Origin of the sequence: Simplicispira lacusdiani (assembly GCF_003604195.1) — a bacterium.
Classification (GTDB): Bacteria; Pseudomonadota; Gammaproteobacteria; order Burkholderiales; family Burkholderiaceae_C; genus Simplicispira; species Simplicispira lacusdiani.
In genome coordinates, this window is sequence record NZ_QXGR01000002.1 from 168,328 (window position 1) to 223,878 (window position 55,551).

Consider the following 55,551-nt stretch of genomic DNA (forward strand, 5'->3'; position numbering starts at 1 on the left):
CATTGCCCGACGGCAAGGAGCTGGTGCTCAAGGTCATTCCCATGCCGGCGGACACCAATGGCAACGGCGACATCTTCGGCGGCTGGGTCATGGCCCAGGTCGACCTGGCCGGTTCGGTGCTGCCCGCGCGCTATGTGCAGGGCCGCATGGCCACGGTGGCGGTGAACGAGTTCGTGTTCAAGCAGCCCGTGCGCGTGGGCGACATCCTGTCGTTCTACTCCAGCGTGACGCGCGTCGGCCGCACCTCCATCACGGTGGACGTGGAGGTGTTCGCCGAACGCTTCACCGACCAGGGTCGCTACGTGAAGGTGACCGAGGCGCTGCTGACCTACGTGGCCATCGATGCCGAGGGGCGGCCGCGCCCACTGCCGGTGAAGGAGGGGACACCCCCCTGAGTGGCTGCGCCACTTCCGCGCGTGCTGCGTCAGAACCGCGAAAAGTCCGGCGCGCGCTTTTCGATGAACGCGGTCACCGCCTCGGCCAGTTCCGGCGATTGCAGGCTCTCCTGCAGCGCCTGGCCCTCGGCGGCCAGCGCGGCCGCCAGCGCGGCCTGGTGGCCCTGGCGCAGCAGCAGCTTGGCGCGGCGCAGGGGGCCGGGCGCCGTCTGTGCCAGGACATCGGCGGTCCGCCGTGCGCGCGCCAGCAGCTCGGCCCCGGGCACCACGGCATTGACCAGGCCCGCGCGCAGCGCGGTTTCGGGATCGAAGGGCTCGCCCAGCAGCACCAGCTCGCTGGCCAGGCGCATGCCCGCATTCAGGGGCAGCAGATAGCTGGAACCGAACTCGGGCACCAGGCCCAGCTTGGCGAACGGCATCTGGAAGCGCGTGCCCTCGGCCGCGTAGACGAAGTCGCAGTGCAGCAGCAGCGTGGTGCCGCCGCCGATGGCCAGGCCGTGCACCGCCGCCACGAGCGGCTTGTCGAACGTGGTCAGGCGCCGCAGCAGGCGCGCCAGCGCCGATTGCTCGTAGCCCTGGGACAGCAGGCCGTGCTGCACCCCCTTGAGGTTGGCGCCCGAGCAGAAGGCATCCCCCTCGGCGCTGAGCAGCACCACGCGCACGCCGGGGTCGCGGCCGGCCTCGGCCAGATGCGCCTCCAGGGCGTCGAACCAGGCGTCATCCATGAGGTTGCGCACGCCGGGCTGGCCGAAGCGCAGGTGCAGCACTTTCTGTTCGGTGGTGGCGGTGAAATGGGGCTCCATGGTGTCTCCAGTCGATGTCGGAAGGGTCAGTCGCCGCCGATGAACAGGCCCAGCGCCTGTTCGGCCAAGGCATCGAGCGACAGACGCCCGCCGGGCTGGTACCACTGCACCGCCCAGTTGAGCGCCCCGAGGATGAGCAGGCGCGCCACGGCGGGCTCGGCGCGCAGCCGGCCGGCCGCGTGCAGCGCCTCCAGCACAGGCATCCATTGCGCCTCGTAGACGGCCTTGGTGCGCGCGATGGAAGCGCGCTGCGGCGGTGTGAGCGAGCGCCACTCGTACAACATCACGGGGATGAAGTCGCCCTCGGGCCCGAACAGGATCTCGAAGTGGTGGCGCACCAGCGCCGCCAGGCGCGCGCGCGGCGGCGCGTCCGGGGGCAGGCGCGCCAGGGCCTGCTGCTGGCTTTGCACGGCGCGCTCCAGGCCCTCCTGCATGACGGCGTGCAGGAGCGCGTTCTTGCTCTCGAAATGGTAGAACGGCGAGCCGCTGCGCATGCCGGCGGCGGCCGCGATGTCGCGCGTGCTGGCCCCCTCGAAGCCCTTGGCGCGGAACAGCCGCGCCGCGCCGTCGATGATGAGGCGGCGCCGGTTGCCTTCGTCGCGCTCGTCCTGCGTCTTGGGCGGCCGGCCCCGGGGCCGGGCCGGGCCGCCGGTGCCGGACGGTGGAGGGGCGGTAGGGGATGCGGGCATGCCCGGGACGATAGCCCGGATCGATTATTGAAGCAATCGTTTGCTTGGGTGAATTCCTCCGGGAAAGCCCCGAGCCGCCCCGATCAAGCCGCCTGCGCCGCCGCGACCGCCGGGCGCGCGGCCGGCGGCTGCGGCGCCATGCCCACGCCGATCTCTCCCGAAAGCTGGCCGCCCTCCTCGATCACCAGCTTGCCATAGCGGATCTTGCCGCTGACCTTGCCGGTGTTGAAGATCACGAGCTTCTGGCGCACGGTCAACGTGCCGTCGAACGCGCCCCGGATCTCGGCGATGTCGATCTCGGCCGAGCCCCGGAAGGCGCCCTGCTCGGCGATCTGGATCACGCGCGAATCCATGGTGGCCTCCACCGTGCCCTCGACCACGAGGGTGTCGCAGTCGGTGATCTCCACGCCCTTGAGCTTGATGTTGGGGCCCACGGTGAGCTTGCTGCCGGCGCTCTCCGGCACCGGGGCCTTGGCGGCGCTGGCCACGGCGGCGGCCGGGGCCGCGGGGACGGCAGCGGCCGAAGGGGTGGTCGGCTGGCGCATCGGGAAGGCTTCGGCTTCACGCTTGCCAAAGAACGGGTTTTGCACGGCCATCGGATCTCCTTGAAAAAAAGGCATCGTAGGCAGCGCATGCCGCGCCATCTCCGCACATCGCGCAAGTTCGGTAACGAGGTGGTTCAGTGGTTGCATGCGCTTGCACCACTTGCAGCGGCACACGGCCGCGCAACATCAGGAAACGATGTAGGCCGCCGCGCCGGCCGACATGAGCTTGCCGTCCGGGCCGAGGAATTCCATGCGCGTGGTGGCCACGCGCGAGCCCAGGCGCAGCACCTCGGCGCGCAGTTCAAAGTGCGTGCCGATGCCGGGGCGCAGGTAGTCGATGCGCAGGTCGATGGTGCCCAGCTTGGCGAAGCGGTGCAGGCGCTGCAGCGGCGCCTCGTCCATGTGGCGCGCGCCGATGGCCGCCATCACGGCCAGGCCGCCCATGGCGTCCAGCCCGGCGCTGATGACGCCGCCGTGGATGCGGTTGTGCGCGAAATGCCCGATCAGCTCGGGCTTCATCTCGATGCGGCCCACCACGCGCTCGGCCTCCATGCTGACGATCTTGAGCCCCAGCACCTGGTTGAACACGATGCGTTCCTCGAAGATCGTCTTGAGCCCGGCGATGAACTCGGGCTCGAAGGGCGGGGTCGGTGCGGCGGCTTTGCTCATGGGCTTCCCTCGGAGCGTGCCTGCCTGCAGGACGCTATTGTTTTCATAGCTACTTGCGCTTTATGGTAAAGCGCTGGGGGCCTATTTTGCTTCAAACTCAGCACTGGCTGAAATCAGGCTTTCTCTTTGAACGAAAGCGGCTGATGCCCGGAAATCCGGGCACCCCCCTGCGTGGGCCTGACTTCAGCAGTTGCTGAAGTCAGGGCGCCGCTTTTGACGAAAGATTAACCCCGCTTCGCAGGGATTCCTCCTTCGGAGGAGCCTGATTTCAGCACTGGCTGAAATCAGGCTTTCTCTTTTCCATGAACGCCGTGAAGGCTTCGCGGGCGGCGGGTTCGCGCAGCATGCGGCCGAAGCTCTCGCCCTCCTCGGCCATGCGTTCGAGCACGGTGGCGGTCTGGCCCTTCTTCAAGAGGCGCTTGGTCTCGACCAGCGCCGACAGCGGCTTGGCTGCGAGCTTCTTCGCCTGGGCCTGCGCCACGGCGTTGCACTCGGTCGGGGGCACCACGCGGTTGACCAGGCCCACCTCCAGCGCGGCCTCGGCCAGGAAGGGCTCGCCCAGCAGCAGGGCCTCGGCGGCGCGGTGGTAGCCCAGCATCTGCGGCACCAGCAGGCTGGACGCGGCCTCGGGGCACAGGCCCAGGTTCACGAAGGGCATGGAGAACGCGGCGTTGTCACCGGCGTAGACCAGGTCGCAGTGCAGCAGCATGGTGGTGCCGATGCCCACCGCCGGGCCGCACACGGCCGCCACCACGGGCTTGGGGAAGGTGGCGATGGCGCGCAGGAAGCGGAACACCGGCGAATCCTGCGAGGCCGGGGGCTGCTGCAGGAAATCGCCGATGTCGTTGCCGGCGCTGAAGATGGCCAGGTCGCCCTGCAGCACCACCACGCGCACATCGGTGCCCTGGGCGGCGGCCTCGAAGGCGTCGGCCAGGGCCGAGTACATGGCGCGGGTCAGGGAGTTCTTCTTGTCCACCCGGTTGAAGGTGATGGTGGTGACACCGGCTTCGGTGTGCACCAGGATGTCGTTCGCGTTGTCGCTCATGGCAGGCTTTCTGGAAATGGGGGGTGACGCGTGTGCTTCACTCTTTGTAATAAACGATCTGGTGGCTGGTGGCGAGCATGGTGCCTGCCTCGTTCCAGAGCTGCACGGTCTGGTCGAAGAAGCCGTTGCGGAACTCCTGGCCCCGCGCCTGGCCGAGCAGGAAGCCGGTGCCGGTCTCCTGCAGCTGCGCCATGCCGGCATGGAAATACACGGTGATCGACACCGTGCCTGCGGGCACGGGCAGCGCGCGGCGCAGCCAGACGCGCGGGAAGAACACGTCCGCCAGCGCGGCCAGCGAACAGAAGTCGAGCGGCCGCTCGGGATCGTCACGCATCCACAGCTGCGTCAGGCTGCTGTCGCCCTGGCCGTTCCACTGCCGGGGCATGGCGCCGGTGACGGGGCGGATGTCGTAGCGGCTGAACCACTCGACACCGCTGACCGAGCCAATGCGTTCGAGCGTGCCAGGGCGCGGCACCTCGGGCATGGGCGTGTCGGCCATGCTCCAGGTCTCGCGCCGCGCCGCCGTCACGGCCGTGGCCGTGGTGGTGACCACCTGCGCGCCCTCGGCGTCGGTCTGCAGGATGGTGACGCTCCAGTGCTGCGTGGAGCGGTTGGTGCGCACCGGCGTGGCCTGGACCGTGAACGGGCCGGTGGACAGCGCCCCGGCGTAGTTGACGGTGAGCGACAGCGGTTCGCCCAGCCGGTCGGGGTGCAGCAGGATGGCGCGCAGCACCGTGGCGGCGGTGATGCCGCCGAAGGGCCCGACCATGTTCCAGAACGCTGGACTGGTGTGCCCGCGGTAGTGGCCCGGTGCCGAGCCTTCCAGCACGAGGGCTTGATCGAAGGGGTGGTGTGTCGTCATGGGGTGGACTGGCTCACGCTCCGTGTGCCAGTGTGCAAATAGCGGGAACAGCCCCTAGTGTGCCGCGAAACCAGCCCTCAGGCCGTCGTGCCCGCGACTGGCCTTTCGACCTCGGCCAGCCCCAGCAGTTGCGCCACGGCGCGCGGCCACAGGCTTTGGCGGAATTGCTCGCGGAAGAAGCCGAAATGCCCGATGCGCAGCGCCTTCACGTCCTGCGGCGCGATGCGCTCGACACGCGTGGGCGCGTTGGCGTAGAGGTTGACGAGGTTGTGCGTGCCGCGCAGCGTCATGAGTTCGTCGTCGCTCATCGACAGCGCCAGCACCGGAAAGCGCACCGCCGCGTAGCTCTGCGCCACGGCCGGCCCCTCGGCGCCCACGCTGTAGGTGGGGCTGAGACACCAGCGGCGCCACTGCAGGATCACCCCCGCCGGGAGGTCGCCCACCTTCTTGAGCGTGCGGCCCGGGAAGTAGCCCCACAGGCGCGTGGCCAGCGGCACCAGCACCCACCAGAAGTAGGGCACCATGCGCTTGAGGCGCGGCGCGTTGTCGCGCCAGTAGCCGCTGCCGGCCGCCACGCTGAGCAGGCCATCGACCTGGCCGGGGTCGCGCAGCAGGCCGGGCAGCTGCGCGCCCAGGCTGTGGCCCAGCAGGTACAGCGGCCGCCCGGGCAGCGCCGCGCGCGCGGCCGCGATCACGGCCTCGTAGTCGCGCGCCCAGTCGAACAGGTTGGCGCGCACCTCGCGCATCGGGCCCACGAGCGAATCGCCATGGCCCCGGTAATCGAACGTGGTGACGCGAAAGCCCTGCCCCGCGAGCCACTGGGCGAACGAGGCGTAGTAGTCCTGCCGCACCCCCATGGCCCCGCCGATGACCACGCTGGCGCGCGCCGCGCCCTCGGGCTCGAAGGTGCACAGCGCCACGCTGGCGCCTTCATCGACCCGCAAGGTCTGCTTGTTCATGCTTGTCTCCTGTCCATCATGCCGATCTGCGTCGACTTGAGTTTCAGAACACTCCGCCCTCAAGAAAGGGCGTACACCCTGCCCTCAAGGGCGTAGCGAGCGGGTGTCAGGCTAGGCAGACGGAGCGCAGCAACCGGAACGTACTTGCCTAGTACGTGAGGATTGCGAGCCCCGCCCAACGACGCATGACGCCCGCGCAGTAGCCAGTTACAGCGCTTCAAAGATGCCTGCTGCGCCTTGGCCCGTGCCCACGCACATCGTCACCATGCCGTACTTCAGCTTGTGGCGGCGCAGCGCGTGCACCACCGTGGCGGCGCGGATGGCGCCGGTGGCGCCCAGCGGGTGGCCCAGGGCGATGGCGCCGCCCATGGGGTTGACCTTGGCCGGGTCCAGGCCCAGGGTGTTGACCACGGCGAGCGACTGGGCGGCGAAGGCCTCGTTCAGCTCGAACCAGCCGATGTCCTCGTGCTTGAGGCCGGCGTAGCGCAGCGCGGCGGGAATGGCCTCGATGGGGCCGATGCCCATGATTTCGGGCGGGACGCCGCGCGCGGCGTAGCTCACGAAGCGCGCCAGCGGCGTCAGGCCGAACTGCTTGACGGCCTTCTCGCTGGCCAGGATCAGCGCGCCCGCGCCGTCGCTGGTCTGCGAGCTGTTGCCGGCCGTCACGCTGCCGCGCGCGGCGAACACGGGCTTGAGCTTGGCCAGGCCTTCGAGCGAGGTGTCGGGACGCGGGCCCTCGTCCAGGCTCACGGTGCGGGTCTTGACGGTGACCTCGCCGGTCGCCAGGTTGGGCGTGCGCTCGACCACTTCGATCGGGGTGATTTCGTCGGTGAATTCGCCCGCCTGCTGTGCCTTGAGGGCGCGCAGGTGCGATTCCAGCGCGAAGGCGTCCTGCATTTCGCGGGTCACCTTCCACTGCTGGGCCACCTTCTCGGCCGTCAGGCCCATGCCGTAGGCGATGCCCACGTTCTCGTCCTTGGCAAACACCTCGGGGTTGAACGAGGGCTTGCCGCCGCCCATGGGCACCATGCTCATGGATTCGGCGCCACCGGCGATCATCACGTCGGCCTCGCCCACGCGGATGCGGTCGGCGGCCATCTGGATGGCCGTGACGCCCGAGGCGCAGAAGCGGTTGACGGTGACGCCGCCCACCGGGTGGCTGAACGCCAGGCCGGTGGCGATACGGGCCATGTTCATGCCCTGCTCGCCTTCGGGGAAGGAGCAGCCGATGATGGCGTCTTCAATCGCCTTGGGGTCCAGCGTGGGCACCTGCAGCATGGCGCTCTTGATGGCGGCCACCAGCAGCTCGTCGGGGCGGGTGTTGCGGAAATAGCCGCGGCCCGAGCGCCCGATGGGCGTGCGCGTGGCGGCAACGATGTAGGCGTCTTGGACTTGTTTCATGATGGGATCCTTACCTTGAGGGGTTGGGGCCTAGGCCCGCTGCTTGGTTGCGGCGTTTGGTCCCGCATCGGCACTGGGGGTTTTCTTGGCCGAGGGCACCCAAGCCCAGATGAATTCACACTCGACCGGCTGCGCGCCGGATTCGTCGCTCACCTGCACGGCCACGGTGACTTCGCCCTTGTCGCTTTGCTGCATCAGCGCGCGCTGCTCGTCGGTCAGGGTGGCCACGGCGCGCAGGGCGCCCTGGGCGCGCCGCTTGAAAGCGACACGCAGTTCCTTGGCCAGCGGCAGGCAGTCGTCGCGCACGTTCATGCCCACCACCATGCCGGTGGCCGTCTCGGCCAGCAGCGTCATGGCGGCGGCGTGGACGCCGTGGATATGGTTCTGCACGCGGCGCTGGTTGGCCACGGCGATCTCCACGCGCTGCGGCGTCAGCGCCACGTACTGCAACCCGGCCGTGCCGGTGAACGGCACGGCACGGCGCAGCACCAGGTTGCGCGCCCAAGGGCGGGCGAACGCGGGCACCCGGTCGAGCTGGCCCAGGGTGCGGGCCAGCCGGTTGGGGCGCGCGGACGCGCTGGCGACGGCGTGGGCCATGTCAGTTGCGGACCGGCTTGCCGGTGCTGAGCATGCCCATGATGCGTTCCTGCGTCTTGGGATGGGTGATGAGGCTGCAGAAGGCCTTGCGCTCCAGGGTCATGAGGTATTCCTCGCTCACCAGGGAGCCGGCCTCCACGTCGCCGCCACAGACCACGCCGGCGATCAGGCTGGCGATGTGGAAGTCGTGCGCGCTGATGAAGCCGCCGTCGCGCATGTTGACCAGCTGCGCCTTGATGGTGGCGACGCCGCTGCGGCCCGCCACGGGGAACAGGCGCTTGTGCGGCGCGCGCCAGCCGCCGTTGGCCAGGGCCTTGGCTTCGTTGAGCGCGACGAACAGCAGCTCGTCCTTGTGCGGCACGATGACATCGCTGTCGAGCAGGTAGCCCAGCTTGCGCGATTCCAGCGCGCTGGTGCCCACCTTGGCCATGGCGGCGGCGGTGAAGCCTTCGGTCAGGAAGGGCAGCACGTCCTTGGAGGTGGACATGGCCATGTTCTCGGCGGCACGGCGCGCGATGTAAGTCAGGCCGCCGGCGCCGGGCACCAGGCCCACGCCCACTTCGACCAGGCCGATGTAGCTTTCCATGTGCACCACGCGGCGGGCCGAGTGCACGGCGAGTTCGCAGCCGCCGCCCAGCGCCAGGCCCCGGATGGCCGAGACCACGGGCACGTTGGCGTAGCGCAGGCGCAGCATGGTGTCCTGCAGTTCCTTCTCGGCGCCCTCGATGGCGCTCGCGCCGGCGATCATGAAGGCCGGCAGCATGGCCTGCAGGTCGGCACCGGCGCTGAAGGGCTCGTCGCCCGACCACACCACCACGGCCTTGTAGTCCTTCTCGGCGATGTCCACCGCCATCGCCAGGCCTTCGGCCACATCGGGGCTGATGGCGTGCATCTTGGTCTTGATGCTGGCGATGACGACCTCGTCGTCCAGCGTCCAGAGGCGGATGGCGTCGTTCTCGTGCAGCGTCTTGCCGGCGGTGCGGAAGTCGGGCAGCGTCTCGCCCAGCAGGGCCTCGGGGAAATGCTGGCGCTGGTACACGGGCAGGTCGCGGCGCGGCACGAACTTGCCTTGCGAGGCGCTCCACGAGCCCTGGGCGGTATGCACGCCGCCGGCCTCGGCCACGGGGCCCTTGAACACCCACTCGGGCAGCGGCGCCTTGCACAGCGTCTTGCCGGCGTCGATGTCTTCCTGGACCATCTTGGCGACTTCGAGCCAGCCGGCCTCTTGCCACAGCTCGAACGGGCCCTGCTTCATGCCGAAGCCCCAGCGCATGGCCTGGTCCACGTCGCGCGCGTTGTCGGCGATGGTGGCCAGGTGCACGGCGGCGTAGTGGAAGCTGTTGCGCAGAATGGCCCACAGGAACTGGCCCTGCGCGCCCTCGGCATTGCGCAGGAGCTTGAGGCGCTCGGCGGCGGGCTTCTTGAGCATGCGGCCGTACACCTCGTCGGCCTTCTGGCCGCCGGGCACGTAGTCACCGCTGGCCAGGTCGAAACGCAGCACGTCGCGGCCGACCTTCTTGTAGAAACCGGCCTTGGCCTTCTGGCCCAGGTTGCCCATCTCGATGAGTTTCTTGAGCACCTCGGGCGTGCCGAAGCTGCCGTAGAACGGGTCGGTGGCTTCGCTCAGGTTGTCCTGCAGCGTCTTGACGACATGGGCCATGGTGTCCAGGCCCACCACATCGGCGGTGCGGAAGGTGCCGCTGCTGGCGCGGCCGAGCTTCTTGCCCGTGAGGTCGTCCACCACGTCGAAGCTCAGGCCGAAGTTCTCGACCTCCTTCATCGTGGACAGCATGCCGGCGATGCCGACGCGGTTGGCCACGAAGTTGGGCGTGTCGTGCGCGCGCACCACGCCCTTGCCCAGGCCGCTGGTGACGAAGGCTTCGAGCTGGTCGAGCACCTCGGGGGCGGTGGTGGGCGTGTTGATCAGTTCCACCAGCGTCATGTAGCGCGGCGGGTTGAAGAAGTGGATGCCGCAGAAGCGCGGCTTGATGCTCTCGGGCAGTGCCTCGGAGAGCTTGGTGATCGACAGGCCCGAGGTGTTGGACGCCACGATGGCGTGCGGTGCCACGAACGGGGCGATCTTGGTGTACAGGTCCAGCTTCCAGTCCATGCGCTCGGCGATGGCCTCGATGATGAGGTCGCAGCCGCGCAGCTGTTCCAGATGCTCTTCGTAGTTGGCCTGGCCGATCAGCGCGGCGTCGTCGGCCACGCCCAGCGGCGAGGGCTTGAGCTTCTTGAGGTTGTCGATGGCACGGGTCACGATGCCGTTCTTGGCGCCTTCCTTGGCGGGCAGGTCGAACAGCACCACGGGCACCTTGACGTTGACCAGGTGCGCGGCGATCTGCGCGCCCATCACGCCAGCGCCGAGGACGGCGACTTTCTTCACTTGAAATCGGGACATGTCTTTTGTTCCTTGTTGGTGGCCTTGCCGCGCCCTGCACGGGCAAGGCCGTGGCCGTTACTGGACCCGGACCCAGGTCTGCGTGCGGCCGAAGGGGCCGATGGAGCCGCGCACTTCGAGCTTCTTGCCGCCCTCGACGGGCGTCATGCGCAGCGTGTAGTTGCGGCCGTTCTCGGGATCGAGGATCTTGCCGCCCTCCCACACGTCCTTGCCCTCGGCCTTCTTGGCGTTGCGGATGATCTCCAGGCCCAGCAGCGGCTTGTCCTTGCGGTCGTCGCTGCATTCCTTGCAGACGTCCTCGGGCTTGGCATCCTTGGCCAGGCGCTTTTCCAGCACACCGGTCAGCACGCCCGCGCCGTTGGCCTGGATACGGATCTCGGCCTTGGCCTCGCCGGTCTTGTCGTCGATGTTGCGCCACAGGCCCTCGGGCGTCATCTGGGCCCACGAAGGGGCTGCAATCACTGCAAAAACAATAGCTGCCAGCGCTTTATTCATGGGCTCTCCAGTGCCAAAAGGCTTTAAATCCGCTGCGAAAGGGACTCAGGCCAGGGCCAGGTCGGTGTCCATGAGCACCTTGGAGCCGGTGCGGGCGGTGCGCATCAGCGTCGCCGTCTCGGGGAAGAGCTTGGCGAAGTAGAAGCGCGCGGTCTGCAGCTTGGCGGGGTAGAACGGGTCGGTGTTGCCGGCGGCGATCTCGCGCAGGGCCACCTGGGCCATGCGGGCGAAGAAGTAGCCGAACACCAGGTGGCCGGCGACGCGCAGGTAGTCCACGGCGGCGGCGCCCACTTCGTCGGGGTTCTGGAAGCCCTTGAAGCCGATCTCGGTGGTGAACTTGGTCATCTGGTCGCCCAGGTAGGCCACGGGGTTGATGAACTCGGCCATCTTCTCGTTCACGCCTTCCTCGGCCACGAGCTGGCCCACGAGCTTGCCGAACTTCTTCAGCGTGGCGCCGTTGTTCGACAGCACCTTGCGGCCCAGCAGGTCGAGCGACTGGATGGTGTTCGTGCCTTCATAGATCATGTTGATGCGGTTGTCGCGCACGAACTGCTCCATGCCCCATTCCTTGATGAAGCCGTGGCCGCCGAAGACCTGCATGCAGGCGTTGGTGGCGATGTGGCCGTTGTCGGTCAGGAAGGCCTTGGCGATGGGCGTGAGCAGGGCGAGCATCTCGCCGCTGTCCTTGCGCACCTTCTCGTCGGGGTGGTTGTGCTCTTTTTCGAGCAGCATGGCGCAGTAAGCTTCCAGGGCGCGGCCGCCCTCGGCGTAGGCCTTGGCGGTCATCAGCATCTTGCGCACGTCGGGGTGCACGATGATGGGGTCGGCGGGCTGGTCCTTGGCCTTGGGGCCGGTCAGCGAGCGCATCTGGATGCGGTCCTTGGCGTAGGCCAGGGCGTTCTGGAAGGCCACTTCGGTCAGGCCCAGGGACTGGTTGCCCACGCCCAGGCGCGCGGCGTTCATCATCACGAACATGCCCTGCATGCCCTTGTTGGGCTGGCCGACCATGGTGCCCACGGCGCCTTCGAGCGTCATCTGGCAGGTGGCGCTGGCCTTGATGCCCATCTTGTGCTCCAGGCCGGAACAGAAGATGCCGTTGCGCTCGCCCAGGGAGCCGTCCTTGTTCACATGGAACTTGGGCACGATGAACAGGCTGATGCCCTTGATGCCGGGGGGCGCGTCGGGCAGGCGGGCCAGCACCAGGTGGATGATGTTGCCGGCCATGTCGTGTTCACCGGCGCTGATGAAGATCTTGTTGCCGGTGATCTTGTAGGTGCCGTCGGCCTGGGGCTCGGCCTTGGTGCGCATCAGGCCCAGGTCGGTGCCGCAGTGGGGTTCGGTCAGGCACATGGTGCCGGTCCATTCGCCGCTGGTCATCTTGGGCAGGTAGGTGGCCTTCTGCTCGGGCGTGCCGTGGGTTTCCAGGGCGGCGTAGGCGCCATGGGTCAGGCCGGGGTACATGGTCCAGGCCTGGTTGGCGCTGTTGAGCATCTCGTAGAACAGGGTGTTGACCACGTAGGGCAGGCCCTGGCCGCCGTATTCGGGGTCGCAGCCCAGCGCCGCCCAGCCGCCCTCGATGTACTGGGCATAGGCTTCCTTGAAGCCCTTGGGCGTGGTCACCTCGTGGGTGGCCTGGTTGATCGTGCAACCCTCGGCGTCGCCGCTGATGTTCAGCGGGAACGCCACCTCGGCCGCGAACTTGCCGCCTTCTTCGAGCACGGCGTTGATGGTGTCGGCGTCGATGTCGGCATGCTTGGGGATCTGCTGGAGATCCGCCGTGACGTTGAACACTTCGTGCATCACGAACTGCATGTCGCGCAGGGGCGGCGTGTAAGTAGGCATGGATGTCTCCTTGGAAAGAAAGTGGAGTTGGGACAGAGAATTAGCCAGCGGCCGGCGGTTGCGCGGCGAAGCGGGCGAGGATGTTGTCGAAACCGGTGAGCGCGCGCTCGATGGAGCCGGGGTTCTTCAGGAAACGCGCTTCGTAGTGCAGCGCGAGGATGAGGCCGTGGACCTCGAACAGCATCTGGTCCTCGACCACGTCGGAACGCAGCTGCCCCAGTTCCTTGGCCTGCTTGATGGCGCGCTTCATGGCGGCGTGCCAGGTCAGGACGGAATGGGCCAGCGCATCGCGCACCGGGCCGGTGCGGTCGTCGAACTCGATGGCGCCGCTGATGTAGATGCAGCCCGAATCGATCTCGATCGAGGTGCGCTTCATCCAGTTGTCGAACAGCGCGCGCAGGCGCTGCACGCCGCGCGGCGCCGACATGGCGGGGTAGAACACCTCCTGCTCGAAGCAGTGGTGGTATTCGCGGATGACCGAGACCTGCAGCTCTTCGCGCGAACCGAAATGCGCGAAGACGCCGGACTTGCTCATGCCCATCACGTCGGCGAGCGCGCCGATCGACAGGCCCTCCAGGCCGATGTGCGTGGCCAGGCCGAGCGCGGCCTCGATGATGGCCTGCTTGGTCTGCTGCCCTTTTTGCAGCGCCCGGGCGCTGCCGGCACGGCCGCGGCTGGCGCGGGGCGTCGGGCTGGAAGAAGTGGTTGCGGGCATGGGCGAATAAAAACGAACGATCGTTCTATTCTGCAGCAAATTCCTTCCAGCGCCAGCCATGCCCCCAAAAATAGAGAGCCGTCTCCAACCCTGCGTTGCACGCATGCCACCGGCCGGCCATGCCCGCCGTACCGGAAGAGATGACGCATTTCCCGCGCGCGTCACCCTGGTGCCGCGCACCCCGGGAAGGTCATGGAGAAAAGCGCGGCGCGCACGCCGCGAAGGGTCAGAGCATCAGCGCCAGGCTGGCTTCGAGCTGTTCCGTGGGCAGGCGCCGGAAGCCCGAGCGCGCGAAGCGCTGCAGCCGCCCCTGGGCGAAGGCCGTGAGCACACCGGCGGCCACCTGGGCATCGACCGTGGGCGCGGCCGAACCGGCAGCACCCGCCGCCGGGCGCAGGCACTGGCGCAGGGTGGACTCGATGCGGTCGAAGAACTGGTTCATGCGCTGCTGCAGGCGCTCGTGCTCCAGCACCAGGGCATCGCCGACCATCACGCGCACCATGCCGGGGTTGCGCTCGCCGAACTGCAGCAGCAGGGCCACCACGCGCAGCGCCTGGCGCGCGCCATCGTCGCTGGCTTCGGGCAGACCTTGCCCGGTGATCTGCGCCACGCGCGTGAACACGGCCTGCTCGATGAAGTCGATCAGCGCCTCGAACATCTGGGCCTTGCTGGCGAAATGACGGTACAGCGCGGCCTCGCTCACGCCCAGGCGCGCGGCCAGCGCGGCCGTGGTGATGCGCTCGGCCCCGGGTTGCTCCAGCATGGCAGCCAGGGCCTGCAGGATCTGCTCGCGCCGCTCGCCAGGGCGCGGCCGCTTGCGCTGCGGGGCGACGGGCTCCGCCCCGGCTTCCAATGCACCGGAGGGGTTGGGGGCGTCAAGAGGTTGCGCGGGCTCTGGCATGGTGTTTCAAATGTGTGCAAACGATTCTCGCACAGCGCAAGTGGCGGGCTTTCAGGCTGGAAACACCAGGGTGACCCGCAGGCCCCGGCCGCTGGCGCCCTGCTCCAGCGTGAGCGTGGCACCATGCGCGCGGGCGATCTCGTCGGCGATTGGCAGACCCAGCCCCGTGCCCTCGCCCTCGGTGCCCGGCACGCGGTAGAAGCGCTGCAGCACGCGCGCGCATTCCTCCGGCGGCACGCCGGGGCCGTCGTCCTCGACCTGCAGGAAGGCGCACTCCGCGCCCCCGGGCCCGGCCTGGGTGCCGCAGCGGATGGTGACGCTGCCGCCCGCCGGGGTGTACTTGATGGCGTTGTCCACCAGGTTCGACAGCAGCTCGCGCAGCAACCAGCCATGGCCCGAGACATGCACGGGCCGGGCATCGAGCCCGAGGTCGATGCCCTTGCCCGTGGCCGCGTCGAGGTACAGCTCCAGCAGGGTTTCGCACAGGTCCTTGATGTCCACGCGCTGCATGGCCTGCGCATCGATGCTGCGCGCGTCGGCCCGCGACAGGGCCAGCAACTGGTGCGCGAGCTGGGAGGTCCGGCGCGTGGCATCGCGCAGCTTCTCGATTTCAACCGCTCCCAAAGTGATAGCTGCCACCGCTTTACCAGATTGCCCTGGAGTGCTTTTTTGCTGTGAAACTGGCGTGCTGCCGGCTGTCTTCACGCCCGAGCGCGCCAGCAAGGCCCAGGCCTCCACCTGGGCCTGCAGGCCCGCCAGCGGCGTGCGCAACTGGTGCGCCGCATCGGCCACGAAGCGGCGCTGGCCCTCGGCCTGCGCGTTGACAAGCACGAACAGCCGGTTCAGCGAATGCACCAGGGGCCGCACCTCGGCGGGCGATGCCGCCTCGTCGATGGGGCTGAGATCGCGGGGTGAACGCCGCTCCACGGCGGCGGCCAGATCGACCAGGGGCTTGAAGGCGCGGCCCACGGCCCAGTGGATGGCCAGCGCGGCGGCCGCCACGAGGATGAGGTTGGGCAGAAGCACGCGCAGCAGCAGGTGCCGGGCCCAGCGCTGGCGCGGGTCCGAGCCATCGGCCAGGGCCACCACCATCTCGCCCGCGCCCGTGCGCCCGCGCTGCACGGCCACGCGGTAGGTGATGCCGCCCTCCTCGACGCTGTGGAATTCGGGCTCATGGGTCGCGGGGATGGCGCCATGCACCCATTCATCCCCCAGCACCAGCCGGCCCGACAGATCCCGCACGCTGAACCCCGTGTAGCCCGGGTTGGAGCGCAGGAAGTCCTCCACGGGCGGCGCCAGCAGCCACACCGGCAGGTCATTCTCGTCCCCTCCCGGCGCCAGCACCGAATCGGCCAGCGCGGGCAGCAGGCGCAGCAGGCGCTGGTCGTGGCGCGTCGCTGCCTCGTCGGCCGAGCGGTAATCCAGCCACACTCCGATCAGCGCCAGCACGCACAGGGGCAACACCAGCAACAACAGCAGGCGGTTGCGCAGATCGGAGGTCATGGCGTGCAGACGGGGGCGCTGCATGGCCGGCGGGGCGTTCAAGCTTGGGGCCTGTTCACACTCTTGTTCCAGTGCGAGCAGACCTTAGTGCAGTTCCAGTCGGTAGCCGAATCCCCGGATGGAGCGCAGCGCCACGCCATGGGGTTCGAGCTTGCCGCGCAGGCGCGAGACATAGACCTCGACCGCGTTGGGCGTGATCTCCTTGTCCCATCCAGTGAGCGCCTGCAGCAGCTTGTCCTTGCTGGCCGGCTTGGGCGCGTGGATCAGCAGGTATTCGAGCACCGTCCACTCGCGCGGCCCCAGCTCGATGGGGAGCAGGGAACCGTCCGCGTCGTGGCGGATGCCGACGCGGCGGTTGGCGGTGTCGAGCTCCAGCGGACCGAAGGTCAGCACCGCCGTGGTGGCGGCCTGCGAGCGCCGCAGCAGTGCCCGCAGGCGCGCCAGCAGCTCGGGCAGCTCGAAGGGCTTGACCATGTAGTCGTCCGCGCCCAGGTCCAGCCCCTGCACCCGGTCATGCAGCGCGTCGCGCGCGGTGAGGATCAGCACCGGCATGTCGTGGCTGGCCATCTCCGGCCGGCGCAGGCGGCGCGTGAGCTCCAGTCCGTCCATGCCGGGCAGGCCGATGTCCACGACGGCGACGTCGAAGGTCTCGCGCTGCAGCACCTCCTCGGCACGCTCGCCACTGCCCACCCAATCCACTGCATAACCCGCTTCGGCCAGACCCAGCTTGATGCCGCTGGCCACCATGATGTCGTCTTCAACCAACAGCAAGCGCATATATCACCCTCGGCGTTCAATCAGGTATCGGCGCATGCCTCGGGCGCGACCCAGGCCAGCGCCCCCGCGCAAGGGCCGCCCCGCCGCGCTGGGGGCGTTCCCCCTCCGCATTGCGCAGCAATGCAAGAGAAGAGGGAAGGCGCGCAGCGACTCAGGGGGGTGTTCATCTCAATGGCTACGGATCATGGTGCCATAGGCCTGCTCGGTCAGGATCTCCAGCAGCATGGCGTGGGGCACGCGCCCGTCGATGATATGCACGGCATTCACGCCGGCCTTGGCGGCATCGAGCGCGCCAGCGATCTTGGGCAGCATGCCGCCCGAGATCGTGCCGTCGGCGAACAACTCGTCGATGCGGCGCGCGGTCAGGTCGGTCAGCAGGTTGCCCGCCTTGTCCAGCACGCCGGGGGTGTTGGTCAGCAGCATGAGTTTCTCGGCCCGCAGCACCTCGGCCAGCTTGCTGGCCACGACATCGGCGTTGATGTTGTAGCTTTCGTTGTTCTCGCCGAAGCCGATGGGGCTGATGACGGGAATGAAGGCGTCGTCCTGCAGCGCCTTGACCACGCTGGGGTCGATGGCGACGATGTCGCCCACCTGGCCCACGTCGTGCTCGACCGAGGGGTCCTTGTTATCGAGCATCTTGAGCTTGCGCGCGCGGATCATGCCGCCGTCGCGCCCCGTCAGGCCCACGGCCTTGCCGCCGGCCTGGTTGATCAGGCCCACGATGTCCTGCTGCACCTCGCCGGCCAGCACCCATTCGACCACCTCCATGGTCTCGGCGTCGGTGACGCGCATGCCCTGGATGAACTCACCCTTCTTGCCCAGCCGGCCCAGCGCCGCCTCGATCTGCGGGCCGCCGCCATGCACCACCACGGGGTTCATGCCCACGAGCTTGAGCAGGACCACGTCCTCGGCGAAATCCTGCTGCAGCGCAGGGTCGGTCATGGCGTTGCCGCCGTATTTGATGACCATGGTCTTGCCATGGAACTTGCGGATGTAGGGCAGCGCCTGGGCCAGGATCTCGGCCTTGTCGCGCGGTGCAATCGAAAGTAGGTGGTCGGTGGTCATGGAAACAGGCACTCGGTCAGGAACGGGAATGCGCAAATTGTGCCGCATTCAGTGGCGCAGCCAGGACGGCACCTTGAAGCGCACGATGGCCATGTAGGCAGCCACGTAGGTCACCATGAACAACACGCAGAAGGCCATCAGAACGGGCGTGTTGTTCCAGAACAGCAAAGCCGGCACCACGGTGAGCAGGGTGAACCCCCACAAATAGGGCGAAGTGCGGTTGTTGCGCATCAGCATGCGGCGCGATTCGTCGTCGTGGAACACACTGCGCACGATACGCCGGTAGATGAGCTGGTGGAAATGCAGTGCATCGGCCACGCCGGGCGAGATACCCCGCGCCAGCTTGCGGTAGATGGAAAACACCGTCTCCCACACCGGGTAAATCAGCAGCAGCAACGGAAACCAGGGCGACACCCCCACATTGCGCTGCACCAGCGACACGCTGGCCAGGGCGATCACCACGCCCCAGATATAGGCACCGCCATCCCCCGCGAACAGCATGCCGCGCGGGTAGTTCCACAACAGGAAGCCCGCGGTGGCCGCCGCCGTGGACACCAGCAGGGCCGCCAGTGCCCGGTCGCCCACCTGCAGCGCCACATGCGCCAGGGCCAGGCACACGATGAGCGCCACCATGCCGGCCAGGCCGTTGTAGCCGTCGATGATATTGAAGGCGTGGGGCAGCCCCGTCACCGCCAGCAGGGCGAGGCCAAACCCCAGCCAGGGTGCTGCAGAGAGAAGCATGTCCAGCCAGGGCAGATCCAAGCGCGGCACCGACAGCCCCAGCAGCAGCACGGCGAGCATGCCTGAAACCGCGGTAAATCCCAGCCGGTAGCGCACCGTCAAGCGCTGGGTCATGTCTTCGGCGATTCCACCCACGGCCGAAGGCAGCAGCACCAATAGCCAGACGATCACCCAGCCCCCAAGGCGCAAGGAAGCCGGGTCCCCGAACCAGGCCAGGACGATCCCCAGGCACCAACTGGCCGCCATCCCCAAGAGTACGGCAGCGCCCCCTAAACGGGGGACATCCCCCAGGTGAAAGCGCTGGGGCATGCCGTTGCCATACACCGCCGCGTGGCTGTGCATCCATCGCACGATGAACCCTGCAGCCAGCGCCGCCACGACAAATGCCACCACAGACAACCAGATCATGTGCCGCCGATGTTACCCGTATAGTGAAAGGCGATACGCCTTCGATGGCAGTTTGCCAGAGGAGTGACGTGCGGGCCGCGCCACGCTGAACCAGGGACTAAACAATAGGCCCGTCAATCCGCATGAGAGGCTGCTGAAATTGCGTCGCATGCACGTGGCTTTGTCGTTTCATATTACCGGATCAATGCACGGTAAAAACCCATGACCCTGGCCACGTATTGCTGCGTCTCAGGATACGGTGGGATGCGTCGTCCATGCTTGATTACCGCGCCCTCGCCAGCGTTGTAGGCGGCCAAGGCCAATTCTTTATCTCCATCAAACATGCGCAGCAAATCTGCCAAATAGCGGCTGCCAATTTGCGCATTCACTTTGGGCTCCATGACAGCCTTGCGCCCTTCGACGGTTGGGTGGGCAGCGACGCCGTAGCGCTCGGCAGTCGCAGGCATGACCTGCATCAACCCCAACGCGCCCTTGCGTGAAATAGCTTCCGCATTGAATGCAGACTCAGCCGCCGCCACTGCGATTACCAGAGCAGGGTCAATCGCTTCTGACCGTGCTGCTGCTTCCAGATGCGGCTTGGCCGCTTCATACCCCGGCGACTTCAGCGGAGCAACTGTGCGTGCCGTACCCCGGCCATCTTTGGCCCACAGTGGTTGGCTCAGCCAAACCAACCCGCGTGAAGAAGGCGGGGCGACATTACCCATATGGACCACCCCATCGCGGTCCACGAACTCCCAAATCTGGTCTGCGAATACAGGTTGCAGCCCCAAAGCCATCAAGGCTCCGAGCATGAGAGCGCGCCAACGCGCAACCCACTGCGGCGCCCCCCATGGACATTGCTTGCGCTCAAGCACTGGTTTCAGCATCTTCGGTTCATGGCTGACGCAGGCTGCGCCATGCCTCCTGGAATCTCACCCGCCAGCTTCTCCGCTGTACCGAGGGCTCCCCATTCTTTTCGCCATAACGTCGCGCGCGGATCAACCGTGCCGGCATGCCGGCGGCCACCATGCCTTCCGGCACATCCTGGCGCACCACCGCACCGGCAGCTACTACCGCACCACGCCCGATACGCACTCCCTCCAGCACGATGGCCCCCGCACCGATCCAGGCGCCATCCTCCACCACGATCCTGGCCCGGGTAATGGCATTGCGGGCGATGACAGGGTCTCCACCATCGATGGCGTGCCCCGCCGACAACAACTTGGCGTGCGCCCCGATCAGCACATCCTCGCCAATACACAGTCCGCCTTCACCCGACAGGTAGGACCCCACATTGATGATGGTGCGAGAACCAATCTGGATGCCGACACACGGATCGGCAACCACGTCGCCCAACACCAAACGTGTGTGCCCATAAATACTGACCTCGTCACCCAGGCACAGAAGTTCGGCCGGTGGACCAAACCGCATCACGGAAACGGTCGGATCTACCCGGCACCGCGCGCCAAGGCGATCAATCCCCTCATGCGAGGGCGTGAAATCGGGAACTCCTAGCAGCATGGGAAGCAACGCGGCTCCAAGCTATCGCAGCCACCGACGCAGCCTGCCCAACCAGGACACCCGAGGTGATGGCTGCTGCGTGACGGGCAGCTGCGCCGACTGCATCTGCTGTATCGGCTGCATGTGCTGCATTTGTTGCAACTGCTGCAACTGCTGCAACTGCTGCAACTGCTGCATTTGTATCTGCTGCTTCTCCAGCCCCGAGCGCAACGTTTCCAACTCTTGCTGCTGCGTAGCGATTATCACTTTGGCTTCCGCGAACGCTTTCTGGTGCTCCAACAACGACGCATGTTCCTGTGCATGCTGCAGCTTCATTGCCAGCATCTCATCGCGCAGCTTTTCGGCTGTGGCGCGCGCCTCCTTGATCACCCACGTGGGCGTATCCACCGACAGGGTCGCCACCACCATCCATTCGTAGACATCAAAATCCGTGCAAGCACTGGCAAGGTTCTGGCGCTGTGCGTCTGGCAAAGCACTCCAGCACCAGGCGAACTCGCTGCGCTCCACGGGCAGCCTGTAGGGTTCCCAGGCACGTGGGGTCCACCCATACTCCAGCAGCGCCTTCTCCATGCTTCGCCGCGTGAAGAAACGGATGTGGGTCTGATCCAGCAAACCCGTCTGGGTGTAATCGAAGGTGCCGTGCATCAGCCCCGCCACGATCCCGGCATAGGAGACGTTCGGGATGGAGATAATCAATTGCCCCATGGGCTGCATGAGGCTGGTCAGCGCCTTCAACACATGGTCTGGCCATCTCAGATGCTCCAGCACATCGCATGCGAGGATGGCGTCGAAGCGCCGGCCTTCGAGTTGCTTGACCCAATCATCCGTCTCCAGATTCCCGGCGATGACCTCCACCCCCATGGCGGTGAGACTCTCCAAGGCGCCCGGGTCATATTCAACCACCGTGACGCTGTAGCCCCGGTCCACCATGACCCGCGTCATGGCACCCGGACCTGGCCCCAATTCCAGCACCGAGCCTTGGGGCGGCAGGCGGCGCAACAGGCGCGCGGCCCATTCGTCACCATCCGGGTCAAATGCGTAGTTGTATCTTTCGATATCGCTCAAGACTGCTCCTCCGTGGTCTGTTGCCACATGTGGTCCCAGACGCCCCACTGCCACCAAGCCCAGGGGCGCTCCCGAACATCGTTCTGCAAGCGCTGAATCACCGCATCTATAGCGCGCTGAGGATCTTCCGGCAGTGGCTCAACGACCACGGAAAGCCGATCCGGCCCCTGCGAATAAGTGATTGCATGCAAGAGCGGAACACCTGCGGATTGGGCCAGACGCTCGATCCCGGTGGGCAGGCTGATTTCCCCACCCAAAAAGGGGTGTTTGCGCAAACGGCTGAATTCCGGACGCCAGACGTCGGCCAGAATGATCCAGACCTGCCCCGCCCGCAAGCTCTCGTGCACCGGGCGAAGGCTGTCACTCGAACTGCGGTACTGGCCGCGAATCACCTCGGTGAAAGTGTCGATCTTGCGGGTCAGGAACTGCCGGTGTGCAGGGCTGAGTTCCGGGTTGTCCAGCACCGGCATTGTCAGTGCATTCATTGCCAGACCCTTGCGCGCCAGCGCGATCGGCCCGGTCAGGAGCCGGTCAAAGTGCGTGAGCACCACTAGAAAGCCTTTACCTCGCTCTGCCAGCGCTTGCGCATGTTCCCAACCGGTAAGCGTGATCGAAGGGCCATTGGTCGATCCCACACGCGGCACGGCTGCGGCATCCATGAGCTCCAAGGCCACCATGTCCATGTGCGCGGTAGCCCATTGGCGCCGCTGGCGCTCATCCGCCTCGGGGAACACCTGACCGAAACGCATGGTCAGAAAATCCTCTGTGGCCACACGCGCGGCCGCAGGGTCCCGGCCCAGGCGGGGAGCCAGCCGCCACGGCAGCGTCCCCGGAAGCCTCGCCAGAGCTGGGTAGCCGTACTGCAAACGCCAGTCGCTGTTCATGTCACTGAGAGCCATTCATGGTTCAAGGCCACCAGGCCGAAGCCCTGCCCCTTGGGATTGAGCACCGTGAACGGCTGGATCAACTCCGCCATGTCGAGCACCTGAATCCCCGAATCGTCCAGGGTATAGACACTCCACAGGTACTCACCCGACAGCAAGGGCAGACGCGGGAACTTCACGCGCAGGCGATGCTGACCCGCACCCGACAGCGGCGGCATTCCGTCCCGCAGCTGGGAGCTTGTGCCAAACACGTTGTCCCTGTCTGGCCGCACGATGAAGAAGCCCACATGGAATTTCGCATCCGTGTAGGCCTCCAGCTCGATCTCGACGGTGAGATCCTGGAACGAATCGACCTGGGCTGGATTGATGCCATCGGCGGTTTCGGTCGTGAGCCGCACGATTTTCACGAGCGGCGTTCCAGCCGAGGCACCGGTATCAGCACCGGCCGACACCGTGGCTTGCGCAGACTGCACCGGGTCAGACCGCAGGTGCGCATAACGGCGGCGCTCATGCGCCTCGTAGGCCGTCACCACATCCTCGGTATTTCCGATGGCCGCAATGCGCCCGCCGTGGATCCAGGCCGCGCGTTGGCACAGACTGCGCACCTGGTAGAGATTGTGTGAACAAAACAGTATCGTGGCGCCACGCTCGCGCAAACCCAGGATGCGGTCCAGGCTCTTTTTCTGGAAATGCAGGTCTCCCACCGACAGCGCCTCATCCACGATCAGCACATCTGGATCGATGGCGGTGGCCGAGGCAAACGCCAGACGCATGAACATGCCGGAAGAATAGGTTTTCACTGGTCGCGCCAGAGTCTCGGAAGACAACTCCGAAAACTCTACTGTTCGGGCGACAAATTCCTCCATCGCATCGCCTTGCACTCCATGCAATGCGGCCATGAAACGGATATTGTCCTGCCCGGATTCCTCTGGGTGAAAGCCTGCGCCCAATTCCAGCAGCGCCGCCACTCGCCCCTGTCGCTGCACCCGGCCCTGGGTTGGCCGGATGGTCCCTGCCGCGATCTTCAGCAGCGTGCTTTTACCCGCACCGTTTTCCCCAATCAGGCCAAAGGTCTCACCCGAGCGGACCTCAAAATCCACGCCGGTCAGCGCAACATGCACGCGATGGCGCTGCCTGCGTGCCAGCCACTCCCACAGCCGATCCTGCGGCCGTGCATACACCATGTAGGTTTTCTCGATGCCTTCAAAATGGATCGTCATGGCCTACAACGCCTCGCCCAAAGCGGACTTCATTGAACGGAAAAACCACCAGCCACCGCCACCCAGCACCACCACCCAGAGCACCAGCGCCGGAACGGCCCCAGTCATCATGGGCATGCCCAATGCACAACCTTGCACCACCATGACAAGACAAGCCACCGGATTCAGCAGATACCAGCCATGGAAACGCTCTGGCACCTGGGATAACGGATACACCACAGGCGTAAGGTAAAACCACAACTGCATGGCAAACGCCACGGCTGAACCTACATCGCGCCACAAAAAATGCGCCATGCTCAAGAAGAGCGCCAAGCCAAGCGTAAGGATCAACTGCGCCAGCACGAGTACAGGGAGCCAAAGCCATGCGGCCATGGGCCCCACGCCTTGCATTACCGACAGAACCAGAAGCAGCGTATATGCAACACCCAGGACTGGCAGGCTCCCTCCGACAGAAATCGCCGGAAGGATTTCAGCCGGCATTGGCTGCTTGCGCAGGAAATCCTCATAGGCCGCCAGACTCCCCACTCCCCGCCCGATCGCATCGGTAAAAGGCAGCCATACCGCCAGTCCCGCCAACAGATGCAACAGATACCCCTGGTCTGTCTCCAGACCAGGCACACGAACCGCCAACAATTTGCCAAACAGCACATAAAAAATGGCGAGGGTCGCCACCGGCTGCACGAATGCCCAGGCCAATCCCAGCACCGATCCTGCATAGCGCGTCTTGAACTCACGCACCATCCAGTAGCGCCACAGCACCAACCATTGGCGAGCCCCTTGACGCGAGGCTATCGATTCTTCTTGGATCATGGAATGCCGCGCAGCCATTCCAGCGCCTTGGCTACGCCCTCCTCGAAAGCCATGGTGGGCTTCCAACGCAGCTCATCCCAAGCGCGCTGGATGTCCAGCACATTGACAGGCGGATCAAAAGGGCGCGCCGGAAATATGCGCCGCTCGATCTCGCGCCCAAGCAGTTGCTCCAACGTGCTGATGATGTGGTTAACGCTGTGCCCTTCGCCACCGCCGACATTGAACACCCGGGCTGAGCCTTCGTACCGCGCAGCCGCGACAAACGCACGCCCCACATCGGCGGCATGGACGAAATCACGCACCACGGTTCCATCGCCCCACACATCCAGCGCATGTCCGTGCAATGCCCTGTATGCAAATACGGCGATCACCCCTTGAATGCCATGCGGCCGCTGCCATTCGCCATAGGGGTTGCTAAGACGCAGCACACGGTACGACTGACCGTGTGTGGCCTCCTCGATACGCAAGTGGTGCTCGATGGCCAGCTTGGTCACCCCATAGGCCCCCATGGGCAGCGTAGGATGGTTTTCGGCCAGCGGTACGGCCTGCGGTCGCCCATAGACGGCGCCGCCCGAAGACGCGAACAGCAGGCGCGTCTTGCCGCCCTTGCCACGCAACGCCTGCAAAAGCCCCAAGGTACCGGCCAGATTTGTCTGCACATCCAGCACAGGGTCCGCGCTCGCCGTGGCGGGCACAGTGGATGACGCTAGATGCACCACCACATCAATACCCCCGCCGCAACGGTCCCACCATGCAGGCAGGTCAAAGCAATTTGCTTGCACCTCCCCCGCGAGCCAAGGCGCACTGCCCGCAGGCTCGATCATCGTCTGATCGATCGACCAGACCTCGTAGCCAGCCGCCGCCATGGCACGTCCCGCATGCCGGCCCAAAAACCCCGCTCCACCCAAAATCACGCAACGCATGAAGTCTCCTCCGCTGCGGCTTGGGTACGCGCCCTCTGCAAGCCTGCCTCAAACGCCTGCGCCACGGCCTCCCACGTCTGCCCTTTTGCATAGGCTTCCGCGCGCGCACTCAAGGCATGGCGGCGCTCGTCATCCTGGAGCAATGCACACACTGCATCCGTCAATGCCTCCGGAGAGGGCGTTGCCAGGCTGGCCACCGTGTCGTCCAGCAGCCATTCCACATTAGCACCACTGTTGGACACCACCGTGCAGCCGCACGCCATCAGCTCCAGCGGAAGCAGCGAGGCATTGGTCAGCGACAGCACCAGGGCGACATCGCATTGGCTGTAGAGATCGGGCAAATCGTCGAGCGCGACAGTGCCACAGGCCAGGTGTGGAAAAGGAATCTGGTAACCCGAAGTGTCCCAGCCCGCCAGCACGAATTGAGTCTCCGGCAAGCGCTCCCACACCGCATTGAGCACCAGCATGCCCAACTCAAATGCGCGCCTCGGCGTGGGCGGCCGCGCATAGAAAAATACCCGTCGCACCTGCGGCTCACGCCTCGGCAGCCTGCGGTAGCGGTCCTGCTCGACACCAAAACCCACCGGATGGGTGGCCATGCCGAATTCCTGCTGCAGCTTCTGCGCCAGCCATTGGCCCGCAGTGATGCCAAAGAAACCGAAACGGTATGTGTTCTCCGCCAGCATCCATTCGGAGCCCAGCGCATAAAAATACGGCTCGTAGTCCTGCACGAAATACAGCTTGTGCCGGGCGCCCTGGAAGGCACGCACTGCATACGCCGTGTCCCAACCCGTGGCCACCGCGAACTCACAGGGCGGCAATGCATCGAGGCCCACCAGCACCTCGGCCTGCAAAGGGAAAAAATGTTTCCGGATGGCATCGCGCGCCACCGTGGCATCGTGATGCAATGAGGGCGAGCCGATCACGATGGTGGAGCGATAACCCTTTTGCTCCAAATGCCAGATCGTGCGGAAAATGTTCAAGTGCCCACCGGAGCCCACATTAAAATCCGGGATAAACCACAGCAGACTGCCAGCCTCTGGCTGTCCAGGCTGGTGCGGCAACCCATAGGGCATGGCAAACGCGTAGTGGCCCAGCACATCGATGCGCTGCCAGCGTGACGGCCCATGGCGCAAACGGCGCAAAACCATGCGTGCCGTCGTTGCCATTCCCTCTTGCCGCAGGAGCGCGCGGACACGGCCCACTTTCTGCCAAAAAGTCAAAGTCATGCTCAATGGGCTCCAGCACGCTGCAAACGCTCGTCGCGCGACACCGAGCGCAGCACAAACCGAGGCAGGCGCTCATGCCACGTTCCTAGGTACTGTCCGATCACCCTGGCATATTCGATCAGGCCCATGGCAAAGGCCTGCCTCAAATAGGCCAGGCCTTTCAGGCCCGGCTGCTCGCGCAGCCAGGCAGCATCGCGACGCGCCAGCAACGCGCCCGAGGCCAGCGCCCGCAACATGCCGGGCTGCACCCGGTAGCCGAAATAGCGCTGAAACGAGCGCGCCTCGTCAAAATTACGCTGCAGTGTTTCCCATACGCCAAAATCGTGCGAATGGAACACGGTGGCCTGTGGCGCGAAGGCCTTGCCGTAGCCCGCCTCGATGATGCGCAAGGCCCAGGTCTGGTCTTCCGCGAAAGCCACCTCGGGCAACGGAATGCGCTCCCACACGCTGCGGCGAATGCAGGCATTGTTGCTGGAAAAGAAATGCAACCACTGGCGGTAGCCAGGATCGCGTGCGAAGCGCTCACGGTCTTCCAGCCGCACCACGGATTGATCGCTGCCAAAACCTGCGAAATGCTGGTCCAGCTCGCGCTGCGTGACCCAGCGCGCCTCGGGGTGTGCACGGTGCGGCCCGAATGCCCCCGCCACGTCGGGCGCGGCATCGCAGGCTTGCACCAGGTGGCGCAGCCAGTCCGGGCTGGCGGGCCGCGCATCCTGCGTGATAAAAACCAGAAACTCCCCACGCGCCATGGAAGCCAGCAGATTGCGCGTGCGGCCATGGCCGAATTCGGCGGGGGTAATAGTCTCGACACGGACGCCACGCTGGCGCGCCAACTCCACGGAGCCATCCGAAGAACCGGAATCCACCACGATGACCTCGAACGCCCAGGGCGCCTGCTGCGCAAGTACCGCATCCAGCACATCGCCCAGCAGGGCGCCGCCGTTTTTCACGGGAATGAGGATGGAGGCACGTAGGGGATTCATCGTCGGGGAGTTGCTGCCCATGCGTTCGCTCGGATCAATGTCACATGCCCGAGCGCCACAGAGCTACTCACGTCGACAGGCTTCAGCGATGCACGTAAACGGGCATTGTAATGCGCGCGCATGCGCAAACAAGGCGCGCCAGGGCGCGCCTGTGTGTCACGGTGTGACTTACTGCTTGACTTTCTTATTCTTGAACAGCTCGCGGATCGCGGGTTGATTGATCACGACGCCATACTTCTTAAACATCTGTTCCTGCAATTGCTTGTTCGACTGCTCGCGGCAGAAGATGACGGCGCGCTTGGAGGCTGACGCCGCCACTTCATCCCATGCAAGAGTCCGACCCTCCCGCTTGGCGGCCAGATAGAAGAGATAGACAAAATCCCCTTCCGGCACGGGCCCCACCAGTTCACCCTGCTGGGCACCCGCCAAGGCACGCAGGATCGGGATTTCTTCGACCATGGTGACCCAACCCAGGTCGCCCTGCGGATCGAGCTTATACACCGCCTCGGCCTGGCGCACCACCTCGTCCAGCTTCTTGGCGCCCGATGCAATGGCTTGCGCCTGCATCAGCAGCCATCCGCCTGCCGGCTCGCCTTCCAGCACCATATCCTTGGGCAGCATGACGCGGCTCAGGCGCGCCATCGGCGGCACCTGGAATGCCTCGGGGTGCTCGTCGTAGTACTTACGGGCCGCCACCACATCGGCGGGAGCCTCGCACGCCGGGCTCATTTTCTTGAGGATGGTGAGTGCATAGGCATCGTCGAACCGCAGGTGCTTCCGGTCTTCCTGGCGGGCCTCGCCCATTTTTTCACCCTCGTGCATCAGCGTGCGCGTCATGGCCATTTCACGCAGCACATTCTCCACACCCCAACTGTTGCGCGCGCTGCCCCGCAGATCCACGCGCCGCGCCAACTGCTCCGACAGATCCTCTTCGGTGATCTTCTCGCCATTGGCCAGAGTGGCCAGAGTGGCCGGGCCCTCCGTAGCAGATGCCATCGAAACGCCAGCGACAAAAGCCAGCCCCGCAAGCGCGGCCCTCAGGTATTGTGTTTGCTTTGCCCAAATCATGTTCATGCTTCTGTGTTGATTGATGCTCACTGCCGCCTCTTCGCCTGCTCCCACAAGGGGCCAAACAGGATGTCCACCGTGTCACCCGACGAGTTGTAGACCACCAGATCACGCTCTCCGTCGGCATCGACGTCGATCCACTGCAACCCTGTTGAATACCCGCTGGTCTGGTGATCCCGGGTTTCCAGCACCTCCCCCTGAGGGCCCAGGCGCTGCAAGTAGAGGTGCTTGTCGTCCGCCCACACCACGAGATCGTCCGACAGTGGCGCCACGGCGACGGCCCCGGTCTGAGGCGCATTGATCCATTGAAGTTCCCCGGTGTCCATGTGGATGCGCGCGTTGCGCCCCCCAGTCTCCAGCGCCACATACAGCCACTGCCCCGACGGCGAGGGCCGGGCTTGCCGTGCCACCACATTAAAGGTAGCCAGCACCTTGGGCACCCCCGTCAGATTCGAGTCCGGGACCGCCACCACGCGGCGGTCGTCCAGGCAGGCCGCGGCATACCCCGGTCCCGCAGATCCCGGCAGACGCGCTACGCGCGCAGGGTGCCATGGTGCTTCGCACCAGTGTGTCTTCACCACCTTCGCCGCCTCGGCATTGTCCTCGCGCCAGTCGACCCAGGCCACCTCCTTGCCACTATAAGGAGTCACCAGCATCCTGTAGCGGCCTTGCATCGCCTCCACCAGCACCACATCGCGCGGCGCGAACCCCACATGGGCCTGGTGCACGCGCACCAGACGCTCGCCCTCGATGCGGAAGATATCAATGCTGGAAGAGGCCTCCACGGCCGCGCCCACCAAGTGGTCCGACAGCCAGACCGCCGAATCCGGGTGGTAGGCCACCGGCTGCTTGTCCAGCCGTCTTGAGGTCCTGCCATTCAACTGGTGCAGAACCACGGCATTGTTTTCATGCTCGACCACCACCATGCGACAGCCCATGCTGACGCACCTGACCTGACCACCCCAGGCCACTGGCGCTTCAATCTGAAGACGTGCAGGAGCTTCAATAGATTGCCCACTTCCACTTCCTCCCGGGAGGCTGGACATGGAACACCCCGAGGCCAGCACGGCAATTACCAAGGAGCACCACCAATAACCCACACCATTCCGCATTGAACAACTCCATTGTCTCTACCAAAAAAAATAGCGCCGTGAGGCGCTATTTTTTACTGCTGATTTAACCGCAGCTAGTTTTTCATAGAAATAGGTGACGCAAGCACCACCTACTTCAAGAAAAATTAACGATGTGCACCCAGCACGGTCTGCACAGCGCCAAAAGCAGGAGCGCTGATCAGGCTGTAGGTGAAGATTGCGCCGCCGAGCGTGAAGAGGCTCTGACCAGCTGCACCGGAGTAGTCAGCGGGGATTTCCAGACCGGGGTTCCACTCGATGAAGCCGTCCTTGTGACCAGCGGGCATACCGGGAATGGTTTCGGGATCGAACCAGTCCAGCTCAGCAAAGCTCAGCTTGAAGTTCACCGACTTGCGGTTCTGTGCGTCGTCATAGGCGTTCACGGTGTGCGTGCCGCGCTGGTCGCCGGTGGACCACACCACGATACGGGTGTCGTTGCCGCTGTTCACGACGCCGTCGATGAAGTAGCGCATGCTGAACACGGGAGTCGCGGTAAGACCAGCAGCCTTGGTGGCAGCACCGGCCACACCGGTCAGGCTGGAGGCGCCCATGGTGGTCAGCTCGGTGGTAGCTGCAGCCAGCGTCAGGTCGCCGTCGATCACGGGCACGAAGGCCACGTCTTGAGCCGTCACGTTCACTTGGAAAGCGTTGGCGGAGAAATCAACCAGCTAACCAGCCACGCCAGAAGGCATCAGCTCAGCAGCGCCAGCGCAAGCCGTTTGGGCCACGACTGGAGGGCCAGCAGGAACGCCACCAGCAGCGAACACCAGGTAGCCGCGCTTGCCTTCCAGGCCAGCACCCGACATAGAGGACCAAACGAAGCCTTGGTAGTCCTTGTCGGTCATCGTGAAGCAGCCGTCGGTGATGTGCTGCGAGTTCTGATCAAAGAACACCCAGTACAGGGCACGGGTGCCACCGCTTTGGTTGATGATACCAACCGCCGTGGTGTCGGTAGCGCCGTTGTGGATCACGTTGGGAACCACGAAACCATTGGTGAACGTACCGACAGTGTAGGCTTGTGCCACGCCTGCGGTCATTGCTGCTGCCGCGACGGCTGCCATTGCAAACTTTTTCATCTTCTCAGTCCTTAAAAATTGAAGGAAGCTTCCCCTTACGGGATATGCAACCCATCCGCCACTTCGTTTGGGTTGCTGCTATCTTAGCTTGAGAGTTTCACGTTTTCAATCAAACACCTCCAGAAAACAACATCCATCACGTTTGTTGCAGACAAACAACGCAAATCACTGCTTGGCTTCGGGAAACATGACACTCCGGCGCAACACATGGTGCCACACCCCGTCGATGCGGCGCCATTGGTCTTGCGACACGGCCTCCTGATCCTTGATGCGCAGCAAGGGCAGGCTATAGCGCATCCACACATCCACCACGGCATCGTCGCCCTCCAGGCTGCGCACGCCCCGCACTTCCACGGCGTCATAAACAATACCGCCCCGCTTGAGGTAAGCCTCCAGCGTCAGGCTCTGGTCCTTGGAGGCGGCTTCGTATTTCCAGGCCTCCAGGCGGTCGTTGGCCTGCACCAGCTTCCAGTAGGCTTGCGCGCGCTGCGCCAGGTCTGCGTTGCCGCCGGCGGACGGAGCGCCCGCTCCCGTGGCGCAACCCGCCAGCACGGCGAGCATGGCAGGCGCCGCCAGGCGAGCCAGCAGTTGGCGGCGCGTCGATTGCATGGTCATGGTTTGTTCTCCTGTCAAAAATCCGGATAGATATATTCTGGGCACACCAAGTTCACCGCTGCTGCGCCGGGGCGTCTTCGCGCAACGGCGGGGGCGATTGCAGCGACATGGCGCGCATGCGCTGGCGCAGTTCGGCGCTGGCGGCGCGCAGCTGGTCGTCGTCCTCTAGTGCGCGCGGCGTCATGAGCACCAGCAGTTCGGTGCGTTCGCGCTTGTTGCTGTTGGTGGAAAACAACGCGCCCAGCACAGGGATGTCGGCCAGCACGGGCACGCCGCTGTTGCCGGTGGTGTCGTTCTCGCGGATCATGCCGCCCAGCACGATGGGCTCGCCGGAGCGGACGGCCACGCGGCTCTGGATCTGCCGGGTGAGGAAGTTGCGCTGCCCGGTGGCTGCGTCGATTTCGCCCACATCCGTGACTTGCTGCACGATATCCATGGTGATGAGCCCGCCCGCGTTGACCGAAGGCGTGACGGAAAGCATCACGCCCGTGTCTTTGTAAGTGATGGACTCGGTCACGATCGTGCCCGTGGACGAGGTGGAGTTCTTGACGGGCTGCTGCTTGCCGATCTGGATGGTGGCATTGTGGTTGTCCAGCACCAGCACCGAGGGGTTGGACAACACGCGCAATTGCGATTTTTCGGCCAGCGCGTTGAGCGTGGCACGGATCACGCCCGCCTTATTGAGTATGGTGTACGAGAACCCAGGCTGTTTGGCGCCAATACCGCCGCTCTCACGCATGTTGAGCAGGGCCTGGCCTTCGCGCCCGCCGCCAATACTGTTCTGCACGAACCACTCCACGCCGTATTCCAGGTTGCCCGTGAGGCTGACCTCGACGATGCTGGCCTCGATCAGCACCTGCATGGGGGCCTTGTCGAGTTCGCGCAATGCCTGTTCGATGCGGCGGTATTCGGTGCGTGGCGCACGGATGAGCAGCGCATTGCGTTTTTCGTCGGCCACCACGCGCACATTGCCGTCGAGCTGATTGACGGACGTCAATGGCGCATTGCTGGCATTGCCCGTGACGGGCGCGGCCATGGGCGCGCCGCTGGCGGTTCCTGTGCCGGTGGTGGTTTTCGCGGCGCTGGTGGTGGCTGCCGTACCGCCCCCCACCGCACCCGCCGCCTGGGCAAATTGCGTGGGCGCCGCGCCGGACGCCACGCCGGCCTTGGCGCGGGAGGTGTCGTTGCCGAACAGTCCATTGAGCATTTCAGCCAGGTGGGTGGCCGAGCCGTTTTGCACGGGATAGACGAAAAGGTTGGCCTCCAGGGCATCCATGGGGCGGTCGAGGCGGCGGATCCAGGTTTCAACCTGCGTCAGAAGCTGGCTGCGTGGCGTGACCACCACCAGGGCGTTGAGCCGCTCGACCGGAAACACACGGATGAGGCCATGCAGCGGGTTGGCCTGCATGGCCTGCGCCGCCGCTCCGGTGGAGCCGCCACCCAGCATGGCGCCCGCAGCACCGGGCATGGCAGCGGCCGCGCCCGGCACGCCGCCTGCCGTAGAGGTGGCGCCGGCGGAGCCGCCATAGGGGTCGGCCGCCCGGTCGGAGCCCAGCATGGCCTGCAGCGCGTCGCGCACGACGTTGACACTGGCGTTCTCCAGCACGAACACGCCCAGCGACATGCCGGAGAGGAAGTCCACGTCGAAGGCCTCGACCATTTCGAGCCAGCCCCCCAGTTGCGCCTTGCTGCCTTGCAGCACCAGCAGGTTGCGCAGGGTGTCCACATAGACAATGGCTTCGCGCGGCGCGATGGGCGCCAGGATCTTGGCCATTTCGCCTGCGGCGATGTAATTGAGCGGCACGATCACGGTGCCCGCGCCAGCCAGGTCCTTGAAGCGCGAGGCGCCCACCACGGGACGCGATCCCACGGTGATGGTGCGCTTGGTCACGTGGTACACGCCCGCGTTGTCACGCACGATGGCCAGGTCGTGCGGCAGAAGCACGGCATCGAGCACATCGAGCACCTGGCCGCGTGGCAGGGGCTGGCGGGTGTGCAGGCTGACGACCACATCGCCCCCCGCGTCGATGGTGTAGTTGAGCTTGAGCAGGTCTCCCAGCAGCGCCGAGGCCAGGCTGCCCACGCTGATGTTCTCGAAATTGAGCGAAACCCTGTCCCCCGAAGCCAGAACGGGGTCGACCTTGGGCGCCACATCGCGCTTGAAGAGCTTGTCGTCACCGGGGAACAGGCGCGTGTTGGTGGACGGGCGCTTGTCCGGCATTTTTTCTTGCGCGGTCGCGGGCGATCGCGGGACGCCAGCCGCTGTCTCGGCGGCCGCCTGCGGCTGGGCCAATGCCACCGATGCCGACTCCTGGGGCGCGGGCGCCACCACGGGGCGCGCCTCATCGGCCACGGCGGACCCGGATGCGGGAGACGCCGCAGGCGCTTGCAGACTGGCACAGCCAGAAGTCAGCAGCGCCAACAGGAGGAGGGAGGGCCGAATATTCATGTCAAGTAGCTCCGGTGTTTGCTGTGTGTCGCCAGGCAGGTGGCGTCAGGGGGTTCCCGGGAGGGTGCGCGGGCGAGCAGGCCCGCCCGGAGCCGGCGGGGGATTACCCGGCTCCAGAGGACGCTCCACCCGCTGTTCGTCGGCTGATAAAAAAACCGCCTTGCGACCATCGAAGGATTCGAGGCGCCAGGGTTTGGTTTCCGCAGTGATCTTCATCGTTCCGCCCTCCTTGCGCTGCAGAACGGCCACACGCTCCTTGCCCGACTCCAGGACAGCCATCAGGCGGGCCTGGGCCAATTCCTGCGCCATGCCCGACTTTTTGTCACCGGTTTCGGCCAGGCGGCGCGAGGACCACAACAAAGGACGCTCCAGAGCCTGCTTCGCGATCGCGGGCATGGGACCAGGCATGGCCTCGACCTTTGGCAGGTCAGGCAGGCGGGCGGGCGGGGGAGTCCACGCATCCTTTTGGGTGTGCCACCAGTAGGCACTGCCCGCCAGGGCGGCGGTAGCCAGCAAGGGACCAAGATGCCAGGGTCTGATCATGGCTGGGCCTTCTGCGGCGCCAGGGGCGCATCGAGCTGCAAGGCCAGCCGTGCATTCTGGGGGCCTGCGCCAGCGCTCGCTCCCTCACGGGAGATGGTGACGGTGCGAACCCAGTAGGGCGGCCGGCTTGATTGCAGGTTTTCCATGAAACGCACCAGCTTGGCCCACTCGCCTGTCACGGTGGCGGTCAAACGGATACGGTCGAGCTTGCCATCGGTACCGGGCTCCAGCACGGCTTGCGACGACACAAGCGTGCCGCCAGAACGGGTGATCAGCTCACGCAACCGTTGCTGTACGTCATTTTGGGCGTTCTCACCCGCCGCATGGAGCATGGGGGTGATGGCGCTGCGTGCGACTCCCAGGCGCTCCTGGATTTCGGCACCGGCCTGAACCACGCCATCCAGCCGCTCGCTGCGGGATTCGAACTGCCCGAGCGCACCGTCATAGCGCAACCAGAGCGAGCGGTAGGCCAGTCCGGCCCCAGCAAGCGCGCACAGCAGCAGGACAAGCGCGGCGGTGGCCGCATTTCGGGTCCAGGTGTTCATGGCTTGCCTCCTTCTCCGCGCCAGCGCATCTCGAAGGTGAACCGCTCCTTGTTCGCTGTGTTGTCACGAACGCTGGCCACCGAGGCGCGGGCCTCGGCAAAGGCGGGCTGGCGCCCAAGGTGCGCCGCCAGCTCGGTCGCATTGCCTGTCAGTCCGCTGATGCGGATCTCACTGCCATTGACTTCAATCCGGTCGAGCCATGTATCGTCTGGCAGAGCCTGCGAGAGCGCATCGATCACGCTGGCCAGAGGCAGATCCTTGCCCAGGTTCTGCTGCAGTTCCTGCGCCAGTACGGCCTGCTGCCGTAATTCGTCGAGCTGCTGGCGCAAAGGCACGGCCTTGGGTTCGACGCCACCAATATGCTGCACGGCGCGCAACACGGCCTCCCGCTTGAGCACCAGCGGCATGAGCGCCGGCAGCGCCACGGCACCCAAGACCAGCAATGCCAGAGCCAGAACCACCGCATTCATCCAGCGCTGGCGCCTTTGCTGCGTCTGCCAACGCGGACCCCGAACCGCAAAAGCCCGGCCCTGGCGCGCAAGATATACCGGCGCGTCCACCGCCAGCCCCTGGGCAGCCCGCCATGCGTCGCAGTCACTGCGCCGGCAAACACCCCACTCCACGCTCCAGCCCCCTTGCGAGTCAGGCGTGGCCTGCCATGCCGCAACGATCTGCTCGCGCGGCAGAGGAGAGACGCGCCAGAGCATTTCCTCCACGGCGGACTCCAGCGCCTGGCACGGCATGTCCGGAATTTGTGCGGTTCCCCAGAGGCATTCGGACTCAGGCACCAGCAGGGCTGCGGCCTTGGAAGCGCCTGATCTGGCGCGTAACCGGGTTTCAGCGACGGCCCAGCGCCTCCCATCGGTCGAAACGGCCACCCGCCCCAAAGAAGGCCAGACTCCGTATTCGATCAGAATGCGCCTCAGGTCACCGAACCCCCAGGCGAGCCGATCCTGGGCGACCTGCACACGGCGATATAGCTGCCCCTTTGCTGTCATGGACTCCATTCCTGTTCCGGCTTGTTGATGCGGCGCGTAGGCTCCAGCGAGAGCGTTGTCCAGGGTGTCAGCGCGTCCGGGCGCTCGCGGGGATCAATCCAGGCTTCGCGCAGCCACCAGCGCCCGTTTTCCACCTGCACGAAGGCCCGTAGCCTGACAATCTGCGCCCTGGCAGCCGGAGCCGCCGAGAAATAATCAGCCGTGGCTCCCGTGAGGAGCACACCTGCACGCGTTTCGGGTGGTGAGCGATGGATTCGAGCCCCAAGACCTGCCTGGCCCGAAAGGGCGTCTATCAGTGCAGGAGGCGCCGAATCGATCTCGATGCGCTGCTGCCCGTTGATGCCCAGATGGGGCGCGATTATGTCATACAGATCCGGCGTCATTCCGAGTACCGCCTTGAGCTCGGACAAGTCCTCCAGGGCCGAATTGCGAGGCATGGCAGGCCATCCTGCCGCCCTGTACTGTGGCGCCTCGGCGCCGCCAATGCCCCCGGGCGTATCGTCTGGATCAATGAAGTCGCGCACGCGCGAAACCAGTATCGCGGCCTCGTCGGGAGTGACACCCCCCACTCTGTGAAACAGTGCCTGCAACAAGGCGTCGCTGGCGACATTGATATCCACCAAGCCACCCGAAGGAGTGATTTCCAGCCAGATTTCATGCGCCCCCAGCACCATGCGCTCACGCTGGTAATGGCTGACGGCATCTTTTTCCACCTGCAGCCGCTGTGCAGCCAATTGCAATGCGGCATCCAGCACCGATTCGGCCCGCAGACGCTCCAAACCCAGCCCCACATGCTGGGTTTGCTGGCGCATGCCCTGGGCCGCTGCCAAAACGGTGAGCGACAGCGCTGCCACCAGCCAGAGTACCAGCACCAGCGCCGCCCCGGTCTCCCGCACCCTCCGCCATTTGCACACCCCGTTCATCGCGCCCTCGCCAAGGTGAAGACAAGGGGCGGCCAATCGCCACGGGCATCGGCCAATTCCAGCCGAATGCGTGCGGGATACTGTTTATTGGTGGAATCCCATTGCTGGGTCCAGTTACCCGTGAGACCATCCTGATAATGCCACTGCAGGGTGCGCACATCGGCCAGCAGTGTTTCCCGCAGAGCCCTGCTCCAATCCAGGGCCATGGCAGAACCGTCGTATGGCAAAGCCTCCACCGACAGGTCGACCCGGCCATCATCATGCCGCCACGGGCCAATGCGAAAGACATGCAGCCCCCCGGCATGGCCACGCTCTGGCAAAGGGGCCACCCACATGGCTCCAGCGGCATTGCCACTGAAGAAGTTCACGAAGCCGCCTCCCTCCCGGCGGCTCAGCAAGCGCAACGTATCGAACTTGCGCCCCAGCCATTGGCTAACGGTCAGCATGTGCTCCGCTCGATCCATAAGGCGCTGATTGCGCTCCTCGGTCCGCCCGATCACTCCGAATCCCGCAAACATCAGGCCCACGACCGCCGCAGTGACCGCCAGGCCAATGAGCAGTTCGATCAGGGTAAAACCACGCTCAAAGGATCGCTTGAAGCCGGTCATGGCGCGGCCCGGTAGGGTTTCCAAGTGATCCAACTCAAGACGGCTGGCCCATCCTGAGTACGCATGACTTCCACGGTCACCCGCGCAGCAGGCAGTGCCGCAGGCGCTCTCCGTCCCGCTGTATCGCTGACTTGCGCCGGATCAGGCTGCACGCCCAGACGCCAATGCCAGGTCCCGGCCTGGCCTGCGGACTGACGCATCACATCTTCCGCATAGATGGCGCCCGCCAGCACCGATCGCGCCACCAGCGCCGCCTCGACTCTCTCTTCGACTGCCACGGCATTTTTCGAACTCTGGCCCACGGTCCGGTACAAGGTGCCCAATGCGATCGAGGCAATGGCCATGGCCACGAGCGCTTCCAGCAGACTGAAGCCCAGGCTGTTCTTCCTACGCCGTGCCCGAGCGACACAGGCATGACCCATCTGGGGCATTAGCGCAGTCATGACGGCGTATGGACCACGGTCTGTTCAATGCTGCCCAGCAGCCAGTTGACCCTGAAGCCCACCCCGCTCCCTGCGCGGAGCACGCTCAGCCCTCCGCCCAGGGCGCCACCTTCGGTGTTGAAGATGAAAAGAGGCTCTCCTTGCGCGGGCTCCATACCGGAACGGCGCTCCAACGCATCCCAGCGAATCTGGAGCGACTCGTGCAGGCCAAGGCGCACCCGCCCATCAACAATGAGCTGGCGGGCGCCTGGGTCGTAGGCCACAACGACGGCACGGCCCTCACGCTGACTCAACGTCCTGGCCTGCACAAGGTGGCTGGCGACATCCCGCACCGTCTGGTGGTAGCGCGCCCGATCCATGAACGACTGCGCGCCTCCACCCACCACGGCCACCGTGATAGCGGCCAACACGAGCACCACCAGCAACTCCAACAAAGTGAAGCCGGTCTGCCGCAACGGGATCACCGCGCGATGGCGAATCATGCAGTTTCCGTCAGCGGTTCAGCAAATAGCAAGACACACTGGGCTGGTATCAGTTGTAAACATCCGCGCCTTCGCCATCGCCCCCGGGTTTGGCGTCGGCACCGAGCGAGAAGATGTCCGGGGCGTTGTTGCGCCCGGGATTCTTGTATTGGTAAGCCGCCCCCCAAGGGTCGGTGGGCAGGCCCTTCTTCAGATAAGGGCCATTCCAGCCCTGGGCCGTGGCTGGGCGTTCGACCAAGGCGCGCAGGCCTTCCGCATCATTGGGGTAACGGCCCACATCGAGCTTGAAAAGATCAATGCTTTGCTCGATTTCGGCGATCTGCACACGGGCCGTCTTGGACTTGGCGCCGCCGAGCTGGTCGAGCACCCGTGGACCCACCAAGCCTGCGAGCAGAGTCAGGATGACCAGCACCACGAGCAGCTCAATGAGGGTGAAACCCGAGGCATGTCGCAGAGACAGGAGATTCGGGGAGGCGTTTTTCTTTCGCAGGATTTGCATGGATGGGTTTCCAGGAACGACAAGGGTCAGATGGTATCGTTGATGGCCAGCACGCCACCAAGGATGGAGATGATGATGAAGGCCACCACCAGGCCCAGGAGGATGATGATCAGGGGCTCCATGGCCGCCAGCACACGTGTCATGGTGCGGCGCCCCTCTTCCTCATGGCGGTCCGCCAAGGCGAGCAGGGTGGCATCGAGCTGACCGGTTTCTTCCGCCACGCGGATCAGCTGCGGCGTGCTGGTCTTGTGAAAGTAGCGCACGTCAAAACCCGATGACAGCCGCTTGCCTGTCTTGACCGTATCGACGAGCGGCTCCAGGTCTTTGCGCAATACCGTATTGGTCAGAGTGTCGATGGCAATCTTCAGCGCATCGACCATGGGAATACCGCGCTGCAGCAAGATACCGAAAGTGCGGAAATACATCGCAAATTGAAGATTCTTGAGCACCGGCCCCAGCAGCGGAATACCTAGCAACAACTGGTCGATGTGCATGCGTCCGGCCGGGGTAGCCGCCCAGCGCGAGAACAGGAAGAGCACGGTGGTCAGCCCCAGCAGCAGCTCCATCCAGCGAGCGCGTATCAGATCGCTGAACCGCACGACAAGTTGGGTCGAATAGGGCAGCGCTTCGCCCATGGAATCAAAGATCTCCCGGAACTGCGGAACCACGAAGGCCAGAAGCAGCACCACGGACAACACCGCCACCACCAGCAGGATGACGGGGTAGGTCATCGAGGAGATAACGTAGCTGCGCAGCTTGTCCTCGGCTTCGAGCTGCACTGTCAGCTCCTTGAGAACCACGTGCAGCGCTCCGGAGGTTTCACCGGCACGCACCAGCACGAGGTATTGCCGGCCCAGATCCGACTCGAAGGGAGCCAAGGACTGGTAGAGGGATTTACCGCCACGCACACCCTCTTCCACGCGAGCGATGAACGATTTGAGGCGCTCATTGTCGGCCGTTTCCTTGAGCATGGCCAAGGCCCTGTCAAGCGGCATGTTGGCCTGCTTGAGGTGCGCCATTTCGCGGCTGAACAACAGAATGTCCTTGCGCTTGAGCTCGGTGCTGCGTGAGGCCTCCGGGTTGCGTTCCACGTCACCCACGCCACCCGATATCCTCACGGGGGTGATTCCCTGGCCGATCAGGCGCAATCGCGCGGAGTCGGCATTGGGCGCACGAACACTGCCCTGGCATGGTTTGCCGTCGGAAGTGACTCCGGCATATTGAAAATCAATCATTTTGGCGAGCGACCCGCAACACTTCCTCGGCCGTGGTCAGTCCTTCAAAGACCTTGGTTGCTCCATCCTGCAGCAAGTTCCCCCCCGCGTAGGCGCCTTCGTCGCCATGCAAGGACGAACCGCGCTCCAGCACCGCGCGCTTGACTTCGTCATTGAGCACCAGCAACTCGTGGATGGCCAGCCGCCCCCGGTAGCCCGTGGAGCGGCAATGGCTGCAGCCCACCGGCCGGTAGAGCACCGCGCCAGGCTGCACTTGCATGCCCAGCGTGGCCGCGGCCAGCCGCGCTTGCTCCGCTGGCAACGGTTCCTTGCATTCAGCGCAGAGTTTCCTGACCAGGCGCTGCGCCAGCACCCCCACCACGGAAGCCGTGATGAGATAAGGCTCGACACCCATGTTGATGAGACGGATGATCGCACCCAAGGCACTGTTGGTATGCAGCGTGGAAAGCACCAGATGCCCGGTCAGCGCGGCCTGGACCGCGATTTCCGCCGTTTCGCCGTCCCGCATTTCCCCGATCATGATGACGTCGGGGTCTTGCCGCAGGAAGGAACGGAGCACGGCGGCAAAGGTGAGCCCGATTTGCGGTTGCACCTGCACCTGGTTGAGCCATTGCAGCCGGTATTCGACGGGGTCCTCGACGGTAAGGATCTTGAGATTTTCCCCTTCAAGCTCTTGCAGGGATGCGTACAGCGTGGTGGATTTCCCCGAGCCCGTGGGGCCAGTGACCAGCAGGATCCCATGGGGAATGCTCAGCAACTGGCGGAACATCTGCAGCGTCGGGGGTGTGAAATGCAGGCTTTCGAGCGACAGCAGGTCGAAATTCTTCTCCAACAGACGCATGACCACCGACTCGCCAAACATGGTGGGGACCGTGGATACGCGTGCATCCATTTCCTTGCCATGCACGCGCAGCTTGGTCCGACCGTCCTGGGGCATCCGGCGCTCGGCGATGTCCAGTTGCGAGAGTATCTTGATGCGCGAAACGACAGCGGGTGCGTCCTTGTTATCGATTTCATCGATGGGGAAGATCTCGCCATCCACCCGGATGCGCACGACCGATTTTTCTTCGTAGGTTTCGATGTGGATGTCGGATGCCTGCGCAGCAACTGCCTGCGCCAGGATCTGGTTCACGCGCTGGATGATGGGCGCTTCCGAGGCCATGTCGCGCAAATGCTCGATGAATTCAGAGGCCTCCGGCACCCCCCATCCATCTTCCTCGCCTTCCGATGCGCTCTGGACGTACCACTCGTTGAGTTGACTGGAAATCTCGGATTCCAGGCCAAATACGATTTTCGGCACCTCGCCGAAGACCAGGCGGAGTGCGTTGCGCAGCGCATCGTTACGGGGATCGGCCGAAGCGAAGGCTGGTATGACCTCACCCTCCTGAACGGCACCGAGGGGCAGCAGGTTATGGGCCAGCAGAAAGCCCGTGTTGAGCCGTGATGTCTCGGGCTGCTCCGAAGGAAATGCCTCCGTGCGCACGAGAGGCAGTCCCGCCTGCTGGGCCAGGGCCGTATACACATCGACTTCGGACACCAGCCCCAGACTGATCAATAGACGGCCCAGCCGCCCCCCCATTGAGCGCTGGACTTCCAGCGCTCGATCGAGATCATGGCGAGAGATCTTCTGCAAGCCCAGAAGGATTTCTCCCAGACGGCTGGCAGGCACTTCCACGCCCGGTTCGGTCTGTTCTTCTAACGGGAAACTCATTCTTCAGCCTTGTTCTGTCTTGCGCACATCCAGTGCCACGCTGTCTTGCTGCGCCGGATATCCTTCAGCCCCCGGCCACAGCATGCAACGCAAGAGCCGATCCACCTCGGATCCTGGATAGTATTTCCTATAGCTGCGGATTCTCTGCCACAGCGGCCTGTTTCTCCAAGCCAGGTACTCCGTGACATAGCTTGCATCCCGTTGCAGCATGCGCAAGCGAGCCTCCAGTGCATGGGCTTGGCGATAGCTGTTGCAGCCCGCTTCGCGTGCCTGGCGAAGCACGCCTGCGCCATCTTTCAAAAGCCGCGCCGCACGGCTCGGCCAACTGCGGCTCCGGGCACCAATCTGATTGACGGCATGCTGCCGGTACAGGAGCGAGGGTGAATCAATGAAAGAGCGCTGACCGCTGCCGCTGATCACAGCGCACCACCAGTCATGCACCACCACCTCCGCAGGAATGGGCAACGCTATCTCCAACAAAGAGCGGTTCACCATGGTGGCGCAGCCGGTAACCTGGTTCATGCTCAAGAGCCACAATGCAGCGCAGTTGGCGGGGCTCATCGATTGATAGCGCACAAAAGACGGCGCAATCAGCTCCAGATTCTGGTCCACGACAGACAGATCGGTATGAACCAGGCAGGGCGTACGCGCACCACTGCGGCCTTCGATACGTCGCATTTCCGCCAGGGAATTTCCCACCTTGTGGGGCAGCCAGACATCGTCCTGGTCGCAAAACATTGACCAGTTGGCCCGCCCATCGTCCAGGCTGGCTTGCATCAGGTATTCAAAATTGCGCAAACCGCCATCGGCACGGGTCCGCGGCCGCAGCAGCATAAGACGCCCCCCAAACTGCAGTCGGTATCGCTCCAGAATGGCCTGCGTTCCATCGGTCGAGCCATCGTCGCTCACCAGCACACGGAAATGAGGATACGTCTGTGCCAGGAGCGAATCGAGCAGGTCCGGGAGGTACCTGGCACCGTTCCAGGTAGCCAGCAGCACGTCAACCAGAGTGTTGCTCATGGCGATCCCGGTACTGGCGGTAAGCAGGCGAATGCCAGAGACGCAAGAGGCTGCGCAGATGCCATCCGAGATGGCGGAGATGGCGTCGGCTGGCCCTGCTGGCCTCATGCACCACAGACGCGCCGGGAGCCTCTACCAGCCGATACCCGGCCAACTGCAGTCGAAGACAGATATCCACATCCTCGCAATACATGTGGTACGACTCATCAAAACCCTGCAATTGTTGGTACGCAGCCCTGCGAAACAACAGCAGCGCCGCATTGGCCCAGTCGGGAGTAGCCGACGGCATGTGGCGATCCGACGCACGGCCGAGGTAGCGGCACAGCAGCGCCTTCGGGGTGGGGACACGGCGCGCATGGTCTTGCGGCTTCCCGTGCGGATCGAACTGGCGAGGATAGACACCACCCACACCGTCCTGCAAGGCTGCCTGAACCATGGCCCGCCAAGGCTCCTGGTGCCAGGAGATATCCGGATTCATCACCGCAAAATAAGGCGCTGGGATTGGCTGCAATTGATCCTGCAGAAAGGCGTGGTTATGGTTGGCGCCAAACCCCTGGGGTTTGTTATTGCATATCAACCGGACATCCAGCTTGCCCTGCCAGGCACCATCGCTGCGGGCGAGCGCCTGCGTCAGGTCAGGCTCGGCGATATTGAGTGTGATCCACACCCTGGAAATCCAGCCCCCCGATGACCGGGACAGCAAGGTCAGCAATTGCAGCACCTGCGCGCCATGCCCATGGCTAACGATGGAGAGTGCAATGGACACGGGGCCGCCGATCCCCAGATCAAGCGAACAGTTCTTCCGGGCTCAGCCCGGCCAGCAAGGGGGCCGCGCGGTCCTTGGCTGAAAGCAGAGGCTGCTCTCCATGCACAACCGGCCAAACGACACCGATCTGCGGATCGTTCCACGCGATAGAGCGCTCATGCTGCGGTGCATAGTAGTCGGTGGTCTTATAGAGAAAATCAGCACTCTCGCTCAGCACCAGGAAACCATGGGCGAACCCCGGAGGCACCCACAACTGGCGATGGTTCTCGGCACTCAATTCCACGCCCACCCATTGCCCAAAGGTGGGTGAACTGCGGCGCACATCCACCGCCACATCGAACACGGCACCCTGCACCACGCGCACCAGCTTGCCCTGGGGTTGCTGGATCTGGTAGTGCAGGCCACGCAGCACGCCCTTGCTGCTGCGGCTGTGGTTGTCCTGCACGAATTCGTGGTTCGTGCCCGTGGCCTCATTGAAGGCGCGCTGGTTGAAGCTCTCGAAGAAAAACCCGCGCGCATCGCCGAACACCTTGGGTTCGATCAACACAACGTCAGGAATGGACAGACGGCTGGCTTGCATGGCGGGCTCAGTAGATTTTTTCTTGAAGCAAACGCAGCAGGTACTGGCCATAGCCATTCTTCGCCAATGGCTGCGCCAGGCGCTGCAACTGCTCGCTGTCGATCCATCGGCCGCGCCAGGCGATTTCCTCGGGGCAGGCGATCTTGAGCCCCTGGCGGTGCTCCAGCGTGGCGATGAACTGGCTGGCCTCCAGCAGGCTCTCGTGCGTGCCGGTGTCCAGCCAGGCATAGCCCCGGCCCATGATCTCGACATTGAGCTCGCCCTGCTCCAGGTACAGGCGATTCAGGTCGGTGATCTCCAATTCGCCACGGGCCGATGGCTTGAGGCCTTTGGCGAGTCGGACCACCTGGTTGTCGTAGAAATACAGACCCGTCACCGCATAGCTGGACTTGGGAGCCTTGGGCTTTTCTTCCAGCGACAGCACCTTGCCCTGGGCATCGAACTCAGCCACGCCGTAGCGCTCGGGATCGTGCACATGGTAAGCGAACACGCTGGCCCCCTCGACCCGCTGGGTGGCGTTGCCCAGCAGTTCATGGAAATCGTGGCCATGGAAGATGTTGTCGCCCAGCACCAGCGCGCTGGGCGAGTCGCCGACGAACTGCTCGCCGATGATGAAGGCCTGCGCCAAGCCGTCCGGGCTGGGTTGCACGGCGTACTGCAGGTGGATGCCCCACTGGCTTCCATCGCCGAGCAGCTGCTCGAAGCGCGGCGTGTCCTGCGGCGTGCTGATGACCAGGATGTCGCGGATGCCCGCCAGCATCAGGGTGCTGAGCGGGTAGTAGATCATGGGCTTGTCGTACACCGGCAGCAGTTGCTTGCTGATGGCGAGCGTGGCGGGGTGGAGCCGGGTGCCGGAACCGCCGGCGAGGATGATGCCTTTGCGTGCTGTCATGGTCGGTGTGCGTCAGAGGATCTCGGTGAGCATGCGCGCCACACCCGCTTGCCAATGCGGGAGCTGGAGGCCGAAGATGGTTTGCAATTTGCAGGTGTCCAGGCGCGAATTGTGCGGGCGCCGGGCCGGCGTGGGGAAGGCACTGGTCGGCACGGGCGCAATGTCATTCACCATGAATTTCATAGCATCTTGCGCTTGCCTGGCGTGATCAATAGCGAATTTTGCATAGGCATGCCAAGTTGTTTCGCCAGCGGCCACGCAATGGTAGAGCCCGCCGTCTTCGGGATGCCGCCGGACATGCCTGACGGCATGGGCCGTCACGTCGGCGAGCAGATCCGCGCCCGTGGGCGCTCCCCACTGGTCGTCGATGACCGTCAGGCGCTCGCGCTCCTGCGCCAAGCGCAGCATGGTCTTGGCGAAGTTGCCGCCACGCGCTGCATAGACCCAGCTCGTGCGCAGGATCAGGTGCCGGCAGCCCGATTGCTGGATGAGCTGCTCGCCCTCCCATTTGGTGCGGCCGTAGACGCTGAGGGGCGCGGGGACATCGGCCTCGACCCAGGGCCGGCTGCCGCTGCCATCGAACACGTAGTCGGTGCTGTAATGCACCAGCCAGGCGCCCAGGCGTGCGGCCTCTTCAGCCAAAACTCCAGGGCTGGTGGCGTTGAGCAAGCGCGCGAACTCGGGCTCGCTCTCGGCCTTGTCCACGGCGGTGTGGGCGGCGGCGTTGACGATGACATCGGGACGCAAGGCCCGGACGGTATCGCGGATACCTTCCGGCTGGCTGAAATCGCCGCAGTGTGCCTGGCTATCGAAATCGAGCGCGGTCACCGTCCCCAGCACGGACAGGCTGCGCTGCAGTTCCCAGCCGACCTGCCCGCCCTTGCCCAGCAGCAGGATGTTCATGCGGCCGCGCCTTCGTACTGCTTGGCGACCCACTCGCGGTAGGCGCCGCTTTGCACCTGCGCCACCCAGTCGGGATGGTCCAGGTACCACTGCACCGTCTTGCGGATACCGGTGTCGAAGGTCTCGAACGGCTTCCAGCCCAGTTCGCGCTCGATCTTGCGGGCGTCGATGGCATAGCGCCGGTCGTGGCCGGGGCGATCCTTCACATAGGTGATCTGCGTGCGGTAGCTCTGGCCGTCGGCGCGCGGGCGCAACTCGTCCAGCAGGGCGCAAACCGTGTTCACGATGTCGATGTTGGGCTTCTCGTTCCAGCCGCCGACGTTGTAGGTCTCCCCCACCTTGCCCGCTTCGAGCACGCGGCGGATGGCGCTGCAATGGTCCTTGACGTAGAGCCAGTCACGGATCTGCATGCCGTCGCCATACACGGGCAGGCTCTTACCGGCCAGCGCGTTGACGATCATCAGCGGGATGAGCTTTTCCGGGAAGTGGTAGGGTCCATAGTTATTGCTGCAGTTGGTGGTGAGCACCGGCAGGCCGTAGGTATGGTGCCAGGCACGCACGAGGTGGTCGCTGGCGGCCTTGCTGGCGCTGTACGGGCTGTTGGGCTCGCAGTTGTGCGTTTCGGTGAACGCGGGAGCATCGGGCGCCAAGGTGCCGTAGACCTCGTCGGTGCTCACGTGCAGGAAGCGGAATGCTTCTTTCTCGATCGCTGGAAGCGCTTGCCAGTAGTGTCTCGCAGCCTCCAAGAGCCTGAAACTGCCGACGACGTTGGTCTGGATGAAGTCCTCGGGACCGTGGATGGAGCGGTCAACGTGCGATTCGGCCGCGAAATTCACGATGGCGCGGGGCCGGTGTTCGGCCAGGAGACGGTCCAGCAGCGCCCGGTCACCGATGTCACCCTGCACGAAAACATGGCGCGCATCGCCTCGCACGCTGGCCAGGTTGTGCAGATTGCCCGCGTAGGTCAGCTTGTCGAGGTTGACGACGCCCTCGCTGGAGCCGCCGAGCCAGTCGAGAACGAAATTGGCGCCGATGAAGCCGGCGCCGCCGGTGACGAGGATCATGGGATAGACCGTTGTTAGAGCCTGCAGGCAAAGCTTGCGATTATCCCACCACCCCGGCCCCGACCTGTAACCATTTACCCTGGGGGCGCGCAGCCCTCAGAAATGGATGCCGCGCATCATCTGCTGCAGCGCGATGGCCTCGGCCGACAGCTGCGGCTTACCGCTCTTGTCGCCCTTGGCCGCCGTCGAGTCGGGGAACATGCGGAAGCTGGCGTTCATGCCGATCTGCGCCACGCGCGGCACCAGGGCGTGCAGCACCTGCCCCAGGATGCCCAGGCGCGTGGCGATGCGCACGGGCTTGAAGATGCAGGCCTGGGCAATCATGTCGGCGGCCTCCTCGGGACTGAGCGTGGGCACGTTGTTGTAGATCTGCGTGGGCGCGATCATGGGCGTGCGCACCAGCGGCATGTTGATGGTGGTGAAGGTGATGCCCTGGTCGGCGAACTCGCTCGATGCGCAGCGCGTCCAGGCATCGAGCGCCGCCTTGCTGGCCACGTAGGCGGAGAAACGAGGCGCGTTCGTCAGCACGCCGATGGAGCTGATGTTCACCACATGGCCCTTGCGCTTTTCCACCATGCCGGGCAAAAAGCCCATGGTGACGCGCAGGCAGCCGAAGTAGTTGAGCTGCATGGTGCGCTCGTAATCGTGGAAACGGTCGTAGCTCGACTCGATGGCGCGGCGGATGGAGCGGCCCGCGTTGTTGATGAGGAAATCCACACCGCCATGGTCGGCGATGAGCTGCCGCACGAAGCGGTCGCAGTCGGGCATGTCGGCGATGTCGGCCGCATAGGCGATGAACTGGTAGCCCTTGGCCTTGGCTTCCTGGCAAGCGGCGTCGAGCTTGTCCTGGTCGCGTCCGCAGATGATGGTGGTGGCGCCCGCCTCGGCGAACTTGTGCGCCGCCGCCAGGCCGATGCCCGACGACCCGCCCGTCACCAGCACCACCTTGCCGCCCACCGTGCCCTTGAGCGTGCGGTCGATGAACAGCTCGGGGTCGAGGTGGCGCTCCCAGTAGTCCCACAGCCGCCAGGCATAGTCCTTGAGGTTGGGGCATTCCACCCCGGAGCCCTTGAGCGCCGCCAGCGTTTCGCGGCAGTCGAAGCGCGTGGGGTAGTTCACGAAGGTGAGCATGTCCTCGGGCAGACCCAGGTCCTTGAGCACGGCATTGCGCACGCGGCGCACCGGCGCGATGGCCATCAGGCTTTTCTTCACGCCCTTGGGGATGAAACCCAGCAGGGCCGCGTTGACGAACAGGTTCATGCGCGGCGCATGCGCGGCGCGCGAGAAGATGTCGAGCACGTCGCCCACGCGGTAGCCCACCGGATCGACCAGATGGAAGCATTTTTTGCCGATCGACGGCTGGTGGCTGATCACGTTGATCGCATTGACCACGAAGTCCACCGGCACGATGTTCACGCGCCCGCCCTCCAGGCCCACGGCGGGCATCCACGGCGGCAGCAGCTGGCGCATGCGCTGGATGAGCTTGAAGAAGTAGTACGGGCCGTCGATCTTGTCCATCTCGCCGGTCGTGCTGTCACCCACCACCATGGCCGGGCGGTACACCGTCCAGGGCATCTTGCAGTCCTGGCGCACGATCTTTTCGCTCTCGTGCTTGGTCATGAAATACGGGTGTTCCAGGCCCTCGGCCTCCTCGAACATGTCCTCGCGGAACACGCCCTCGTACAGGCCGGCCGCGGCGATGGACGAGACGAGATGGAAATGGCCGGCGTCGATGGCCCGTGCGAAATCGACCGTGTTGCGCGTGCCCTCGATGTTCACGGCCACCTGGCTCTCGGTGTCGGCCGAAAGGTCGTAGACGGCGGCCAGGTGGTGAAAGTGGTCGATCTGGCCCTTGAGCTTCTTCACATCCTCGGACGACACCCCGAGCTTCTTCGCCGTGAGGTCGCCGAACACCGGCACAGCGCGCGTGGCACTCACGCCCCAGTAGCGGCGCAGTTCGGCCACCTTGTCCGCGCTCTCCTTGCGCAGCAGGAAATACACCACGCTGCCCTTGCGCTCCAGGAGCTTTTTGACCAGCCGCTTGCCAATGAACCCTGTCGCCCCTGTCACGAAATACTGCATGGGAATACTCCTGTTGATCGCTGCATTCATTCTTGCCCAGCCGCATGGCCGCAGGCTTCAGCAAAAACCCGTGCCGATGCTACCCAAACCGCATATCCTAGACGGCAGGCTCTACGCTTTTAGGAGCGCGCACCTACACGGCACAGGGCACAGCGCGTACAGTCCGGCCTATGCCAAAAGCAGATCGCCGCGGCACCCATTTCATCCCTTCCTTGGAGGCCACATGGTCAAGAAACTGCAAAAACTCAGCAACGACAAGAAAAAGACTGGCGCTCAGTTGTCCAGCACCGTCAAGGACTCGGCACAGCAGATCTGGCTGGCCGGCCTGGGCGCTTTCTCCAAGGCCCAGGAAGAAGGCGGCAAGGTGTTCGAGGCCCTGGTGAAGGAAGGCCTGTCCATCCAGCGCAAGACCCAGGCCGTGGCCGAGGAAAAGATCTCGGAAGCCACCAGCCGCGTGACCAGCATGGCCAGCGACATCGGCTCGCGCGCCGCCGGTCAGTGGGACAAATTGGAAAACATCTTCGAAGACCGCGTGGCCACCGCCCTGTCCAAGCTGGGCGTGCCCTCTGCCCGCGACCTGGACGTGCTCAACGCCCGCATCGACGCCCTGGCCAAGAGCCTGGGCAAGGCCCCGCCAGCCAAGGAGGCCGCCAAGCCCGCCGCCAAGAAGGCTGCGGCAAAGCCCGCGACGAAGAAGGCCGTGGCCAAGCCCGCAGCCAAGAAGGTCGCCGCCAAGCCGGCCGCCAAACCCGCCGTGAAGGCCGCGCCCAAGGCCGCCGTCAAGAAGACCACCGCCAAGGCACGCGCCCCCTTCCCCAAGGTGGCTCCGCGTGGCACCGACACCGCGCAGGCAGCGGACGGCGCGGCCAGCGCCGCCTGATCGCCCCATGGCATGCCGCAGGGACCCCGGTTCCTGCACGCAGCGGCTGTCACGCCCAAGGTGTGACAGCCGCTGTGCATTCATACCCCCAGAATGCCGCAGTGCAGCATTCCGGGCGCCTGAAAACGTCGGTTAGAGTAGTCCCAGAAAAGCATTCCATCCGAGGCATGAGGGCCAGTACACATGGTGAAAAAAGCGCCGCGCCGCACCGCTGAACGCATACTGGAAGTCACGCTCGAACTGTTCAACCGGTTTGGCGAGCCCAACGTCTCGACCACCCTCATCTCCGCCGAGCTGCGCATCAGCCCCGGCAACCTCTACTACCACTACCCGGCCAAGGACGAGCTCATCAACGCGCTGTTCGACCGCTACGAGCGCTCGCTGACCGAACTGCTCGGCGCCAGCGGCGGCGTGCGCAACGTCGAGGACGCATGGTTCTTCATGCACACGCTGTTCGAGCTGATCTGGCAGTACCGCTTCCTCTACCGCGACCTCAACGACCTGCTGTCGAAGAACCGCCGGCTCGAAAAGCACTTCCAGGTCGTGCTGCACAACAAGACCCACGCCGTGCGCAACCTGCTCGACGGCATGGCGCGCGCCGGTGCCCTGCAGATCGATGCGCGCGAGCTCGAACCCACCGCCACCAGCATGGTGGTGGTGCTGACCTACTGGCTCAGCTTCGAGTACGTGCGCGACCCGCGCCGCGCCCTCGAACCCGAGAGCGCCCAGGCCGCGCTGCTGCGCGGCGCGCACCACGTCCTCAACCTGCTCATGCCCTACCTCGAACCCGGCCAGCGCGCCCACCTATTACAGCTGGCCAGCGCCTACTCGCAGTGAACAACCCCCTATGTCGCTTCGCTCCTTCCCCCTTCTCTGGCATCGCTGCGCGATGCGGAAGGGGAACGCCCCCAGCGCGGCGGGGCGGCCCTTGCGCGGGGGCCACCAGCCTGGGCAGCGCCATTCGCGCACCATGAAGAGCTAAAGCAAAGATTCTCTTTCCCTTCCGGCCCCGCCCCCGCCTTCTTAAAAAAACCAACCAGACCACGGAGACACACATGGCGAAATGGACCCCCTTCCCCCACGCTGGCGACTACCAGTTCGACGCCGCCAGCCTGAAGAAACAATGGGCCCGCCTGCACGCCGGCGACGCCGAACCCCTGCCCAAGGACGCCGCCGTGCTCCAGGCCTGGGCCCACTTCCACAACGGTGATTTCCAGCGGGCCGCCGAGGCCGGCATGGAAGCCGGAGGCGCCGGCCTCACGGTGGCCAACAAGGCCACGGCCATCTACGCCACCTACCTCGAAAAGAAGGAAAAGGCGCGCCTGGACCTGTTCCTGCAAGTGGCCGAACAGGCCGAGGCGCAGGCCGCCGAAGACCCCCAGAACGCCAACGCCTGGTACTGGCATGCCTACGCGCTGGGACGCTACAGCCAGGGCATCAGCGTGGCCAAGGCGCTGGCCCAGGGTCTGGGCGGCAAGATCAAGGAATCGCTGGAAAAAGCCATCGCCCTGGCGCCCAAGCATGCCGACGCGCGCATCGCGCTGGGCGCCTTCCACGCCGAGGTGATCGACAAGGTGGGCTCGTTGATCGGCGGCATGACCTATGGCGCCAAGAAGGACACCGGACTCAAGCTGTTCCAGGAGGCGCTCAAGCTCAACCCGGGCTCGGCCATCGCCATGATCGAATACGCCAACGCCCTCGTCATGCTCGACGGCGACAAGAAGATGAAGGAAGCCACCGCGCTCTACGAGCAAGCCGCCGCGAGCGAACCGCTGGACGCCATGGAACGCCTGGACGTGGAAATGGCACGCGCAGAGTTGGAAGAGTAACCCCCCGCGCGCTGCGGGAAGGGGAACGCCGCCAGCGCGGCGAAACGGCCCGCGCCCGCCTCATGGGGCTGCGCGCCAGGCCGTGGATGCGTGCTCCCTTCGCTAGGCTCCGGTGAATCGCCGGGCCGCGATCTCCAACAGGCCGTCGAAGATCAGGTTGTCCACCAGCTCGAACGGCCGCGTCATGCTCGGCGCCATCTTCCAGCCGGCGCCACCCGTCATCAGGCAGGCGGGCTCCTCGCCGCAGTGTTGCAGCAGGTGCTGGTACACGCGCTCGACCGCGCCCGCGATGGCATAGGTGCCGCCACTGGTGAGCGCGTCGCTGGTGTTGGTGGGGAACAGGCGCACCTCGCCCGTGGGCACGTGCAGGCCGGCCGTGCCCGATTCGAGCGCGCGCAGCATGATGCCGTGGCCCGGCAGGATGAGCCCGCCGAGAAAGCGCCCGTCGGCGTCGATGGCCTCCACCGTCACCGCCGTGCCCACCATCACCACCACCAGGGGGCGTGCCCGGCCCTGCGCCAGGATGCGCTGGCGCGCGCCGATCATGGCCACCCAGCGGTCGCAACCCAGGCGCGTGGGGTGGTCGTAGCCATTGGTCAGGCCCGCCTCCTGCGCGGACGACACCACCCATTGCGGCGCCACGTCCCACAGCTCCATCTGCTCCTCGATGCGGCGCTTGACCGCATCCCCCGCCACCACGCAGCCCAGCATGCGCGTGGGCGCGGGCAGCCGGGCCCAGGCCGTCTCGGACAGGCGATCGATGTGGTCGAGGAATTCGGCGCCCTGCGCCAGCAGCGCGGCCCCGGGATGCGGCGCCTCGTACAGCGCCCACTTCAGGCGGGTGTTGCCCACGTCGATGGCCAGAAATGTCATGCGGCGGATTATCCCGGGTTTTCAAGGGCCCTCTTGCACGGCCGTGACACCAGCCGGCCCATGGTGCTTATGCACCGCCAGCAGTCCATGCCTCAGGTGCTGCCCGGGCCAGCGGCCACCGCGCAAGGGCCGCCCCGCCGCGCTGGTGGCGTCCCCCTTCCCGGCCCGCGCAGCGGGGCGAGAGAAGGGGGAAGGCGCGCAGCGCCACAGGGGGTTGTCGTCCTTCAGCCCTGGCGCCACGGCAGGCCGTGGAAGCGCCAGCCCCCGCGCAGGCCACGGTGCGCCTGCTGGTCGGGGTCCCCCTCGAAACCTTCCAACACATTCCAGGCCTCCAGCCCGAGAGCCGTGGCGCGCTGCGCCGCGGCGATGGAGCGCACGCCGCTGCGGCACAGCAGCAGGGCCTTGCGGCCCGGCGGCACGGCGGCGCGGATCTGGGCGTCGAAATCCGGGTTCAGGGCCATGCCAGGCCACTGCTTCCAAGCCACGGCCACGGCGCCCGGCACCTCGCCCACCCAGGCGCGCTCGGCGTCGGTGCGCACATCCACCAGCACGGCGTCGCCCGCCTGCACCCATTGCCAGGCCACGAGCGGCGGCACATCGCCGGCGTAGCCCTGGGCGGCACGCGGCTGAGCGTGGCCGGTGGCGCCGGCGTCGTGGCGCAGGCCCGAATGCTGGTTGGCGGGCACGGCCTCGCCCATGCGCGCGGGCGGGGGCAGGTGCAGGCCCTCCATCAGCGCGACGAATTCCGCCTCGCCGCGCCCGGCGACGCGGGCGTTGCCCGCCTTCTCGGCGCCGATGGTCGAATGGCTGCGCCCGTGGTAGTCGTGACCGGGCCACACCATGGTTTCGGGCGGCAGGGCGAACAGCACCTCGGTGAGGCTGCGGTAGAGCTGGCGCGCGCTGCCCGACTGGAAATCCGTGCGGCCGCAGCCGTTGATGAGCAACGCGTCGCCGGTGAACACGTGGCTGCGCCACAGGTAGGACATGCTGCCCGCCGTGTGCCCCGGCGTGGCCAGGGCGCGCAGGCTCTCGCCACCGAAGACCAGCGTGTCGCCGCTCGCGAGCTGCCGGCTCGCGGTGCCGATGCCACAGCCCGCTGGCGCCGCCGTGCGCGCGCCGGTGTGCTCGGCCAGCAGGCCGGCGCTGGTGATGTGGTCGGCGTGGTTGTGCGTTTCCACGGCCCAGCGCAGCGTGAGGCCCCGGGCCTGCAGCACCGCGAGGTCGCGGTCCACCTGCGCGTCCACCGGGTCGATGATGAGCGCCTCGCGCGTGGCGCTGTCGTGCAGGATGTAGGTGTAGCTGCACGAGGCGGGATCGAAGAGTTGCAGGGGGATCATGGTTGCGGGTTCATGCGGTACGGGGCGCTCCATTCTGGCCCAGGACGGCGGCCCGCGCAAAAACCGGCGTGCGCGCGCGAGGTTTCAAGAAAAGAGCCACCAACGCGCGTATTCATTACGCCAAAAGCTATGTTTTTAGGAGCAATCAGTCCCACAAAGGCGCGGGCTCGTCGTGCAGGTGGCGGCGCAGCGCCGCGTAGTCGGGCACCACGGTGCGCACGGTGTCCCAGAAGCGCGGGCTGTGGTCCATCACGCGCAGATGGGCCAGTTCGTGCGCCACCACGTAGTCGATGACGGTGCCTGGGTAGTGCAGCAGGCGCCAGTTGAGGTTGATCGAGCCGTCGGCACGCGCGCTGCCCCAGCGCGTCTGCGCGCTGGACAGGCGCAGACGCGTCCAGCGCACCCCGAGCAGCGGCGCGAAATGCTCCAGCCGCGCGGTGAAATGCCGCCGCGCGCTGCGCATCAGCCAAGCCTGCACGGCATCGCGGATCTGCTCCGGTTGGGCCGAGGCCGGCAGGCCGATGTGCAATTGGCGCGCGCCGCCCTCGCCTGCCTCGCGCAACTGGCCGGCGGCGCTCTGCGCCGGGTCGAGCACGATGCGCAGCGGCGCGCCCAGGTAGGGCAGCAAGGCGCCGTCGCGCCAGACGATGCGCGCATGCTCCAGGCGCTGCTGGCGCTCGCGCGCCTCGCCCAGCTTGCGCAGGATCCAGCCCGACTTCCCGCGCAACGCGGCGTCCACGGCCGTCAGCGTGGCCCAGGCGGGCGCCCGCACCGACAGCCCGTCGGCCCCCACGGTGAAGCCGATGCTGCGCCGCCGCGCGCGCTGCAGCGCGTAGGCCACCACCGCGCCGTCCAGCAGCACCTCGCGGTTGGCGCGGGGGTGGCGAAAGCTCGCGGGCGCCAGCATGTCCGGCAGCCTGGCGGCCTCGGGGGGCGCGCCATTTGCTATATTTTCAGGAGCTACTGACGATTGCTCCTTGGGCTCTTGAGGCTTTTTTTGCCTTGAATCCGCTTGCCCCACGGAAGCAGCGGCCGGCGGATCGAACAGGTCCAGCGCCAGTTGCACGAAACGCTGCATCATGGCGGTGGATCAGGACGGTGCGGCGCCAGCCTTTTGCAGCAGGTGATCGGCAAAGGCCGCCAGGTCCGCATGCACGCGCGTGCCTTCGGGCCAGCCGGGCGGCAGGGGCTCGGCGGGCGAGAAATGCTCCGACTCGCCAGTGCACACCAGGTGCAGCTGGGCGCCGATGGCGGCGCCCGCCTGCAGGTGCACCAGGCAGTTGCCCGCCACCTGGATGTCCTCGCAGTCGACGCCGTAGCGCTCGCAGATCTGCTCCATGAGCCCGGGCGCGGGCTTGCGGCAGGTGCATTCCTCGTCGGGGGCGTGCGGGCAATAGAACACCGCGTCGATGCGCCCGCCCACGGCGGCCAGCAGGCGGTGCATCTTGGCGTGGATGGCGTTGAGCGTGGCCACGTCGAACATGCCGCGCCCCAGGCCGGGCTGGTTGGAGGCCACCACCACGTGCCAGCCCGAGCGGTTGAGCCGCGCGATGGCTTCGAGCGCGCCGGGCAG

Annotated in this window: 58 protein-coding genes and 1 pseudogene (2 of these 59 cut by a window edge); 4 read left to right on the forward strand and 55 right to left on the reverse strand. The window is 65.4% G+C overall.

Translation table 11 applies throughout. From position 1 onward, the window contains the following. Positions 1-395: the 3' portion of an acyl-CoA thioesterase gene (locus D8S75_RS03365; RefSeq protein WP_119964537.1), read on the forward strand. The gene continues 31 nt to the left of window position 1, outside the view; only the last 395 of its 426 coding nucleotides appear in the window; its start codon lies off the left edge, out of view; its stop codon occupies positions 393-395. Positions 396-424: 29 nt separating this feature from the next. Here D8S75_RS03365 and D8S75_RS03370 read toward each other — a convergent pair whose 3' ends face one another. The 50 genes from D8S75_RS03370 to D8S75_RS03610 all read right to left on the reverse strand — a co-directional run bounded on the left by D8S75_RS03370 (position 425) and on the right by D8S75_RS03610 (position 49,059). Further along, positions 425-1,198, reverse strand: a complete 774-nt coding sequence (locus D8S75_RS03370) for an enoyl-CoA hydratase/isomerase family protein (protein ID WP_119964538.1) — start codon at positions 1,196-1,198, stop codon at positions 425-427. Positions 1,199-1,224: 26 nt separating this feature from the next. Beyond that, a complete protein-coding gene (locus D8S75_RS03375) occupies positions 1,225-1,887 on the reverse strand; it encodes a TetR/AcrR family transcriptional regulator (RefSeq protein WP_119964539.1) in 663 nt (220 codons plus the stop codon). An 83-nt stretch (positions 1,888-1,970) separates the two neighbouring features. Next, entirely contained in the window at positions 1,971-2,483 is a 513-nt protein-coding gene (locus D8S75_RS03380) for a bactofilin family protein (protein WP_119964540.1), read from the reverse strand. A 135-nt stretch (positions 2,484-2,618) separates the two neighbouring features. Then, positions 2,619-3,101, reverse strand: coding sequence for a thioesterase family protein (locus D8S75_RS03385; protein WP_119964541.1), 483 nt, complete (start codon positions 3,099-3,101; stop codon positions 2,619-2,621). Between the two features lie 268 nt (positions 3,102-3,369). Then, on the reverse strand, positions 3,370-4,146 hold the full coding sequence (locus D8S75_RS03390) for an enoyl-CoA hydratase (protein ID WP_119964542.1): 777 nt from the start codon (positions 4,144-4,146) through the stop codon (positions 3,370-3,372). A gap of 37 nt (positions 4,147-4,183) precedes the next feature. After that, positions 4,184-5,008, reverse strand: a complete 825-nt coding sequence (locus tag D8S75_RS03395) for an acyl-CoA thioesterase (RefSeq protein ID WP_119964543.1) — start codon at positions 5,006-5,008, stop codon at positions 4,184-4,186. A gap of 77 nt (positions 5,009-5,085) precedes the next feature. After that, positions 5,086-5,967: an alpha/beta hydrolase family protein gene (locus tag D8S75_RS03400; protein ID WP_119964544.1), complete on the reverse strand. Its 882-nt coding sequence runs from the start codon at positions 5,965-5,967 to the stop codon at positions 5,086-5,088. Positions 5,968-6,174: 207 nt separating this feature from the next. Then, complete coding sequence (locus D8S75_RS03405; RefSeq protein ID WP_119964545.1) at positions 6,175-7,368, reverse strand: acetyl-CoA C-acyltransferase; 1,194 nt, start codon at positions 7,366-7,368, stop codon at positions 6,175-6,177. A gap of 30 nt (positions 7,369-7,398) precedes the next feature. After that, on the reverse strand, positions 7,399-7,965 hold the full coding sequence (locus tag D8S75_RS03410) for a DUF4442 domain-containing protein (RefSeq protein WP_119964546.1): 567 nt from the start codon (positions 7,963-7,965) through the stop codon (positions 7,399-7,401). Between the two features lies 1 nt (position 7,966). Next, complete coding sequence (locus D8S75_RS03415; RefSeq protein ID WP_119964547.1) at positions 7,967-10,366, reverse strand: 3-hydroxyacyl-CoA dehydrogenase/enoyl-CoA hydratase family protein; 2,400 nt, start codon at positions 10,364-10,366, stop codon at positions 7,967-7,969. A 57-nt stretch (positions 10,367-10,423) separates the two neighbouring features. Next, positions 10,424-10,861 (reverse strand): DUF2147 domain-containing protein, encoded by a 438-nt coding sequence (locus D8S75_RS03420; RefSeq protein ID WP_119964548.1) that lies wholly within the window; start codon positions 10,859-10,861, stop codon positions 10,424-10,426. Between the two features lie 45 nt (positions 10,862-10,906). Beyond that, positions 10,907-12,703, reverse strand: a complete 1,797-nt coding sequence (locus D8S75_RS03425) for an acyl-CoA dehydrogenase C-terminal domain-containing protein (RefSeq protein WP_119964549.1) — start codon at positions 12,701-12,703, stop codon at positions 10,907-10,909. A gap of 40 nt (positions 12,704-12,743) precedes the next feature. Next, on the reverse strand, positions 12,744-13,418 hold the full coding sequence (locus D8S75_RS03430; RefSeq protein WP_119964550.1) for a TetR/AcrR family transcriptional regulator: 675 nt from the start codon (positions 13,416-13,418) through the stop codon (positions 12,744-12,746). Between the two features lie 226 nt (positions 13,419-13,644). Then, positions 13,645-14,319, reverse strand: a complete 675-nt coding sequence (gene slmA / locus D8S75_RS03435; protein WP_119964551.1) for a nucleoid occlusion factor SlmA — start codon at positions 14,317-14,319, stop codon at positions 13,645-13,647. A 51-nt stretch (positions 14,320-14,370) separates the two neighbouring features. Then, a complete protein-coding gene (locus D8S75_RS03440) occupies positions 14,371-15,822 on the reverse strand; it encodes a sensor histidine kinase (RefSeq protein WP_119964762.1) in 1,452 nt (483 codons plus the stop codon). An 84-nt stretch (positions 15,823-15,906) separates the two neighbouring features. After that, on the reverse strand, positions 15,907-16,599 hold the full coding sequence (locus tag D8S75_RS03445) for a response regulator transcription factor (protein ID WP_119964552.1): 693 nt from the start codon (positions 16,597-16,599) through the stop codon (positions 15,907-15,909). A gap of 168 nt (positions 16,600-16,767) precedes the next feature. Beyond that, entirely contained in the window at positions 16,768-17,664 is an 897-nt protein-coding gene (argB, locus tag D8S75_RS03450) for an acetylglutamate kinase (protein ID WP_119964553.1), read from the reverse strand. Positions 17,665-17,712: 48 nt separating this feature from the next. Beyond that, positions 17,713-18,813 carry an MraY family glycosyltransferase gene (locus tag D8S75_RS03455; protein ID WP_119964554.1) on the reverse strand — a complete coding sequence of 367 codons (1,101 nt, stop codon included), beginning with the start codon at positions 18,811-18,813 and terminating at the stop codon, positions 17,713-17,715. Between the two features lie 173 nt (positions 18,814-18,986). Beyond that, positions 18,987-19,604 (reverse strand): lytic transglycosylase domain-containing protein, encoded by a 618-nt coding sequence (locus D8S75_RS03460; RefSeq protein ID WP_119964555.1) that lies wholly within the window; start codon positions 19,602-19,604, stop codon positions 18,987-18,989. A gap of 82 nt (positions 19,605-19,686) precedes the next feature. After that, the gene (locus D8S75_RS03465; RefSeq protein ID WP_119964556.1) at positions 19,687-20,313 is read right to left on the reverse strand and encodes an acyltransferase; all 627 of its coding nucleotides are present in this window, start codon (positions 20,311-20,313) and stop codon (positions 19,687-19,689) included. Positions 20,314-20,334: 21 nt separating this feature from the next. After that, positions 20,335-21,378 carry a class I SAM-dependent methyltransferase gene (locus D8S75_RS03470; RefSeq protein ID WP_119964557.1) on the reverse strand — a complete coding sequence of 348 codons (1,044 nt, stop codon included), beginning with the start codon at positions 21,376-21,378 and terminating at the stop codon, positions 20,335-20,337. Further along, a complete protein-coding gene (locus tag D8S75_RS03475) occupies positions 21,375-22,262 on the reverse strand; it encodes a lysophospholipid acyltransferase family protein (protein WP_232828864.1) in 888 nt (295 codons plus the stop codon). Before D8S75_RS03475 ends, D8S75_RS03470 begins: the two co-directional genes overlap by 4 nt. Beyond that, entirely contained in the window at positions 22,259-23,482 is a 1,224-nt protein-coding gene (locus D8S75_RS03480) for an ABC transporter ATP-binding protein (protein WP_119964559.1), read from the reverse strand. Before D8S75_RS03480 ends, D8S75_RS03475 begins: the two co-directional genes overlap by 4 nt. 3 nt (positions 23,483-23,485) lie before the next feature. Next, positions 23,486-24,292, reverse strand: a complete 807-nt coding sequence (locus D8S75_RS03485) for an ABC transporter permease (RefSeq protein WP_232828865.1) — start codon at positions 24,290-24,292, stop codon at positions 23,486-23,488. Then, entirely contained in the window at positions 24,289-25,215 is a 927-nt protein-coding gene (locus D8S75_RS03490) for an NAD-dependent epimerase/dehydratase family protein (protein WP_119964561.1), read from the reverse strand. Before D8S75_RS03490 ends, D8S75_RS03485 begins: the two co-directional genes overlap by 4 nt. Beyond that, complete coding sequence (locus D8S75_RS03495; protein WP_119964562.1) at positions 25,203-26,444, reverse strand: glycosyltransferase family 4 protein; 1,242 nt, start codon at positions 26,442-26,444, stop codon at positions 25,203-25,205. The genes D8S75_RS03490 and D8S75_RS03495 overlap by 13 nt, the downstream gene beginning before the upstream one ends. Positions 26,445-26,446: 2 nt before the next feature. Continuing rightward, the gene (locus D8S75_RS03500; RefSeq protein WP_232828866.1) at positions 26,447-27,448 is read right to left on the reverse strand and encodes a glycosyltransferase family 2 protein; all 1,002 of its coding nucleotides are present in this window, start codon (positions 27,446-27,448) and stop codon (positions 26,447-26,449) included. A 147-nt stretch (positions 27,449-27,595) separates the two neighbouring features. Further along, the gene (locus D8S75_RS03505) at positions 27,596-28,501 is read right to left on the reverse strand and encodes a peptidylprolyl isomerase (protein WP_232828867.1); all 906 of its coding nucleotides are present in this window, start codon (positions 28,499-28,501) and stop codon (positions 27,596-27,598) included. A gap of 20 nt (positions 28,502-28,521) precedes the next feature. Continuing rightward, positions 28,522-29,433, reverse strand: a complete 912-nt coding sequence (locus tag D8S75_RS03510) for a hypothetical protein (RefSeq protein ID WP_198673134.1) — start codon at positions 29,431-29,433, stop codon at positions 28,522-28,524. A gap of 299 nt (positions 29,434-29,732) precedes the next feature. After that, on the reverse strand, positions 29,733-30,257 hold the full coding sequence (locus D8S75_RS17660) for a hypothetical protein (RefSeq protein ID WP_232828869.1): 525 nt from the start codon (positions 30,255-30,257) through the stop codon (positions 29,733-29,735). Between the two features lie 36 nt (positions 30,258-30,293). Next, the gene (locus D8S75_RS17665) at positions 30,294-30,701 is read right to left on the reverse strand and encodes a hypothetical protein (RefSeq protein ID WP_232828871.1); all 408 of its coding nucleotides are present in this window, start codon (positions 30,699-30,701) and stop codon (positions 30,294-30,296) included. Positions 30,702-30,866: 165 nt separating this feature from the next. Continuing rightward, positions 30,867-31,316 (reverse strand): hypothetical protein, encoded by a 450-nt coding sequence (locus D8S75_RS03520; protein WP_119964565.1) that lies wholly within the window; start codon positions 31,314-31,316, stop codon positions 30,867-30,869. Positions 31,317-31,368: 52 nt separating this feature from the next. Next, positions 31,369-33,669, reverse strand: coding sequence for a type II secretion system secretin GspD (gspD, locus tag D8S75_RS03525; protein WP_232828873.1), 2,301 nt, complete (start codon positions 33,667-33,669; stop codon positions 31,369-31,371). Between the two features lie 141 nt (positions 33,670-33,810). After that, positions 33,811-34,308 (reverse strand): hypothetical protein, encoded by a 498-nt coding sequence (locus D8S75_RS17670; RefSeq protein ID WP_232828875.1) that lies wholly within the window; start codon positions 34,306-34,308, stop codon positions 33,811-33,813. Further along, entirely contained in the window at positions 34,305-34,853 is a 549-nt protein-coding gene (gene gspM, locus D8S75_RS03535) for a type II secretion system protein GspM (protein WP_119964567.1), read from the reverse strand. The genes D8S75_RS17670 and gspM overlap by 4 nt, the downstream gene beginning before the upstream one ends. Then, a complete protein-coding gene (locus tag D8S75_RS03540) occupies positions 34,850-35,860 on the reverse strand; it encodes a PilN domain-containing protein (RefSeq protein ID WP_232828877.1) in 1,011 nt (336 codons plus the stop codon). Before D8S75_RS03540 ends, gspM begins: the two co-directional genes overlap by 4 nt. Next, positions 35,848-36,723, reverse strand: coding sequence for a type II secretion system minor pseudopilin (locus D8S75_RS03545; protein ID WP_232828879.1), 876 nt, complete (start codon positions 36,721-36,723; stop codon positions 35,848-35,850). The genes D8S75_RS03540 and D8S75_RS03545 overlap by 13 nt, the downstream gene beginning before the upstream one ends. A 47-nt stretch (positions 36,724-36,770) precedes the next feature. Then, entirely contained in the window at positions 36,771-37,382 is a 612-nt protein-coding gene (locus D8S75_RS03550) for a PulJ/GspJ family protein (protein WP_119964569.1), read from the reverse strand. Beyond that, a complete protein-coding gene (locus D8S75_RS03555; RefSeq protein WP_306419007.1) occupies positions 37,379-37,825 on the reverse strand; it encodes a type IV pilus modification PilV family protein in 447 nt (148 codons plus the stop codon). Before D8S75_RS03555 ends, D8S75_RS03550 begins: the two co-directional genes overlap by 4 nt. Next, positions 37,822-38,307, reverse strand: a complete 486-nt coding sequence (locus D8S75_RS03560) for a prepilin-type N-terminal cleavage/methylation domain-containing protein (RefSeq protein WP_119964570.1) — start codon at positions 38,305-38,307, stop codon at positions 37,822-37,824. The genes D8S75_RS03555 and D8S75_RS03560 overlap by 4 nt, the downstream gene beginning before the upstream one ends. A gap of 49 nt (positions 38,308-38,356) precedes the next feature. Beyond that, positions 38,357-38,806, reverse strand: coding sequence for a type II secretion system major pseudopilin GspG (gene gspG, locus D8S75_RS03565; RefSeq protein WP_119964571.1), 450 nt, complete (start codon positions 38,804-38,806; stop codon positions 38,357-38,359). A gap of 26 nt (positions 38,807-38,832) precedes the next feature. Further along, positions 38,833-40,041, reverse strand: coding sequence for a type II secretion system F family protein (locus tag D8S75_RS03570; protein ID WP_119964572.1), 1,209 nt, complete (start codon positions 40,039-40,041; stop codon positions 38,833-38,835). Beyond that, a complete protein-coding gene (locus tag D8S75_RS03575) occupies positions 40,034-41,752 on the reverse strand; it encodes a GspE/PulE family protein (RefSeq protein WP_119964573.1) in 1,719 nt (572 codons plus the stop codon). The genes D8S75_RS03570 and D8S75_RS03575 overlap by 8 nt, the downstream gene beginning before the upstream one ends. Positions 41,753-41,755: 3 nt before the next feature. Then, a complete protein-coding gene (locus D8S75_RS03580; protein WP_119964574.1) occupies positions 41,756-42,772 on the reverse strand; it encodes a glycosyltransferase family 2 protein in 1,017 nt (338 codons plus the stop codon). After that, a complete protein-coding gene (locus tag D8S75_RS03585) occupies positions 42,753-43,538 on the reverse strand; it encodes a glycosyltransferase family 2 protein (RefSeq protein ID WP_232828883.1) in 786 nt (261 codons plus the stop codon). Before D8S75_RS03585 ends, D8S75_RS03580 begins: the two co-directional genes overlap by 20 nt. A 19-nt stretch (positions 43,539-43,557) precedes the next feature. Beyond that, entirely contained in the window at positions 43,558-44,118 is a 561-nt protein-coding gene (gene rfbC / locus D8S75_RS03590; RefSeq protein WP_119964575.1) for a dTDP-4-dehydrorhamnose 3,5-epimerase, read from the reverse strand. 7 nt (positions 44,119-44,125) lie between these two features. Then, the gene (gene rfbA / locus D8S75_RS03595; protein WP_119964576.1) at positions 44,126-45,010 is read right to left on the reverse strand and encodes a glucose-1-phosphate thymidylyltransferase RfbA; all 885 of its coding nucleotides are present in this window, start codon (positions 45,008-45,010) and stop codon (positions 44,126-44,128) included. 12 nt (positions 45,011-45,022) lie between these two features. Further along, positions 45,023-45,913 (reverse strand): dTDP-4-dehydrorhamnose reductase, encoded by an 891-nt coding sequence (gene rfbD, locus D8S75_RS03600; RefSeq protein ID WP_119964577.1) that lies wholly within the window; start codon positions 45,911-45,913, stop codon positions 45,023-45,025. Continuing rightward, positions 45,910-46,977, reverse strand: a complete 1,068-nt coding sequence (gene rfbB, locus D8S75_RS03605) for a dTDP-glucose 4,6-dehydratase (protein ID WP_119964578.1) — start codon at positions 46,975-46,977, stop codon at positions 45,910-45,912. The genes rfbD and rfbB overlap by 4 nt, the downstream gene beginning before the upstream one ends. A gap of 96 nt (positions 46,978-47,073) precedes the next feature. Beyond that, positions 47,074-49,059: an SDR family oxidoreductase gene (locus D8S75_RS03610; RefSeq protein ID WP_119964579.1), complete on the reverse strand. Its 1,986-nt coding sequence runs from the start codon at positions 49,057-49,059 to the stop codon at positions 47,074-47,076. 223 nt (positions 49,060-49,282) lie between these two features. Here D8S75_RS03610 and D8S75_RS03615 point away from each other — a divergent pair, with 223 nt between their 5' ends. From D8S75_RS03615 to D8S75_RS03625, 3 genes are all read left to right on the forward strand, one after another. Further along, the gene (locus D8S75_RS03615; protein WP_119964580.1) at positions 49,283-49,939 is read left to right on the forward strand and encodes a phasin family protein; all 657 of its coding nucleotides are present in this window, start codon (positions 49,283-49,285) and stop codon (positions 49,937-49,939) included. A 183-nt stretch (positions 49,940-50,122) separates the two neighbouring features. Continuing rightward, positions 50,123-50,776, forward strand: a complete 654-nt coding sequence (locus D8S75_RS03620; protein WP_119964581.1) for a TetR/AcrR family transcriptional regulator — start codon at positions 50,123-50,125, stop codon at positions 50,774-50,776. Positions 50,777-50,994: 218 nt separating this feature from the next. Further along, the gene (locus D8S75_RS03625; RefSeq protein WP_119964582.1) at positions 50,995-51,768 is read left to right on the forward strand and encodes a tetratricopeptide repeat protein; all 774 of its coding nucleotides are present in this window, start codon (positions 50,995-50,997) and stop codon (positions 51,766-51,768) included. A gap of 102 nt (positions 51,769-51,870) precedes the next feature. On the opposite strand, the gene D8S75_RS03630 is transcribed toward D8S75_RS03625, so the two are convergent. The 5 genes and pseudogenes from D8S75_RS03630 to gmhB all read right to left on the reverse strand — a co-directional run. Further along, positions 51,871-52,641 (reverse strand): type III pantothenate kinase, encoded by a 771-nt coding sequence (locus tag D8S75_RS03630; protein ID WP_119964583.1) that lies wholly within the window; start codon positions 52,639-52,641, stop codon positions 51,871-51,873. 224 nt (positions 52,642-52,865) lie between these two features. Next, complete coding sequence (locus tag D8S75_RS17900; protein ID WP_306419009.1) at positions 52,866-53,303, reverse strand: rhodanese-like domain-containing protein; 438 nt, start codon at positions 53,301-53,303, stop codon at positions 52,866-52,868. A gap of 174 nt (positions 53,304-53,477) precedes the next feature. After that, positions 53,478-54,011, reverse strand: a pseudogene (locus tag D8S75_RS17905) (MBL fold metallo-hydrolase); the annotation flags it as partial. Positions 54,012-54,123: 112 nt separating this feature from the next. Next, on the reverse strand, positions 54,124-55,056 hold the full coding sequence (locus D8S75_RS03645) for a M48 family metallopeptidase (protein WP_119964768.1): 933 nt from the start codon (positions 55,054-55,056) through the stop codon (positions 54,124-54,126). Positions 55,057-55,068: 12 nt separating this feature from the next. Further along, positions 55,069-55,551, reverse strand: the 3' portion of a protein-coding gene (gene gmhB, locus D8S75_RS03650) for a D-glycero-beta-D-manno-heptose 1,7-bisphosphate 7-phosphatase (RefSeq protein WP_119964585.1). Its footprint extends 87 nt past the window's final position; 483 of the gene's 570 nt are visible here — the last part of the coding sequence; its start codon lies beyond the right edge, outside the window; the stop codon is at positions 55,069-55,071.

Bases quoted from the DNA above. Each gene is read 5' to 3' on its own strand.
- D8S75_RS03370 (WP_119964538.1), bottom strand. From the start codon at position 1,198: ATGGAGCCCCATTTCACCGCCACCACCGAACAGAAAGTGCTGCACCTG.
- D8S75_RS03375 (WP_119964539.1), bottom strand. From the start codon at position 1,887: ATGCCCGCATCCCCTACCGCCCCTCCACCGTCCGGCACCGGCGGCCCG.
- D8S75_RS03380 (WP_119964540.1), bottom strand. From the start codon at position 2,483: ATGGCCGTGCAAAACCCGTTCTTTGGCAAGCGTGAAGCCGAAGCCTTC.
- D8S75_RS03385 (WP_119964541.1), bottom strand. From the start codon at position 3,101: ATGAGCAAAGCCGCCGCACCGACCCCGCCCTTCGAGCCCGAGTTCATC.
- D8S75_RS03390 (WP_119964542.1), bottom strand. From the start codon at position 4,146: ATGAGCGACAACGCGAACGACATCCTGGTGCACACCGAAGCCGGTGTC.
- D8S75_RS03395 (WP_119964543.1), bottom strand. From the start codon at position 5,008: ATGACGACACACCACCCCTTCGATCAAGCCCTCGTGCTGGAAGGCTCG.
- D8S75_RS03400 (WP_119964544.1), bottom strand. From the start codon at position 5,967: ATGAACAAGCAGACCTTGCGGGTCGATGAAGGCGCCAGCGTGGCGCTG.
- D8S75_RS03405 (WP_119964545.1), bottom strand. From the start codon at position 7,368: ATGAAACAAGTCCAAGACGCCTACATCGTTGCCGCCACGCGCACGCCC.
- D8S75_RS03410 (WP_119964546.1), bottom strand. From the start codon at position 7,965: ATGGCCCACGCCGTCGCCAGCGCGTCCGCGCGCCCCAACCGGCTGGCC.
- D8S75_RS03415 (WP_119964547.1), bottom strand. From the start codon at position 10,366: ATGTCCCGATTTCAAGTGAAGAAAGTCGCCGTCCTCGGCGCTGGCGTG.
- D8S75_RS03420 (WP_119964548.1), bottom strand. From the start codon at position 10,861: ATGAATAAAGCGCTGGCAGCTATTGTTTTTGCAGTGATTGCAGCCCCT.
- D8S75_RS03425 (WP_119964549.1), bottom strand. From the start codon at position 12,703: ATGCCTACTTACACGCCGCCCCTGCGCGACATGCAGTTCGTGATGCAC.
- D8S75_RS03430 (WP_119964550.1), bottom strand. From the start codon at position 13,418: ATGCCCGCAACCACTTCTTCCAGCCCGACGCCCCGCGCCAGCCGCGGC.
- slmA (WP_119964551.1), bottom strand. From the start codon at position 14,319: ATGCCAGAGCCCGCGCAACCTCTTGACGCCCCCAACCCCTCCGGTGCA.
- D8S75_RS03440 (WP_119964762.1), bottom strand. From the start codon at position 15,822: ATGACCTCCGATCTGCGCAACCGCCTGCTGTTGTTGCTGGTGTTGCCC.
- D8S75_RS03445 (WP_119964552.1), bottom strand. From the start codon at position 16,599: ATGCGCTTGCTGTTGGTTGAAGACGACATCATGGTGGCCAGCGGCATC.
- argB (WP_119964553.1), bottom strand. From the start codon at position 17,664: ATGACCACCGACCACCTACTTTCGATTGCACCGCGCGACAAGGCCGAG.
- D8S75_RS03455 (WP_119964554.1), bottom strand. From the start codon at position 18,813: ATGATCTGGTTGTCTGTGGTGGCATTTGTCGTGGCGGCGCTGGCTGCA.
- D8S75_RS03460 (WP_119964555.1), bottom strand. From the start codon at position 19,604: ATGCTCGGAGCCTTGATGGCTTTGGGGCTGCAACCTGTATTCGCAGAC.
- D8S75_RS03465 (WP_119964556.1), bottom strand. From the start codon at position 20,313: ATGCTGCTAGGAGTTCCCGATTTCACGCCCTCGCATGAGGGGATTGAT.
- D8S75_RS03475 (WP_232828864.1), bottom strand. From the start codon at position 22,262: ATGAACAGCGACTGGCGTTTGCAGTACGGCTACCCAGCTCTGGCGAGG.
- D8S75_RS03480 (WP_119964559.1), bottom strand. From the start codon at position 23,482: ATGACGATCCATTTTGAAGGCATCGAGAAAACCTACATGGTGTATGCA.
- D8S75_RS03485 (WP_232828865.1), bottom strand. From the start codon at position 24,292: ATGATCCAAGAAGAATCGATAGCCTCGCGTCAAGGGGCTCGCCAATGG.
- D8S75_RS03490 (WP_119964561.1), bottom strand. From the start codon at position 25,215: ATGCGTTGCGTGATTTTGGGTGGAGCGGGGTTTTTGGGCCGGCATGCG.
- D8S75_RS03495 (WP_119964562.1), bottom strand. From the start codon at position 26,444: ATGACTTTGACTTTTTGGCAGAAAGTGGGCCGTGTCCGCGCGCTCCTG.
- D8S75_RS03500 (WP_232828866.1), bottom strand. From the start codon at position 27,448: ATGGGCAGCAACTCCCCGACGATGAATCCCCTACGTGCCTCCATCCTC.
- D8S75_RS03505 (WP_232828867.1), bottom strand. From the start codon at position 28,501: ATGAACATGATTTGGGCAAAGCAAACACAATACCTGAGGGCCGCGCTT.
- D8S75_RS03510 (WP_198673134.1), bottom strand. From the start codon at position 29,433: ATGGGCTGTCGCATGGTGGTGGTCGAGCATGAAAACAATGCCGTGGTT.
- D8S75_RS17665 (WP_232828871.1), bottom strand. From the start codon at position 30,701: ATGAAAAAGTTTGCAATGGCAGCCGTCGCGGCAGCAGCAATGACCGCA.
- D8S75_RS03520 (WP_119964565.1), bottom strand. From the start codon at position 31,316: ATGACCATGCAATCGACGCGCCGCCAACTGCTGGCTCGCCTGGCGGCG.
- D8S75_RS17670 (WP_232828875.1), bottom strand. From the start codon at position 34,308: ATGATCAGACCCTGGCATCTTGGTCCCTTGCTGGCTACCGCCGCCCTG.
- gspM (WP_119964567.1), bottom strand. From the start codon at position 34,853: ATGAACACCTGGACCCGAAATGCGGCCACCGCCGCGCTTGTCCTGCTG.
- D8S75_RS03540 (WP_232828877.1), bottom strand. From the start codon at position 35,860: ATGGAGTCCATGACAGCAAAGGGGCAGCTATATCGCCGTGTGCAGGTC.
- D8S75_RS03550 (WP_119964569.1), bottom strand. From the start codon at position 37,382: ATGACCGGCTTCAAGCGATCCTTTGAGCGTGGTTTTACCCTGATCGAA.
- D8S75_RS03555 (WP_306419007.1), bottom strand. From the start codon at position 37,825: ATGACTGCGCTAATGCCCCAGATGGGTCATGCCTGTGTCGCTCGGGCA.
- D8S75_RS03560 (WP_119964570.1), bottom strand. From the start codon at position 38,307: ATGATTCGCCATCGCGCGGTGATCCCGTTGCGGCAGACCGGCTTCACT.
- gspG (WP_119964571.1), bottom strand. From the start codon at position 38,806: ATGCAAATCCTGCGAAAGAAAAACGCCTCCCCGAATCTCCTGTCTCTG.
- D8S75_RS03570 (WP_119964572.1), bottom strand. From the start codon at position 40,041: ATGATTGATTTTCAATATGCCGGAGTCACTTCCGACGGCAAACCATGC.
- D8S75_RS03575 (WP_119964573.1), bottom strand. From the start codon at position 41,752: ATGAGTTTCCCGTTAGAAGAACAGACCGAACCGGGCGTGGAAGTGCCT.
- D8S75_RS03580 (WP_119964574.1), bottom strand. From the start codon at position 42,772: ATGAGCAACACTCTGGTTGACGTGCTGCTGGCTACCTGGAACGGTGCC.
- rfbC (WP_119964575.1), bottom strand. From the start codon at position 44,118: ATGCAAGCCAGCCGTCTGTCCATTCCTGACGTTGTGTTGATCGAACCC.
- rfbA (WP_119964576.1), bottom strand. From the start codon at position 45,010: ATGACAGCACGCAAAGGCATCATCCTCGCCGGCGGTTCCGGCACCCGG.
- rfbD (WP_119964577.1), bottom strand. From the start codon at position 45,913: ATGAACATCCTGCTGCTGGGCAAGGGCGGGCAGGTCGGCTGGGAACTG.
- rfbB (WP_119964578.1), bottom strand. From the start codon at position 46,977: ATGATCCTCGTCACCGGCGGCGCCGGCTTCATCGGCGCCAATTTCGTT.
- D8S75_RS03610 (WP_119964579.1), bottom strand. From the start codon at position 49,059: ATGCAGTATTTCGTGACAGGGGCGACAGGGTTCATTGGCAAGCGGCTG.
- D8S75_RS03615 (WP_119964580.1), top strand. From the start codon at position 49,283: ATGGTCAAGAAACTGCAAAAACTCAGCAACGACAAGAAAAAGACTGGC.
- D8S75_RS03620 (WP_119964581.1), top strand. From the start codon at position 50,123: ATGGTGAAAAAAGCGCCGCGCCGCACCGCTGAACGCATACTGGAAGTC.
- D8S75_RS03625 (WP_119964582.1), top strand. From the start codon at position 50,995: ATGGCGAAATGGACCCCCTTCCCCCACGCTGGCGACTACCAGTTCGAC.
- D8S75_RS03630 (WP_119964583.1), bottom strand. From the start codon at position 52,641: ATGACATTTCTGGCCATCGACGTGGGCAACACCCGCCTGAAGTGGGCG.
- D8S75_RS03645 (WP_119964768.1), bottom strand. From the start codon at position 55,056: ATGCAGCGTTTCGTGCAACTGGCGCTGGACCTGTTCGATCCGCCGGCC.